Here is a 57,671-nt window from a genome sequence, read left to right as displayed (position 1 = left end):
TCGTGGAAACGAAGGTCACCCGGCCGTGAAGTCCGATCTGCGCATCCTGCCTGAGACGCCGGCGCGCACGCCCAAGCGTGCGTATGAGGGGCTTGGTTATCCGTTGCGCGCGATGCTCGTGTTCGCGGCCGCGCTGGCACTCGCGGTGATCTGGTTCGTGCTGCCGGGAGGACGTGGCGTCGCTCCGGTGCTGACGACGGCCGTCGCCTTGCTCGTGTGCGCACTCGTCGGATGGCGCACGATGTGGCTGTCCAGCGCGCGCGAACGCAGCGCGCAAGTGTTGGCCGCGCTCGGCGCCGCGACCGCCGAGATTCCGCCGAAGCTGCGCACCTGTATGCCGCTTGTGCTCGTCACCGGCGACGGTCTGCCGGCTCTGTTCGATCGCAACGACGAGGAGCGCTTCGCACATGTGGGCGACGGCGCTATCTGGTTGCGCGTCGATGATCCGCAGCAGTTGCCGCGTCTCGCGGTGGCGCTCAGGCAGTGGCGCGACGGACGTGCGCCCGATGGCGTCGTGCTGTCGGTGGCGCCCGCGCTGCATGTCGGGCCCGACATGCTCACCCAGAAGCTGCGCGTCGTGCGCCATTGCGTCGCCGATGCCGCCCGCACGCTAGGCACGAGCCTGCCCGGCTATGTCGCGGTCTATCAGCGGCTGACCACACGCCCGCCCGGTTTGTCGATGCCTGCGTGGTACGGGGTGTCGTCGGCGAAGCGAATCGTCGATGCCGAGCGTTTCGAACTCATCGTCCGCGCGGCCGAAGCCGAGACTCAGCGCCTGCCTCGCGACGCGGGCACTGGCACGGCTGCCACCACTGCTACAGGTGCCGCGCGCGCGGCGGCGCTCGCGTCGCTCGTCGGCTGGACGCAGCGCGTCGTGATCGGCACGTTGACCGACCGGATGCATCCCGCCACGCCGTGGGAATTGTTCGGAGCCGGTTGGATCGAATGCGGTCCGGCAAGCGGTTCGGCCGATCCGTGGGAACGCGACGTGCAGAGGCAAACCTGTGTGACACGCGCCATCGTCGGCGCATCGCCGCTGCCGTGGCCGCTGCCGCAACCGCTGATCGAAGCAACCCCGCGGCGCTACTGGAGGTCGCCGCGCCGCATCGCCGGCGCGCATGCGCTGACCCTGCTCGCCTGCGCGGCCGCCGTCGCATCGTGGTCCGCCGCGGAAAACAACGAAGCGCTGCTCGACCGCATCGGCGCCGATCTCGGCCGTTATTCAATGATTTCGGCCGCGCACGACAACGCGAAACGCGACGCACTGCACGCGCTCGTCGTCGATCGCGATCAGCTCGACCGTTACGCGCGCATCGGCGTGCCGTTGCGACTGGCGTTCGGCATGTATCGCGGTGCACAGGTGCTGCCAGCGCTCGACACCGCGATCGCATCGTACGTGCCCCCGCCTGCGCCGCCGGCGGTCGTCATGCTCGACAGCATGTCGCTATTCGACAGCGGCCGCGCTCAGCTGAAGCCTGGCTCGACTCGCGCGATGGTCGGTGCGCTCGAAATGATCAAGGCGTATCCGGACAAGCGGATTCTGGTCGCCGGGCACACCGACAACGTCGGCAATCCGCAGAGCAATCTGAAGTTGTCCACCGCACGCGCGCAAGCCGTGCGCGACTGGCTGATCGACGTGTCGGGAATCGCGCCGACGCAGTTTGCGATTCAGGGCTATGGCGATACGCGGCCGATCGCGAGCAACGCGTCGGACGACGGACGCGCGAAGAACCGGCGTGTCGAAATCACGCTCGTGCCGGACGCTCGCACCACCCAATAACACTACAGTCTTTCGCCCCCGAAGCATCGCGCTTCGGGATTCAGAAGCTCGGGGGCTGCTCCGGGCGGTTTTCGCAGTAGAAAAATCAAGGAGTGGAAGGTATGGCAATTCCGGCCTACATGTGGCTCAAGGACGACGGCGGCGCTGATATCAAGGGTTCGGTGACGGTGCAAGGCCGCGAAGGCAGCGTCGAGCTCGTCGCGTTCGATCACGGCGTGCATATCCCGACCGACGGCAACACCGGCAAGCTGACCGGTACCCGCGTGCACAAACCCATCACGCTGACAAAGGAAACCGACTCGTCGACGCCGTACTTGTACAAGGCGGTCACGAGCGGTCAGACGCTGAAGTCGGTCGAGATCAGGTGGTACAAGATCGACGACGCCGGCAAGGAGAAGGAATACTTCAACACGAAGCTCGACAACGTGAAGATCGTCGCGGTCAAGCCCAAGATGTTCGACATCAAGAACCCAGACTACGAGAAGCACAACCACCTGGAAGACGTCGAGCTGCGTTACGAGACGATCACGTGGTCGTACAAGGACGGCAACATCATCCACAAAGATACCTGGAACGAGCGTTCCTGATTTCCGCGTGATATGCGAGACCAGCGCGTCGACGCGCCCTTACCGGTCCGCGGGGCGGGCTGGTCCTTTTTCATCGGCGAGTGCACCGCGTGCTCGCCGCTTCCCTCCGTGACCGGACTGCCGACATGAGCTTGCGCGACGACCGAAGAAGCGCCTTTGGGGACACCACTCAGCTGCTGCGCCGACTGAACCCACACTGCGCGCAGGCGCTCGAAGCGGCCGCCAGTCTTTGCCAGACGCGGCTGGCTGACGAGATCACAGTCGAGCACTGGCTGCTGAAGCTGATCGAAGCCGGCGACGGCGACATCCCCGCTATCGTGCGGCATTACACGATCGACATCGGCGCGCTGTGGGATGCGCTGCTCGGTGCAATCGATCGTCTGCCGCGCAATCTGCGCGGCAAGCCCGCGCTGTCGCCGCAGCTAGCGGCACTGCTTGCGGATGCATGGTTTCACGCGTCTTCGGAGAGCGACCGCGCGCGAATCCGCTCCGGAAATCTGTTGCAGGCGATCGTCGATACGCCCCATATACTGCGCGCGCAGCATGCGTGGCCATTGCTTGCCGTCAGCAGCGCGCAAATTGAGCGTTTGCTGCCGCGAATTGCGCATCAGTCGTGTGAAAGTGACATCGAAATCGAAAGCGGAAGCGAAGATGACGAACGGCAACCCAAGCGGCCGCAACCTTCGGCGACCGCCTCGGTGGCGAACGTCGTCTCTCGCACAACGGAGGCAACACCTGCCAGCGCCGACGCCCTCGCCCGCTTCGCGCTCGATCTGACCGACAAGGCGCGCCGCGGCGACATCGATCCGGTATTCGGGCGCGACCGCGAGATCCAGCAGATGGTCGACGTGCTCGCGCGCCGTCGCAAGAACAATCCGATTCTCGTCGGTGAGCCGGGTGTCGGCAAGACCGCGCTCGTCGAAGGGCTCGCGTTGCGAGTCGTCGATGGCAGTGTGCCGAACGTGATCCGCGACGTGCGCATCCTCACGCTCGATCTCGGCTTGCTGCAAGCGGGCGCCGGCGTAAAGGGCGAATTCGAGCAACGCCTGAAGAACGTGATCGACGAGGTTCAGGCTTCGGCCGTGCCGATCCTGCTGTTCATCGACGAAGCTCACACGCTGATCGGCGCCGGCAATGCCGCGGGCGGCGCCGACGCCGCGAACCTGCTGAAGCCCGCGCTCGCGCGCGGCGAATTGCGCACGATCGCGGCGACCACTTGGTCCGAATACAAGCAATTCTTCGAGCGCGACGCCGCGCTGGAACGCCGCTTCCAGATCATCAAAGTCGACGAACCCGACGACGACGCGGCCTGCCTGATGCTACGCGGTCTGAAAGCCCGCTACGCCCAGTACCATCACGTGCACATTCGCGACGAAGCACTGATCGCCGCGGTCAAGCTGTCGCGTCGCTACATACCCGCACGGCAGTTGCCGGACAAGGCCGTCGATCTGATCGACACCGCCGCTGCGCGCGTGCGCATGGGGCTCGACGCACCGCCGGCCGAGTTGCAACGCGCGCGTGCCGTTGCCGCCGCGCTGCAGCTCGAACACGCGACGCTCGCAGACGACGAACGCGCCGGCATCGACGACGGCGAAGCACGCCGCGGCGCGCTGGGCGCCGCGCTCGCGAACGCGAAGACCGAACGCGCGGCGCTGCAGGCACGCTACGAACAGGAACTCGAGCTCGTCCAAACGCTGCATCGCCAACGCGATAGCGACGCTGTCACGCGAGATCCCACCGCGTTCGCGCAGGCACGTCGCGCACTCACGACCGCACAAGGCAAGGCCCCGTTGATCTTTGCGGACGTCGACGCCCGGGCGATCGCACGTGTCGTCTCTGAATGGACCGGTGTGCCGGTTGGCAGCCTCGTCGAAGACGAACTGCAAAGCCTGCTGACGCTGGAAACGCAGCTCGCGACACGCGTCGTCGCGCAGCACGACGCACTCGCCGCGCTGTCCGAAAGCCTGCGCACCGCCAAGGCGGGGCTCAAGAATGAACATGCGCCGCTCGGCGTGTTTCTGCTTGTTGGGCCATCGGGCGTCGGCAAGACCGAAACTGCGCTCGCGCTCGCCGATCTGCTGTTCGGCGGTGAAGCCGCGCTGACGACGATCAATATGTCTGAGTATCAGGAGTCGCACACGGTCTCACAACTGAAGGGCTCGCCGCCCGGCTATGTCGGCTATGGACGCGGCGGCATTCTGACGGAGGCGGTGAGGCAGCGTCCGTATAGTGTCGTGCTGCTGGACGAAGTCGAAAAAGCGCACCGCGATGTACTCGACATGTTTTATCAGGTGTTCGATCGCGGCATGATGCGCGACGGGGAGGGGCGCGAGATCGACTTTCGCAACTGCGTGATCCTGATGACGTCCAATCTCGGCAGTGCGCAAATCGATGAGACGACCGCGGAAAACCCCGGCGTCTCGCACAACGAACTGCTCGAAGCGATTCATCCGCAGCTCGTCGGCCACTTTCAACCGGCGCTGCTCGCGCGCTTCCAGACGCTCGTGTATCGCCCTCTCGATGCGAGCGCGCTGGCCTCGATCGTGCGCCTGAAGCTCGCTAAAGTCGCGCAGCGTCTACACCGCCAGCACGGCGTCGAACTGAGCTGCGACGAAGCGCTGATCGATGCGATGGCCGAGCTGTGTCTCGCGCGCGATTCGGGCGCGCGCAATGTCGATGCGTTCCTGAATCAGCGCATTCTGCCGACGGTATCGCGCGAACTGCTCGCGCGGATGGCATGCGGAATCGCTCCCGCCAGGATCTTGCTGACCGGTTCCCCCGAAGGCAATCTGACGATCGATATTGTCGATCGCGAAGAAGCCGTTGCTGAGCATTCAGCGCACGGCTGACGGTGCGCCACTCGATGCCAGCTGGGCCGTCCCTCTACGACATGCTGCTCGGCCAGATCGGCGGCAAGCCGCTCGACGCCTACGACGACCGCACGCTCGAATGCCTGAGCGTGCAGCAGAACGTGCAGCGCATTCTGAACACGCGCGCGGGCGCGTTGAAGCACCTGCCCGACTACGGTCTGCCGGACATGACGAACATCTACAAGGCGTTGCCGTCGTCGGCGCACGCGCTGAAGCAGCAGATGGAAGCGACACTGCTTAAATACGAACCCCGTATTCGCGCTATCGACATCGACATCCTCGAGAACGATGATCCGGGCGTGCTGGTCAGTTTCGAAATGACGTGTCATTTGAAGAAGGCCGGGCTCGTGCGCTTCGGCACGTATTTCGAGCCGCCAGGGCGGCTGCATGTACGACGGCGGATGCGGGGGCGCGGGTAATCAATGCTACGCGCATCCGATTGAGACATTTGTTCACAACTACTAGGCGGACAACTCGCTATAGTGGGGAAGGTCGATCACGGGTCCGATCGACCTTCCCCGGACAGGCATTGAGTCGGTCCTTCGGCAGCCTCGATCGCGCTTCGCGTTCGAGGCTTTTTTCTTGTCTTTTCTCATGCCGATGTGGCAGTGCGTCGTCGAGCGCCCGCTATTTCAAATGGGCAAAAAAAATCCCGCACAGGGGGAGCGGGATTAAGACAACAGGACGCTGAGGAGACGGGCACGTCCTGCCTGGGACCCACACGCACCGCAGAGATACGCGCGGTTATCTCTTATTTCCACGCTTGCCACGGCCTCAGGCCGCCTTGCGCGCGAGGAGGCCATCACCCATCACGCTCACCACATCGTCAACGACCCGAGTGGCGGCCGCGAATCCAGCCGCCAGTACTTCCCACAAATCGGTCGCCGAACGACCGGGCAGCGGACCGACGCGAAAAGCAGTCGACCACTCGCCGCCGATCAGCCGCGTCTTCAACGTAACGTTCGCCACGTACGTACGCCGCGCAGTGACACCGCCGACATGTGAACACGTATGCGTTGCGTGCAACGCGTTGACCACGATGTCGAATCCACGATAACGATAGGTTTGCTCCATACTCTTCTCCGTCTTCAGCCATTTCTACACAACAGCATTTCGCCATGTGTCGATGCTGCATCATTCTCGACTCGCAATTGTGAAAAATTGTCAGATCTTCGGCGGTTTTCGGTTAGGGCTTTCCCTGTTTTCGGCGTGCCAATTCCTGCGTCACACATGCGCAATAGTGATCTCATCGGACGACAAAAGCGGATTACAAGTGGATAACGCTAATTCAGATCCAATTGAGTAGACCGTGACGAATCAAGCCATGCGAAAGATCTCGAAATAAAAAAGCTATATCCCAAAATAAAGACCGGAACTCGCACGGCGCTTCAGTGGTCCGAACACTATCATTGCCATCGTGGGCACCCTTCTGGCGGGCCTAGCCCCAACCGGTTCGCCGTCATCCGCTTGTGGTTCGATAAAGTACTTTGCGTCTGATCTCATCGTCCGTGGAGTTTGAATAAAGCGTCTGTAGCGGCACGTCGCTCTATCGCCAGCGGCAACGTTCGTGTCATTGCAGACCGTAGTTGGTTTATCGGATTGAATGAGCCTGAATAAGGAATTGCTGGTGAAACATCTCGCTGGTTCAATATCGCAATCGTGGCGACTTTCTCTGCCTGCCTGTCTTATGCCTCGTCGCGTAAGTCACCTCGCTGCGACGATGATCACGCGTTCGCGCCGCCGCGAAGCGTGGGAGCGTGCACGATGAGCGTCTTCCAGATTGCCGGCGCGCTGTTCGCCATCGTCGCGCTGTTCGGCGTGCTCAACTATCGGTTCATCAGGTTGCCCGACACGCTCGGCATCACCGCAGTCGGTCTCGTCGTCTGCGTCGGCATCTCGGCGCTCGGCTTCTACTATCCGGCGATGGCGATCGCCGCGCGCAAGATCGTCGTGCAGATCGATTTCGCCGACATCGTGTTTCACGGCCTGCTAAGCCTGCTGCTGTTCGCCGGCGCACTGCACGTCGATCTGTCGAAGATGCGCACGCAGCGGCGCGCGGTGCTGATGCTCGCGACGATCGGCGTATTGATTTCCATCGCGGTGGTCGGCTTCGGCTTTTACTACGCGGCGCAATGGCTCGGCCAACCGGTCAGCCTGCTGTGGTGCCTCGCGTTCGGCGCGCTGATCTCGCCGACCGATCCGATCGCGGTGCTCAGCGTGCTCAAGCGCGCCGCGGCGCCCGAAAGCCTCGAAACCAAGATCACCGGCGAATCGCTGTTCAACGACGGCACGGCCGTCGTCGCGTTCGTCACGCTGGTCGGACTCGCGACCGGTGCGAACGAGTTTTCCGCGGGCGCGATCGCATTCGATCTACTGCGCGAAGTCGCCGGCGCGCTCGTGCTCGGCGCGGCGCTCGGCTTCGGCGCGTCGCTGCTGCTGCGAGGCATCGACAGCTATCCAGTCGAGATCCTGATCACGCTCGCGCTCGCGACCGGCGGCTATAGTCTCGCCGAAGCGTTGCACGTGTCGGCGCCTCTGGCGGTCGTGATCATGGGGCTCGTGATCGGCAATCACGGCGCGTCGACATCGATGTCGGAGAAGACGCGCGAGCATCTGTTCAATTTCTGGGACCTGCTCGACGAGTTGCTCAATCTCGTGCTGTTCGGGCTGATCGGGCTCGAAATCATTGCGCTGTCGCTGCGCTTCGAGATCGTTTGGCTCGGGCTCGCGGCGATCCCGGTCGTGCTGTTCGCGCGCGGCGTCAGCGTCGCGATTCCGCTGCTCGCGCTGCAGAAGTTCCGGCGGCTCAGTCCGCATTCGGCTGTGGTACTGACGTGGGGCGGTTTGCGCGGCGGCATCTCGATTGCACTCGCGCTGTCGCTGCCCGAGTTTCACGGACGCGAAATGTTCATCGGCGTCACGTATCTGGTCGTCGTGTTCAGCCTGCTGATTCAAGCAACGACCTTGGGTCCGCTGATCCGCCGGCTCAATTTCTCGGGCGCAAACGTAACCCAGCCAGCCGCGCCGAATTCATCGCCTGCACAAAACGCGCGCTAATCGTAAAGTGGATACCTGCGCGGATCTACACCGCGAGGTTGGTGGGAAAATCCCAAAGACAGTCCGAGACCGGCGCGAGCAGTTCGCGCGCCGATTTCAACGTTAGATTGGAGCCCCCGATTTAAGCGTCTTCTGAGCAATGCCCGCCGTGGTTCCGATCCGCGGCGGTCCACCACGAGGCAGGACCGATGGCGAGGCGAATCGCCGCAGTCTTCCTCCGGCCACGGTTCACGCCGCGGCCCTGGCTCGGGCTTGAACGAGTCCGCCGCCAGTTTCTGGCTTACTTTCCGCCAGTTTCCGGACCGTCGCGCCTGCCGCGGCGCCGGGCATTTGGCCGTCAATGCCGGTTCTCCCACATACCTGGCAGGCGCGGTTTGTCATCCTGTCGATTCAGGCGTTGGAAGGAGTTCGCCATGTCGGTCTATGTCGATGAGGGGTTTCGGCCCTGTGTGACGGAATGCGCGACGGTCGCGTTCCGGGTGTGCTGCGACGAGCGCGCGCAGGTTTTTGAAGTCAGCGCCGACGCGCTGGTCGAGTTCTGCGGCGCTGAGAGCCGTCGCAAGGAGGACCTGCTGGTCGCGTTCGAGGATGCGCAGGACGAGATTCTTTCGGTCGCCGCGCAGCGCTGGCAGTACACGCCGAGCGAGCCGGTGCGGCTCGGTCTGGACGATTTCAAATTGGTCAGACATTAGGCGTGCGAGAAACGCCTTCATGAGCTGGATCGCCGCCCTGCCGATGTACAACGTGACACCCGCGCTCGACCTCGAATGGCGCGGTTGGCTCGACGACGTGCTGCGCCGGGTCAAGCCCGGGTGCCGCATCGTCGAACCGGACGAGGAATTGCACGGCTTCTGGCGGCGCCCGAACCTGCTGATCTCGCAGACCTGCGGTTATCCGCTGATGCACGGGCTGCACGCACAGGTCCAATTGGTCGCGACACCCTGCTTCGATGCGCCCGGCTGCGACGGCGCGCATTACTCGAGCGTACTGGTCACGCGCGCCGACGCGCGCTTCGACTCACTCGCCTCGTGCCGCGGCGCGCGCGCCGCCTACAACCAGGACGACTCGAACAGCGGCATGAACGCGTTTCGCCACGCGGTCGCGCCGCTCGCTCGCGCCGGCATGTTCTTCGGCTCCGTACTGCGCACGGGCTCGCATCTCGGCTCGCTGCGCGCGGTCGCTGACAATCGCGCGGACGTCGCCGCGATCGACTGCGTGACTTTCGCCTTCGTGGGCGATGTGCTGCCCGAGCTGGCGCGGCGCGTGCGCGCGATCGGCATGACCGCTGCCTCCCCGGGCTTGCCGCTGATCGCCGCGGCCAATGTGCCGCCGGCCACGATCGCCGCGCTGCGCGATGCATTGAACGAGACGCTGAGCATCCGCCCCGAGCGAGCGAAACGCCTGCGTTTGAGAGGTTTTTCGGCGCTGCCGCTGACCGACTACGCGCGCATCGGCGAACTCGAAAGCGAGGCGCGCGCGGCGGGCTACGCGCGGCTCGCCTGATTCACGCCGTCGCTCATCTTCCACTCGGCGCGCTCATTCAGCCGCCGGCTGCACGTCCAGCACCAGCAGCTGTGCGCCGTCGGCGACCTGATCACCGACCGAATACAGCACCTCGGCGACGGTGCCGGCAGCCGGCGCGCCGATCGTATGCTCCATCTTCATCGCTTCCATCACGATCAGCGGCGCGCCCTTTTCGACCACCGCGCCCGGTTCGACCAGCACCGCGATCACCTTGCCCGGCATCGGCGCGGTCAGACGGCCTTCGCCGTGCTCGGCATCCGCGGCATGCGCGAGCAGGTTCTGCCATTCGAATGCGAGCGTCTCGCCGTGGCAGAACACGTGGAACCTGTCGCCGTCGACGAATACGCGCCCCGTCACGCGCGCATCGCCGATCGTCGCGCGGAATTCGTGGGCGCCCGTGCCGACCGACCAGCTGAAGTCCTCGCGCACGCCGTCGTGTTCGAGGGTTTGCACGAGTGCTTGCGTGTCCCCGTTGCGCGCGAAAACGACTGTGAACGACTCGGGGCTGTCGTCGTTGGCGCGGTCGTCGATCACGCGCCAGCCGAGCGTTTGCGTGTAACCGCTATTGAGCCGCCAGTGCGACAGCGCGTCCCACGGTGACGCGCCGTGCGCGGTGCCGCCCTCGCGCGTCAGCAACGCGGCGCACGCGAGCGCGAGCGCTTCCTTGAACGGCTTCTGTGCCGGCGCGAACAGCGCGTCGTGATGACGCTCGATCAAACCGGTGTCGAGATCGCCGCTCGCGAACGGTTCGCTCGCGACGATGCGCCGCAGAAACTCGACGTTCGTATGCGGCCCGACCACCTCGCACGCATGCAACGCGCGGGAGAGGCGCGCCAACGCCTCCTCGCGCGTCGCGCCGTGCACGATCAGCTTCGCGATCATCGGATCGTAGAACGGCGTGATCGTGTCGCCCTCGCGCACGCCGCTGTCGATGCGCACCGGCGCCTTGCGTCCCGGCTCGCCGAGTCCGGCCGCGTCGATCGCGAACTCGACACCTTCGGGCATGCGCAGATGCTTGAGCATGCCGGTGGACGGCAGGAAACCGCGCGCCGGATGCTCGGCGTAGATGCGCGCCTCGATCGCGTGGCCGTCGAGCTTCAACTGCTGCTGCGTGAGCGGCAGCGCCTCGCCCGCGGCAACGCGCAGCTGCCATTCGACGAGGTCCTGCCCTGTCACCATCTCGGTGACCGGATGCTCGACCTGCAGCCGCGTGTTCATCTCCATGAAATAGAACTCGCCGGTCGGCGTCATGATGAACTCGACCGTACCCGCGCCGACGTAATTGACCGCGCGCGCGGCAGCCACGGCCGCTTCGCCCATCGCACGTTTGACCTCGGCCGACAGCCCCGGCGCGGGCGCTTCCTCGAGCACTTTTTGATGCCGCCGCTGCACCGAGCAATCGCGGTCGAACAGATAGACGGCGCCACCGTGCCGATCGGCGAATACCTGGACTTCGACGTGCCGCGGCCGCGTCAGATACTTCTCGATCAGCACGCGATCGTTGCCGAAGCTGCTCGCCGCCTCGCGCTTGCACGACAGCAGCGCGGCCGCGAAGTCCGCGCTGCGCTCGACCACCCGCATGCCCTTGCCGCCGCCGCCCGCGCTAGCTTTCAGCAGCACCGGATAGCCGATCGCGTCGGCCTCGCCCTGCAACAACTGCGGCTCCTGGTCGTCGCCGTGATAGCCGGGCACGAGCGGCACCGCGGCAGCGTGCATCAGCGCCTTCGCGGCGGCCTTCGAGCCCATCGCGGCAATCGCTTCGACCGGCGGTCCGATAAAGACGATGCCGGCTGCTTCGCACGCATGCGCGAAGTCTTCGTTTTCGGAAAGAAAGCCGTAGCCCGGATGCACGGCCTGCGCGCCGGTCGCGCGCGCGGCTTCGATGATGCGTTCGATGCGCAGATAGCTTTGCGCCGCCGTCGAGCCGCCGATATGCACTGCTTCGTCGCAGGCGGCGACGTGTTTCGCGTTGGCGTCGGCGTCCGAATAGACGGCCACGCTCGCGATGCCGAGCCGCTTGCAGGTCGCCGCGACGCGGCACGCAATCTCACCCCGGTTGGCGATCAGGATCTTGTTGAACATGAGTGTCTCGATGAAATAGGCGGTACGGGGCGGTTGTTGTCAGCGGGGCATGTCAGTGGCGCCAGCCCGGCGTGCGCTTTTCGAGGAACGACGCAACGCCTTCGCGGCCTTCGGTGCCGGCTCGCGTCTTCGCAATCCGCACTGCCGTGTCCTCGATCAGCGCGTCGCTCAATTCGCGGCCCGCGATGTCCTGCACGAGCCGCTTGCAGGCGCGCACCGCTTGCGGGCCGTTCGCGCAAAGCGTCTGCGCGCGCTGCGCGACCGTTGCGTCGAGCTGCTCGGCACTGGAGACCACTTCGCTGACCAGACCCAGCCGCAAAGCGGTCGCGCAGTCGAACGCCTCGGCGGTGACGAAGTAGCGCCGCGACGCCTGCTCGCCGAGCGCGCGAATCACGTACGGCGCGATCGTCGCGGGAATCAGCCCGAGCCGCGCTTCGGACAGGCAGAAGTGCGCGCTGTCGAGCGCGACGACGATGTCGCACGCGGCTATCAGGCCCATCCCGCCCGCGTACGCGTCGCCATTCACGCGCGCGATCACCGGCTTGTTGCAGCGATATACCGCCGACAGCATGCCCGCGAGACGCATCGCATCGGCGCGGTTCTCGTCGTCCGAGTAGCCGGACATTTTCTTCATCCAGTTCAGGTCGGCGCCCGCACAGAACGCCTTGCCGTTCGCGGCTAGCACGACCGCGCGCACGTCGTCGCGCGTGTCGAGCGCGGTGAATGCGGCAGTCAGCTCGGTGATCATCGTCTCGTTGAACGCGTTGCGCACGTCCGGACGATTGAGCGTGACGGTCGCGATCTGGCCGGCAACCTCGACTTTCAGCGTTTCGTATTGCATGCGTTGCACTCCTTTGGCTGGCTCTCTCGCCGCGCGGCGCCGCGCGCCGTCACATTCTGAATACGCCGAAGCGCGTGTCTTCGATCGGCGCATTCATCGCCGCCGACAGGCCAAGGCCGAGCACGTCGCGGGTCTGCGCCGGGTCGATCACGCCGTCGTCCCACAACCGCGCGCTCGCGTAGTACGGATGCCCCTGATGCTCGTATTGCTCGCGAATCGGCTGCTTGAACGCCTCTTCTTCCTCCGCGCTCCAGGTGCCGCCCTTCGCTTCGATGCCGTCGCGCTTGACCGTGGCGAGCACCGACGCCGCCTGCTCGCCACCCATCACCGAGATGCGCGCGTTCGGCCACATCCACAGAAAGCGCGGCGAATACGCACGGCCGCACATCCCATAGTTGCCCGCGCCGAACGAGCCGCCGATGATCACCGTGAACTTCGGCACCTTCGCGGTCGCAACGGCCGTCACCATCTTCGCGCCGTTCCGCGCGATGCCTTCGTTTTCGTACTTGCGGCCGACCATGAAGCCGGTGATGTTCTGCAGGAACACGAGCGGAATCTTGCGCTGGCAGCACAGCTCGATGAAGTGCGTGCCCTTTAACGCCGACTCCGAAAACAGAATGCCGTTGTTCGCGACGATGCCGACCGGATGCCCCCAGATATGCGCGAAGCCCGTCACGAGCGTCGTGCCGTAGCGCGCCTTGAATTCGTCGAACGCCGAATCGTCGACGATGCGCGCGATCACCTCGCGGATATCGAACGGCTTGCGCGTATCGACCGGAATCACGCCGTAGATGCTGTGCGTGTCGTAGCGCGGCGGCTTCGGCTCCTGCAACGCGAGCGGCGCCGGCTTCACGCGATTCAGATTGCCGACGATGCTGCGCGCGATCCCGAGCGCATGCGCATCGTTCTGCGCGAGATGATCGACAACGCCCGACAGACGCGTATGCACGTCACCGCCGCCGAGATCTTCGGCGCTGACCACTTCACCGGTCGCGGCTTTGACGAGCGGCGGGCCGCCGAGAAAAATCGTCCCCTGGTTCTTCACGATGATCGACTCGTCGCTCATCGCCGGCACATACGCGCCGCCCGCGGTGCACGAGCCCATCACGACCGCGATCTGCGGAATGCCCGCCGCCGACAGATTCGCCTGGTTGTAGAAGATCCGGCCGAAGTGATCGCGGTCGGGAAACACATCGTCCTGATTCGGCAGATTCGCGCCGCCCGAGTCGACGAGGTACACGCACGGCAGGCGGTTCTCACTGGCGATTTCCTGCGCGCGCACATGCTTCTTCACGGTGACCGGGTAGTAGGTGCCGCCCTTCACGGTCGCGTCGTTGCAGACGATCACGCACTCCTGCCCCGCGATGCGGCCGATGCCGGTGATCACGCCCGCGCCCGGCGCGTCGTCGTTGTACATGCCGTATGCGGCCAGCTGCGACAGTTCGAGGAAAGGCGTGCCCGGATCGAGCAGGTACGCGATCCGGTCACGCGGCAGCAGCTTGCCGCGGCCCGTGTGCTTGTCGCGCGCGGCCTGGCCACCGCCCTGCGCGAGCTGCTCGATCTTCGCGCGCAGATCGGCGACCAGCGCTTCGAGCGCCGCCGCGTTCGCGCGGAAGTCGTCCGAGCGCGGGTTCAGTTTTGATTCGATGATCGGCATGACGTGGCTTCTCCAAAGTGCCGCCTGTTGTTAGGGCTCACGCGCATGCGTCACAGCGTTTCGGCAAACAGCTCCCGGCCGATCAGCATGCGACGGATCTCGCTCGTGCCCGCGCCGATTTCATAGAGCTTCGCATCGCGCCACAGACGGCCGACCGGATACTCGTTGATATAACCGTTGCCGCCGAGAATCTGGATCGCCTCGCCGGCCATCCACGTGGCTTTCTCCGCCGTGTACAGGATCACGCCCGCGCAGTCCTTACGGACCTGGCGCACGTGGTCGTTGCCGAGCGTGTCGAGTTGGCGGCCCACCGCGTACAGATACGCGCGGCATGCCTGCAAGGTCGTGTACAGATCGGCGACCTTGCCCTGGATCAGCTGGAACTCGCCGATCGACTGGCCGAACTGCTTGCGGTCGTGGATATACGGCACCACCGCGTCCATCACCGCGACCATGATGCCGGTGGGACCGCCCGCGAGCACCGCGCGCTCGTAGTCGAGACCGCTCATCAGCACTTTGACGCCGCCATTCAATGCCCCAAGGATGTTTTCCTCCGGCACTTCGACGTCCTGGAACACCAGCTCGCCGGTGTGCGAGCCGCGCATGCCGAGCTTGTCGAGCTTCTGCGCGACCGAGAAACCCTTCATGCCCTTCTCGACGATGAACGCGGTAATGCCGCGCGAATTCGCTTCGGGATCGGTCTTCGCATAGACGACCAGCGTGTCGCAGTCGGGGCCGTTGGTGATCCACATCTTGGTGCCGTTCAGCACGTAGCGATCGCCCTTCTTCGCGGCGCGCAGCTTCATGCTGACCACGTCCGAGCCTGCGTTCGGCTCGCTCATCGCAAGCGCGCCGACGTGCTCGCCCGATACGAGCTTCGGCAGATACTTGCGCTTTTGCGCTTCGGTGCCGTTGCGATGAATCTGGTTCACGCACAGATTCGAATGCGCGCCGTACGACAGGCCGACCGATGCCGACGCCCGCGAGATTTCTTCCATCGCGACCATGTGCGCGGTGTAGCCCATGTTCGCGCCGCCGTACTCTTCGGAAACCGTCATGCCGAGCACGCCGAGGTCGCCGAACTTGCGCCACAGGTCCATCGGGAACTGATCGGTGCGATCGATTTCTCCGGCGCGCGGCGCGATTTCTTTGGCGGCGAACGACGCAATGCTGTCGCGCAGCATTTCGATCTCTTCGCCGAGCGGGAACTGCAAACCGGGCAGATTGGGCATTGCGGTGTCTCCTGAGTTCGTGAGCGGCCGCTGACGGAACGCGAAGCGGCACGCGAAAACATGTCATGGCGCATTTCACGCCAGATTGACGTAAGCGTCAATAGGTATTTTTGAGTTTTACTCAGAAAATTTGCAAACACGCGCCAGCACGCCTATTCGGTGCTACGATCGCGTTAATCGGGCATATACGCGGCATTCGAACGCCGGTTTTCCCCCAATGTGCATCGAAAATCTGAATCTGACTCATATGACGGTTGCCGAGAAGGCCGGATTACCTGTCTCGCGTCGCCAGCCGGCCGGACGCAAGTCGCAGCAGCGCGTGAAGGAGATACTTCAGGCGGGACGCGACGTGTTTTCCGAAAAGGGCTACGAACGCGCGACGACCGCGGAAATCGCACAGCGCCTCGGCATTTCCGAGGCGACGGTGTTCAGCTACTTTCGCGGCAAGCGCGAGTTGTGCGCCCGGGTCATCGGCGATTGGTACGACGAGATCATCGACGCGATCGAAGCGGGCCTGCCGCGCGACGGCGACGTGCGCCAGCAGTTCGCTTTCATTGTGCGCATGCATCTGCGTCTGATGCTCGTAAACGGCACCGACCTGTGCGCACTCGTGCTGTCCGAAGGTCGCGCGCGGCATCACGAACTGGCCGAAGCGCTGACCGAGTTGCAGCGCCGCTACACCGCGCCGTTGATGCGCGTGCTCGCGCAAGGCCAGCAAAGCGGCGAAATCCGCGCCGACATGCCACTGCGACTGTTGCGCTCGATGGTGTTCGGCCCGATGGAACACGTGCTGTGGGACGCGACGCTCGCGAACCGGCAGATCGATATCGAGGCCACCGCCGATCAGCTGATCGACGTGCTGTGGGCCGCGCTGACGCCCCCCGATCTTGCGCTCAGTGCATTGCAGCGTTTTCGCGTGGAAGTGGCGGCGGCGAGCCGCCGTTTCGACGAAGCCAGCGCCGCGCACCGCGAAAAAAGCGGCTAATCTACGAGCTTTCCCGCCGCAGCCCGAAGGAGAGCCCAAGTGCCCGCAGCGAAAAGCGCGAAGGAAAGCAGCAAGCAAAGCAACAAGTCCGGCGAAGAACGCGGCGGCAAGCCGAAAGCCGCAACGAAAGCGCCAACGAAAAAATCAACCGAAGCGCCGTCGAAGTCCGCCTCCGCCGCACGCATTCGCATCGGCATCGGCGGCTGGACCTACGCGCCATGGCGCGGCCCGTTTTATCCGGCAGACCTCACGCAAAGCCGCGAACTCGAATATGCGAGCCGGCATCTGACGTCGATCGAAATCAACGGCACGTTCTATGGTTTGCAGAAACCGGCCAGCTACGAAAAGTGGTTTCAGGAGACCCCCGACGATTTCGTCTTCTCTCTGAAGGCGCCGCGTTACGCGACCAACCGCAAGGTGTTGGCCGATGCCGGCGACGCGATCGAGCGCTTCTTCGCAAGCGGCGTGCTGTTGCTCAAACAGAAGCTCGGACCGGTCAACTGGCAGTTCGCGCCGACCAAGAAATTCGACGCCGACGATTTCGAATGCTTTCTGAAGCTGCTTCCCGCGAGCATCGAAGGACAGAAGCTGCGGCATGCGGTGGAGGTTCGTCACGATTCGTTCAGGACACCGGAGTTCATCGCACTGGCGCGCAAGTACAAGGTCGCGGTCGTGCTCGCGGCCGACAGCGAGTACCCACAGATCGCCGACATCACCGCGCCGTTCGTGTACGCGCGCATCATGGGCACGAGCGAGAAGCAAGCCAAAGGTTATTCGACGAAAGAACTCGACGCATGGGCCGAACGCGTGCGCCAGCTCGCCGCGGGCACCACGCCGGACGATCTGCAAACCTGCGCCGAGCCGCCCGCGACAGCAGCGAAGCGCGACGTCTATCTGTATGTGATCAGCGGCTTCAAGGAGCGCAATCCTGCCGCCGCGATGGCGTTGATCAACAAGCTCTGAATCCGCCTGCCGCCAGGCCGGCGCGGGTGTCATAATCGCGCCAGCGCATCCGTGCGCGGTCGCGCCGGCGTCGTGTGAAGCCGACGCAAACACCTTGCGTCGAAGCTCGCGCGAGACACGCAGCCAGCCAGCCCGCACGGTCCACGTCAAACCCACGCAGCGCCCGCGCGCCCACGTCGCGGCGGCGCTCGCATAGTCAGGCGGCAAGACCGCCTTATCAACCGATTGCGGAGAACATCTTGAGCGCCCTCGACAATCCCCTGCACGATCAGGAAGTCGGCTCGGCCGACGCCACCCAGGACACCACGCGCATCGACGACGTGCGCATCGGCGCGGTCCGTCCGCTGATCTCGCCGGCGCTGCTGCAGGACGAACTGCCCGTGCCGCCCGCGGTGCAGACGCTGGTCGAGAAGACCCGCGTCGAAATCGCCGACATTCTGCACGGCCGCGACGACCGGCTCGTGATGATCGTCGGCCCCTGTTCGATTCACGACCACGACCAGGCGATCGAATACGCGCGCAAGCTGAAGGCCGCCGCCGATCACTACCGCGACGATCTGCTGATCGTGATGCGCGTGTACTTCGAGAAGCCGCGCACGACGGTGGGCTGGAAAGGCTATATCAACGATCCGCGTCTGGACGGCAGCTTCCGCATCAACGAAGGGCTGCGTCGCGCGCGGCAATTGCTGCTCGATATCAACGGTCTGGGTCTCGCCACCGCGACCGAATTCCTCGACCTGCTGAGCCCGCAATACATCGCCGATCTGATCGCGTGGGGTGCGATCGGCGCGCGCACGACCGAGAGCCAGAGTCATCGTCAGCTCGCGTCGGGACTGAGCTGCCCGATCGGTTTCAAGAACGGCACCGACGGCGGCGTGCAGATCGCCGCCGATGCGATCGTCGCGGCGCGTGCGAGCCACGCGTTCATGGGCATGACGAAAATGGGTATGGCCGCGATCTTCGAAACGCGCGGCAACGACGACGCGCACGTGATCCTGCGCGGCGGCAAGAAAGGACCGAACTACGACAGCGCGTCGGTGCAGGCGACCTGTGAAGCGCTGCGTTCAGCCGGTCTGCGCGAACAGGTGATGATCGACTGCTCGCATGCGAACTCGAACAAGTCGCATCTGCGGCAAATCGAGGTTGCGGACGATATCGCGCGGCAACTGTCGGCGCGCGAAGGCCGCATCATCGGTGTGATGCTCGAAAGTCATCTGGAAGAAGGCCGTCAGGATCTGAAGGCCGGTGTGCCGCTGCGTTACGGCGTGTCAATCACGGATGCCTGCGTGAGCTGGGCGCAGACCGAACCGGTGCTCGCCACCCTCGCCGAGGCAACCCGCAAGCGCCGCGCCGGCTGACAGCGCAACACACTAACCGCGCGACCGCGGTTCGGCGACAGCTCCGCTCGCGACCCGATCTGGACCGATCGAGGACGACAACGCCTGGTCCAAGGAACCAGGCACACGCGCCGCGCCAGCTGCCAGGCAAACCGCCTGGCCGGGTTGGGCGGCGCGTGAACCTCACGCCTATCGCATCATTCACGCGTGCGCCTCACAGAAAGCTGCAAAGCGCACCGCGAATGCTCCGGCGTGAAGCGCGTTGCTTACGACGCGTTGACGGCTTCCTTGAACGCCTTGCCCGCGGTGAACTTCACCGTCTTGGCCGCGGCGATCTGGATTTCTTCGCCCGTCGACGGATTGCGGCCCACGCGTGCTGCGCGCGCGCCGGTCGAGAACGAACCGAAACCGACCAGTTGCACCGTATCGCCGCTCACCACGGCCTTGGTCACTGCCTCGACGATCGCGTCGATGGTTTGGCCGGTTGCCGCTTTGCTTTCGCCCGTCGCTGCGGCGACTGCATCAATCAGTTCCTGTTTGTTCATAGCACTTCCCGTATGGTAATCATGGAACCGGCGCCACTCTAAGGCGCCGGGACCGACACACTAACGCATAGGCGCACCTTCGCGCAAACCCTTGGTGTAAGGCTTGTATCAAGGCCGGAGCGCCGGTTTGACGTTTTTCCGTCGCAAACTGCCATAAGAATCGCGGGCTTATGCGTGCGCGCCGATTTATCCGCGTTCGCCGCGCATCACAATCCGTTGCAATTTCAGTACTTTAGGTCGCGTTACGCGAGCCTGCGCGGCCTTCCCGATGACGATAGCCCTTTTCGCGAAGCGCGGGAGCGCTATTTGCGAAACACGTGATAAGAAAACTTTCGGCAAGACATAAAAAAGTGAGAATTCGCCACTTTGCAACATGCGCACTGCTTTCCGCGTTGTCATCGGCGGCTGCGGCGGCCAGCGACAACGCGTGCGCGACCCTCGTCGGCGCAACCAGTTCGAGTGCCACGCAGGGCTTTTTGCTACGCGACGGCGAACCGGTCGACTTCGTCGGCGGCGGAACAACGGTGCACGGCAAGCTGCTCGTGTTCAGCGACGGCGACGTGTTTCGCGCGTACTGGCAGCCGGACGACAGCCCGGAAAAATACGTGCTCGCGAATGCGGGCGCCGACGCGGTCCGGCTCGTCTCGTCAGCGCCGCGAGGCACCCCTGCGCCAGCCGGCCAGCCCGCTACTGCCATGCCGCCGCAGCAGGTGCTGTCGTGTCCAAACTTTGAGCATGCGCGATAGGCAGCTTTCGTCGAGAGACCGCCATCGGCATCCGGCACAAACGTCTGCTCCCGGCGCCGCCAGGTAGTACTTACCGCACGACGATTCGTAAACATACCGTCGGGTTAAGGGACCCCTGGCTGCGATGCTCCTTTACCCTTCGAAACGCTCAAGTTAATCCGCTTCGCGCCGATATAAACAGCTGCGTTTAGCGCGCAAACGTTTAAAAGGACGGTGATGGTTTGGCTCGCAAGATTGAAGAAGGTACTGTCGGTCGCCGACGGTGACCGTGCGCTGATGCGTGCGCGCTTGCACGCATTCAGCCGCCAGGTACCGCTTCTCTACTTCATCCTGCTCGTCAACACGGCGGCGGTCGCGGCGACGCATCTGGACAGCGCGCCGGCCTGGCTGTCGATGTATATGCCCGGCGCGCTCGCCGCGCTGTGTGTGCTTCGCTGCGTGCGCTGGTGGCGCAACCGCAACCGGACGATGACGGACGCCCAGGTGGTCCGCGAATTGCGCGGCGTGACTTGGATCGTCGGCCTGTTCGGCGTCGCGTTCAGCGGCTGGTCGCTGCTGTTGTTCCCGTACGGCGGTGCGTACCAGCAGGCGCAGGTCGCGTTCTATATGGCAACGACGCTGGTCGGCAGCATGTTCTGCCTGATCCATCTGCGCAAGGCCGCGCTTCTGCTGCTTTGCATCGTCATCCTGAGCTTCTCGGGGTTCCTCGTGTCCAGCGGCTCGCCGGTGTTCTTCGCGATGGCCGTCGACATGACGCTGGTCGGCGTCGCGCTCGCGGTGGTCATCCAGCTTTACTGCCGTACGTTTGCGGACGCGGTGCAAGCGCAACGCGAATTGCAGGCAAGCCAGCACAACACCCAACGGCTCAGCGACGACAACTACCGGCTCGCCAACATCGACAGTCTGACCGGCCTGCCGAACCGGCGCAGCTATTTCGCGGCGCTGAGCGCGATCCTGGATCAGGCGCTCGAAACCGGCGGCGGCTTCAACGTCGGGCTCATCGATCTCGACGGCTTCAAGCAGGTCAACGACATATATGGTCACGCGAGCGGCGATCTCGTGCTGCAGGAAGTCGGCACGCGGCTGGTGTCGATCAGCGAGACGGGCCTGATGTTCGCGCGTCTGGGCGGCGATGAATTCGGCGTGCTCGTGCGTCACAAGATGTCGAACGAAGCGCTGGTCGAATTGGGGCAGCGGATCTGCGACGCGCTCAGCAAGCCTTACCAGGTCGCCGACAATGTCGCGGAGCTGTCGGGCACGATCGGCTGGGCCGCGTTTCCCGACGCGGGCACGACGGTCGCGCAGGTGTTCGAACGCGCCGACGCCGCGCTCTATGTCGGCAAGGAAAACCGCCGCGGCATGCCGGTGATTTTCTCGACCGAACACGAAACGCAGATGCGGCGCCTAAGCCTCGTCACCCAGGAGTTGCGCCACGCGGACCTCGAAGCGGAGTTGTTCCTCGAGTTCCAGCCGATCTACGATCTGCTCACCCACCGGCCGATCGGCCTCGAAGCGCTCGGGCGATGGCATAACGCGCGGCTCGGCATGGTCAGGCCGGAGGAATTTATTCGGATCGCGGAGCGTACCGAGCTGATTCTCGGCATCACCGATGTGCTGCTGCGCCAGGCGCTCGCCGAAGTCGCACAATGGCCGGCCGATCTGTATCTGTCGTTCAACCTGTCCGCGATCGATATCTCGACCTCGGCACGCGCCCGCCGCCTGATCGACATCGTCGCGGCAAGCGGCGTGTCGCCGCATCGCGTGACGTTCGAAATCACCGAAACCGCATTGACGCGCGATTTCGAGCAGGCGCACAGTGCGATGACGATGCTGAAGCAGGCTGGCTGCCGCATGTCGCTCGACGATTTCGGCACCGGCTATTCGAGCCTCAGCTACGTGCACCGCTTGCCATTCGACGCGATCAAGATCGATCGCAGCTTCGTCTCCGACGTCGATACCAACAGCGCGTCGAAGAAGATCATCAAATCCGTGATCGACCTGTGCCGCAACCTCGGACTCGAATGCGTGGTGGAAGGACTCGAAACGCCGTTGCAGGCCCAGGTCGTGAAGGCGCTCGGCGCGCGCGCGGTGCAAGGCTATCTGTTCAGCCTGCCGATGCGGGCAAGCGCGGTTGGCACGTTCCTGTGGACCGCGCTCGCGCAAAGCCATGCGGCGGAGACGCATTCGTAGCGCTCGAACGCTGCATGGCAGCGCCGCTCAGTACGCCAGCTTCGGATACCAGTCGGTGCCGCGGCCGCCGGGGGTCATGTCGAGGATTGTCCATAGCGGCATCAGATCGGGCGCGCCGCGCGGGTCCTGCCCGGGGTCCGACGTCGATGGCCCCATCTCCTCGGCCCAGAAGTGCCGCACGACGCCGCCCGCGCGCGTGAATACGTTGAGCGCGGGAACGTCGTCGCCGGCGGGATCTTCGGCTGCGTAATCGCGATTGAACGTATTGCCGCCCGACGAATAGAGCCGCAGATGCCGCCAGCCGCGCTCCTGCTTGAACGCGACGAGTCTGTCGATCGGCGAGCGGCCGATCACCACGAACGCGACGCGCTGCAGGATATCGGGCATTTCGCCGTCCCACGCACTCAATAGCGACGTGCACATCGGGCACGGCCGCGCGCGTTGCGGTCCGAACATCCAGTTGTAGGTCACCAGTGTGTCGTGCGCGCCGAACATCTGCGATAGCGTGACCGGGCCCGCTTCGCCGTCGAAGCGGTAATCCTCAGGCACGATGCCGCCCGCCGGCAGCGCGCGGCGCTGCGCGGCGACGCGCTCGATCTGGCGGCGCAGCTCGATCTCCTCGGCGAGCAACGCGTTGCGCGCGCGTCGGTATTCGGCGCTCTCGCCGGGAAAGCGTTGAGGCAGGTCGGCCAGTTCGCGGGCCGGTTTTAGCGTATGCATCGATGTGTTTGCGTCGTTCATCAGCCATCTCCTTGTGAGAAGTCGTGCGAAAAACGGACGGAAGACGGGCGGCTGCCTGTGCATTGCCACCCTTCCTACAAGCGACGACGAATGAGACCGCGGAAAATCGACAGGCCCAGCGATGATTTTTAAGCGGCAGCCTTTTGCGGCGGTATTGCCAGCGGTTCGGCAACGCACTCGCGAGGCGCCACCGCAAGGTATGCTTGCGCCAAACAGCACGCCCATTACACCCGCCAACACCACGCGGCACGCGCGCCACGCACGACGCGGCCGCCTTGGGGAACGCCCATGCCGCTTCGTCTGCCACCCCTGCCCGCGCTGCGTTTTTTCGAAGCGGCCGGCAGGCATCAAAGTTTCAAGCTCGCCGCCGCCGAGCTGAACGTCACGCCGAGCGCGATCAGTCATGGCATCGTCGGACTCGAGGAAGCGCTCGGCGTCGAGCTGTTCGTGCGCGAGCCGCGCGGCATCTCGCTGACGGCGGTTGGCGCGGATTATCTGTCGTACGTGTCCGAGGCGTTTTCGCTGATCGCGATCGGCACACAGCGTCTGCCCAATCACCGCGCGGATCGGTCGATCACGCTCAGCTGCGCGCCGACCTTCGCGTCGCGCTGGCTGCTGCCGCGCCTCGCGGGTTTTCGCGCGCGCTGGCCGAACATCAACGTGAGCGTGGATACGTCGCGTCGCCAGGTCGGTTTTCCGGTCGATGGTTTCGATTTCGCGATCCGCATGAGCCGCGCGCCGGTCGCAGGGACCGCATGGACGCGGCTGTTCGGCGAGCGTTTCGTGCCGGTGTGCAGCCCCGCCTACGTAGCGACGCTGCGCGACGAGCAGGGCGTCCCCAGCCTGCGACGCGCGACGCTGATTCACGTGAACGCCGCCAGTGAAGACTGGCAGGCGTGGCTCGATGCAACCGGCACCGGCGGCATCGATATGGACGGCGGCTTGCACGTCGACACGATCCAGCTCGCCTTCGAAGCGGCCAGCATGGGTCTCGGCGTGGCGCTCGGCCGCAAGCCGCTGGTCGATGGCGATCTGGCGAGCGGCGCGCTGGTCGAGGCTTGCGCGCCTACCATCGCATCCGCCACCGCGTACTGGCTGGTCAGCGCGGAGAATGCGGACAGCGCGATCCGGCGCCCCGAGCTCGCCGATTTCAGGCGCTGGTTAGTCGACGAGGCGGCGGCTTTCGACGCGCAAACCGACGCGGCCGCGGACGGCGACCTGGCAGCGCACAGGTGAGCGGCGCTCACCTGTCGTCGACATCTTTTCCTTTGCCGGCCACGCGGCGGGCTGCGACGATGGTGGCCAAGGAGAAGCCGCCATGTCGACCACCCGCCCCACGCAACCCGCCCCCGCCCTCGCTCCGGCGACGACCGCCACCACGACGATCGTGATCGTCGCGGCCGCGCTGATCCTGAGCGCCGCGATGGGCATCCGTCAGACCTTCGGCCTGTTCATCGGCCCGTTCTCGTTCGACCGCGGTCTGCCGGTCACGCTGATCGCCTTCGCGATCGCGCTGCACAACCTCGTGTGGGGCTTCGCGCAGCCGTTCGCGGGCGCGGCCGCCGATCGCTACGGCTCGGCGCCGGTGGTCGCGTTCGGCGCTTCGACGTTCGCGGCCGGCCTCGCGCTGTCGGCGCTCGCGCCGAGCGGCGCGCTGCTGGTGATCGGCATGGGGCTGCTGGTCGGCATCGGCGTCAGCTGCACGACCTTCGGCGTGGTGTTGCCGGCAGTCGGCCGCATGGCGTTGCCGGAGAAGCGCAGCGTCGCAATGGGCCTCGTCAGCGCCGGCGGCTCCGCCGGGCAGGTGCTGATGGTGCCGCTCGTGCAAGGCATCCGGCTGCACGCGGGCATCGCGACCTCGCTATTCGTGCTCGCGTTCGTGATGCTGCTGATCGCGCCGCTCGGCATCGTGCTCGACCGTCGCGCGCAGATACAGGCGGCGGGCCAGGCCCGGTTCGACGACGCGCCCGCAACGCCGTTGCGCGAAGTTCTGTCACAAGCGACGCGCCATCGCGGCTACCGCCTGCTGACGCTCGGCTTCTTCACCTGCGGCTTCCAGCTTGCGTTCATCGCGACGCATCTGCCCGCGTATCTGACGCTGTGTCATATGCCGATCGGGCTGGGCGCCACCGCGCTTGCGCTGATCGGCCTGTTCAATATGGCGGGCAGTTGGGCATGCGGTTGGCTCGGCGGCCGGTTCCGCCAGCATCATGTGCTCGGCTGGCTTTATCTGATTCGCAGCGCGACGATCGCCACGTTCTTCGCGCTGCCGAAAAGCGCGGTGTCCGTGGTGATTTTCGCGGCCGTGATGGGTCTGACGTGGCTCGGAACCGTGCCGCTGACGAGCGGGCTCGTCGCCAAGGTGTTCGGCACGCGTCACCTCGGCAGCCTGTTCGGCGTGTGCTTTCTGAGCCATCAGATCGGCTCGTTTCTCGGCGCGTGGCTCGGTGGCCTCGTGTTCGATCTGACGGGCTCGTACTCGCTGATCTGGGTAGCGACGGTCGCCGCGGGATTGCTTGCAGCGCTGCTGCATTTCCCGATCGACGACACGGCGGTGACGACGCCCGCGCGGCATGCGCCGCGTCCCGCGCAGGCGTGATGCAGATCGCCGCTAGAGACGCTGAAGCAATGCCGGTCGCGGCTACTTCCTCGGCGCATCCGCGGCGGCTTTCGGCACGCGCCCCATCAGATAGAACTCGTCGTTCGGACGCATCGAGATTACATTCGCCATCCGGTTCGATAGGCCGAAAAACGCGGTGATTGCCGCGATGTCCCAAATGTCTTCATCGGTGAAGCCGTGGCCGCGCAGCGTCTGGAAGTCTTCTTCGTCGACCGTGCCGGACGCGCGGCACACCTTCAGCGCGAAATCGAGCATCGCCTTCTGGCGCTCGGTGATGTCGGCCTTGCGATGATTGACCGCAACCTGGTCCGCGAGCAGCGGCGCTTTCTCGTAAATGCGCAGAATCGCGCCGTGCGCGACCACGCAGTAAAGGCAATCGTTGACCGCGCTCGTCGCGACCACGATCATCTCGCGCTCGCCTTTGGTGAGACCGCCCTCTTTCAGCATCAACGCATCGTGATAAGCGAAGAACGCGCGAAATTCATCGGGCCGATGCGCGAGCGTCAGAAACACGTTCGGCACGAAGCCGGCTTTGTCCTGCACTTCGAGAATGCGGGCGCTGATGTCTTCGGGCCACTCGCTCGGCTCGGGGACCGGGTAGCGGCTGATGGGCTGAAGCGTGGCCATGCGCTGTCTCCGTGATCTTGGTCGGGGGTATGCCGATCATTGTAGCAACGCGTTTTGGCGGTCGCCCGCGCTTCACCTGGTCCGATATTGCCGCCCGAATCGTCTAGACTTTCAGTTCGGCATGCATGAAGCCGCCCGGCACGGCGGCGACGAAAGGAGCGACCATGTCAAACGTCAGGCACGACGCGCGGGCCCCAGTGATCAAGGTGCGCCCGGAACGGGAAATGGCGACGATGCAGCGGTTGCCCTATTTCGTCGGCATTTCGGCGGGCACCGCGGGTGCCACCGGACTGTCGATGTATATGGTCGTGGTCCCGCCCGGCGGCCATGCGCAGCCGCACTATCACGCCGACTACGAAACCGCGATCTATATGCTCGAAGGCAAGATCGAGACGCGCTATGGCCCGGGCCTGCGCGAGTCGGTCATCACCGAGCCGGGCGACTTCCTGTTCATTCCGCCCGGCGTGCCGCATCAGCCGTTCAATCTCGATGCGAACGCCGCGGCGCGCGCGATCGTCGCGCGCAATCACGCGGACGAGCATGAGCGCGTGGTGCCCTATGATCCCTCCGAGGATGCGTAAGGCGACAGGCCGCTTTTTGGACCGCCTCGCCTGAAGCGAAGCAAATCCCGCTGCTCAGTCCGCGTTGATCCACTTGCCGCGCGGCGCATGCACGCGGCATGGCGGTTCGCCATGCGCATTCGTCGCTCGCGCGCCACTTTGTCGGCGCACTTTCATAACGCCGACTCGCCACCTGTGCTTAAATCCGTCTTTCGCGTCGCTAGAGGCTCGTATCGGCCTCGGCGCAGACGATTCTTTTCCCTTTATCTGGCTTATCAGGAGCGCGGTTGTGTGGCATTTCCCGGTCGCTATTCCACCGTCTGCGGGCGTGTAGGCCGTCTTCATGAGCGTGCTCGTCACGCAGCTCGGCATGCCGATTCCGGCCGCGCCGATGCTGATTCTCGCGGGAACGATGGCCGCGGTGGGCGAAGCCTCGTACATCAACATGATCTGCGCGGCGGTCGGTGCGACGCTGATCGCCGACTCGCTGTGGTTTTTTACCGGACGCGCGTATGGCCGCCGTCTGCTCAATTACCTCGTGCGCTTCTCGCTGTCGCTGGACACCACGGTGCGCGTCGCGCGCAATACCTATGAGCGCTATGGCGCGCCGATTCTGACGGTCGCGAAGTTCCTGCCCGGTCTCGGCCTGATTTCCGCGCCGCTGCTCGGCACGACCGCGATCGGCGTCGGCGTGTTCTTGTTGTGGGACATGGTCGGTGCGGCGCTGTGGGCGAGCGTCTGGATCATCGGCGGGGCCGCTTTGCACGATGAGATCGTCCAATTGATGCTGTTCGTGCGGCGCAACGGCGGCACGATCTTCGATACGTTCGCGGTGATCTTCGCGGCGGTTCTGCTGTATCGCTGGCTGCGCCGTTTGCAGTTTCGCCGCTGGCTTGCGCATGCGCGCATTTCGCCCGATCAGCTCGACGCGATGATGAAGTCGAACGAACCGCCGCTGATTCTCGACGCGCGCCCGCATTCCGTGCGCGAAAAGGAATCGCATCGCATTGCCGGCGCACGGCCGCTCGATCTGGAATCGCCCGATCCGATTCATCCGGAGTATCTGAAGCGGCCGATCGTCGTCTATTGCGTGTGTCCGAACGAAGCGACCGCGAAGCGCATCGTCAGGCAAATGCACCGCAAGAACATCCATCATGTGCGAGCCCTTAAGGGCGGACTCGACGCATGGGAAAAGCGCGGCTATCCGGTCGAGCCACTGCCACCCGACTTCAATACGGCGATGGCGCACATGCTCGAAGACAAAGGCAACGAAGGCGAATACACAGTGCGCGCTCGCCTCGCAGAGTGAACGAATAGCAGACAAATCAGACGGCATCAAACTTGATGCCGTTTTGCCAAAAACAAAAATAAATTGACGGCATTTTTAGCTCGTATATCCTAGCTATTGGGAGATCGCGTGAGCGGCGCTGCGAATTAAGCCTTTACCGTTTCGTACCGTTTCTTCTCGCTCAACCCGCGTCCTGTTTCTTCAATATCCGCTCTGGATTGGAAACAGACCGTTCAATACCCTCAACTACGCCAGTCGAGTGTCATCGTGAGAGTCCGAGGCCCTTTGGTGAATTGGAATCGCAGTCAGGCGCGTTGTATTTGCGCTGACGGCGCCAGCGCCGACGGCAGCAACGGCAGCCTTGCGTTTCGCCGCTTTCTGTCCGTCATCACAGTTCTGTCGCGTCGCTCCGTTCGACGCCGCAACGTCCTCTCCGCACGCGCGTTCATCGCGGTGCGCACAGACGAAGTCGCTTCGCTGCTGCCGTAGCGCCTCTCTTCTTAAGTCTCTTTTCGCTGTTCGATTCGTCCATTTGCACGCGTTTTCGCGAGCTGTCTGCTTGCGTTCGCGCGGCGCTGACTGATTGCCGCGCATCGCGACGGATTCAATCGAACCGCTTCTAATCTGATTAGCGCTGTGCGTGATTGCGCGGATTCGCTCTGGCGTCGGCTCGCCTTCGCGATTTCCCATTTCGTCGCGCGCGCTATTTAACGCCGTTTACGTGGTGTGCGGCGTGGGCTCGACACGCCTATTCGTTATGCGAAACCAACCAATAGTAGGAATCACCGCCGATAGAACGATGCTCGGCGCTCATCCATCGCACGTGGCCGGTGAAAAGTACATCGCCGCGATCGTCGAGGGCTCGCACGCGCTTGCGATGCTGGTACCGGCTTTCGGTGAACGCCAGTGCAGCGACGATGTGCTCGCCGCCGTCGACGGCTTGCTATTCACCGGCAGCTATTCGAACGTCGAGCCGCACCGTTACGGCGGCACCTCGAGCGAGCCCGATACATTGCACGACCCTGCGCGCGATGCAACCACGCTTCCCCTAATCCGCGCGGCGGTTGCGGCGGGCGTACCGGTTCTCGCCATCTGCCGCGGTTTGCAGGAAATGAACGTGGCATTCGGCGGCACCTTGCATCAAAGCATTCATGCGGTCGGCGGGCTGAACGACCATCGCGAGAACAAGGACGACTCGCTCGACGTGCAATACGCCACGTCGCATTCGATCGTGCTGACGCGCGGTGGCATGTTGCAGCGCCTTGCGGGCGGCGCCCACGAAGCGCGGGTGAATTCATTGCACGCTCAGGGCATTGCACGACTCGGCGCAGGCCTCCAGGTCGAAGCACTCGCGGCGGACGGCCTGATCGAAGCAATCAGCGTCAGCGACGCCCGCGCATTCGCGCTCGGCGTGCAATGGCATCCGGAATGGAGACACGCGGACGACGCGTTATCGACCGCGATATTTCGCGCGTTCGGCGACGCCTGTCGCGAGCGCATGAATACACGAATCCCTGCACGCGTGACCCAGGTTGCGGATCAAAACAGAGAGAAAAATCATGCATGACATCGACGATTTTCTGAAAAAGCATCACGTCACCGAAATCGAAGCAATTATTCCGGACATGGCCGGCATCGCGCGCGGCAAGATCATTCCGCGCAGCAAGTTCGAGTCGGGCGAATCGATGCGTCTGCCGCAGGCGGTGATGATTCAGACCGTGACCGGCGACTATCCGCAAAGCGATTCGCTGACCGGCGTCACCGATCCCGACATGGTGTGCGTCCCCGACGCGAGCACGATCCGGATGATTCCGTGGGCAGTCGACCCGACCGCGCAGGTGATCCACGACTGCGTTCATTTCGACGGCACGCCGGTCGAAATCTCGCCGCGCTGCGTGTTGCGCCGCGTGCTCGATCTATACAAGGCGCGCGGCTGGAAACCCGTGATCGCGCCGGAACTCGAGTTCTATTTAGTCGATATGAACCGCGATCCCGACCTGCCGCTGCAACCGCCGGTCGGACGTACGGGTCGCGCGGAAACCGGACGCCAGGCGTATTCGATCGAAGCGGTCAACGAATTCGATCCGCTGTTCGAAGACATCTACGAGTACTGCGACGTGCAGGAACTCGAAGTCGACACGCTGATACACGAAGTCGGCGCCGCGCAGATGGAAATCAATTTCATGCATGGCGATCCGCTCAAACTCGCGGACAGCGTGTTTCTATTCAAGCGCACCGTGCGCGAAGCGGCGTTGCGCCACAAGATGTACGCGACCTTCATGGCGAAGCCGATGGAAGGAGAGCCGGGCTCGGCGATGCACATGCATCAGAGCCTCGTCGATATGGAAACCGGCCGCAACCTGTTTACCGCCGCGGACGGTGAGCCGACGTCGCTTTTCAGCGGCTATATCGCCGGTTTGCAGAAATACACGCCGGCGCTGATGCCGATCTTCGCGCCGTACATCAACTCGTACCGGCGTCTGTCGCGCTTCATGGCCGCGCCGATCAACGTCGCGTGGGGTTACGACAATCGCACGGTGGGCTTTCGCATTCCGCATTCGACGCCGGTCGCGCGCCGCATCGAGAACCGTATTCCGGGTGTCGATTGCAATCCGTATCTGGCGATTGCCGCGACCCTGGCCGCCGGCTATCTCGGCATCACGAAACGGCTCGCCCCGACCGATCCGCTGGCGAGCGACGGCTATGCATTGCCTTATCAATTACCGCGCAATCTCGAAGAGGGTCTGACGTTGATGAGTGCATGCGAGCCGATTGCCGAAGTACTCGGCGAGCAGTTCGTCCGCGCGTATCTCGCGTTGAAAGAGACCGAATACGAAGCGTTCTTCCGCGTGATCAGTTCGTGGGAACGCCGGCATTTGCTGCTGCACGTGTGAGTGCCGATGGTCAATCGGTCAATGAGAACCTTGAAAAGACGGAGGCAGTATGAGCTATAAGACTGACGACGTAATGTACGCGGAAAAGGATGCACCGCAGCTTGGCGGCGCGATAGACACGCTGACCTCGCAAGCCACATCGCGCAGCACCGCCGAATACCGCGCACTCGATGCCGCGCATCACATCCACCCGTTCTCGGATATGGGCTCGCTCAATCGCGCGGGCTCTCGCGTGATCGTCAAGGCGCAAGGCGTGTACCTGTGGGACTCGGACGGCAACAAGATCATCGATGGCATGGCGGGACTGTGGTGCGTGAACGTCGGCTACGGACGCCATGAACTCGCCGACGCCGCCTTCCGGCAGATGCAGGAACTGCCGTACTACAACACGTTCTTCAAGACGACGCATCCGCCGGTGATCGAACTGTCGGCGCTGCTCGCCGAGCTGGCGCCCGCGCCATTCAATCACTTCTTCTACTGCAACAGCGGTTCGGAAGGCAACGACACCGTACTGCGCATCGTCCATCAATACTGGGCGACGCAACGCCAGAGCGCGAAGAAGTTCGTCATCGCGCGCAAGAACGCTTATCACGGGTCGACGATCGCGGGCGGCACGCTCGGCGGCATGGCGTATATGCATGAACAGATGCCGTCGAAAGTCGAGAACATCGTGCATATCGATCAGCCTTATTTCTTCGGCGAAGCGGCAAGCGGTCAGTCGCCGGAAGAATTCGCGGTCGCTCGTGCGCGGCAGCTGGAAGCGAAAATTCTCGAACTCGGTGCCGACAATGTCGCCGCGTTTATCGGTGAGCCTTTCCAGGGAGCGGGCGGCGTGATCTTTCCGGCCGACACTTATTGGCCGGAAATCGAGCGCATTTGCCGCAAGTACGACGTGCTGCTCGTCGCGGACGAAGTGATCGGCGGCTTCGGCCGAACCGGCGAATGGTTCGCGCATCAGCACTTCGGCTTCGAGCCGGACCTGATCACGCTCGCGAAGGGACTCACGAGCGGTTACGTGCCGATGGGAGCGGTCGGCCTGCATGATCGCATCGCCCGCGCACTGATCGACAACGGCGACTTCAATCATGGCCTGACCTACTCCGGGCATCCGGTCGCGGCGGCCGTCGCGCTTGCCAATCTGAAACTGCTGCGCGACGAGAAGATCGTCGAACGCGTCAAAGCGGATATTGGTCCGTATTTTCAGAAGAGACTGCGTGAGACCTTCGCCACTCATCCTGTCGTTGGCGAGATCAGCGGCGCGGGCCTCGTGGCGGGCGTGCAACTCGCCGAGAAGCCGCTCGAGCGCAAGCGCTTTGCGAATGGCGGCGATGTCGGCGCGCTATGCCGCGACTTCTGCTTCAACGGCAATCTGATCATGCGCGCGAGCGGCGACCGGATGTTGCTGTCGCCTCCGCTCGTGATCAGCCGGCCGGAAATCGACCAAATCGTCGCGAAGGCAAAAGCGGCGATCGATGCGACCGCGCGGCAGATGGGCATGCTATGGTAAGGCGGATGAATGAGCATGCGACGATCGCGTCGTACAGCGTGTCATTTCTTTTATCCGTTCAACGCATCACAGGACCCACCCATGACCCACCACATCGTTTTGCTCCCTGGACTGCTCTGCGATGACGCAGTGTGGGCCGATCAGCGCGGCGCGCTTGGCGCGATCGGCGACTGCTTCGTGCCCGACTACGGCATGCGCGACTCGCTCGGCGCGATGGCCGAACACGTGCTCGAGTCGGTTTCGGGAGACCGCCTGCTGGTCGCGGGTCATTCGATGGGAGGACGGGTCGCGCTCGAAGTGTTCCGGCGCGCACCGCAACGCGTCGCCGGGCTCGCGTTGCTCGACACCGGCTGCACGCCGCGGCCCGCCGGCGAGGCCGGCGAAAGCGAGCGCGCGCAGCGGCTGAGGCTGCTCGAACTCGCGCGCACGAAAGGCATGCGCGCGATGGGCAACGAGTGGGCGCCCGGCATGGTCAACGCCGATCGCCACGATGAGCCCGTCTACGAGGCGGTGCTCGACATGATCGAGCGAAGCACGCCAGATAAATTCGCGGCGCAGATCCGCGCGTTGCTGGATCGTCCCGATGCGACCGCTCTGCTTCGCGACATCGCGTGCCCAACGATGATCGTGTGCGGCCGCGATGACAAATGGAGTCCGTTGGCGCGTCACGAGGAGATGCACGCGCAGATTCGCGGCTCGAAGCTTCGCGTGATCGAACGAAGCGGTCACATGTGCACGATGGAGCGGCCCGACGATGTGACAGAAGTGCTGGTCGAATGGGCTCGGTGGGCAACCGGGTTCGAAGCCGCTCGTTGATCTTTCGCTTTCCGTTCGTCAACTTCGACAAGGTCATTCAGTCATGAACGAATACTGCATGTTCAAGGGAAAACTGCTGCGCGCGGCGCCTTTCAAAGATTCGTACGTGGGCAGTCCGCACTATGTGATTACGGTTACCGGCAACGACAACACGCCATTCAATATCGTCGTCAATTCGGCGTCGACGCAACCGGGCGCAAGCGGTAACGACGACGTGTACTTCTATGCCGATCTGAACTTCGCCGATCCGCTCACCGCGAAACTGCAGGCCCTGAACCTCGGCCTCTACACCAGCGGCTTTCCGCGGCTCGATTACTTCCAGGACAGCAGCCTGCTCGACATTCACCGCATGCGGCCAGTCCCCTACGAAGATCAGAACGGCAATCGCGCCGACGTCAACGACATCGTCGACGAAATCCTGACCATCGACGAAAGCAAGCCGTCGCAAAGCCTGCCTTACGACAACGGCAGCGGTCAGTTGCATAACCGCGATTTCTGGACACCGACGACCGCAGGCATCGTCGTCTATGGGTTCGGCTTTCTGTTTCTGCCGAAGAAGGACGGTCTTCACGAAACCCACATGAATCAGGGCAATCCGCGAGGGCCGCACTACAACGAAAACGGCGCGTTCCAGGACGGCGCAGTGATCGTGCAGCGCGCCGATGGATTTGCCGCGATGTTTACCGCGTTCCAGACGCAATATTTGCCGACCGATGCAGCCGGCGATCCGGCCGCGAATGCGGTGGCATTGCCCGTTTATATCCAACGAGGTTGATAGCGTCGCTACGTAAGCCGGGGCATCGCGACGGCCCCCGCCGCATCGATCAGCGCGCGGTCGCGGCGCTTCGCCGCGGAATATGCCGCTGCACTACCGCCAGCGCGATCAGCACGACGACCATCGCGATACCGAGCATCAGCAGATAGCCCGATGCGCCGCCGGCCGTGATCACCGCGGCGCCCGCGAACGCGCTCAGAATCGCGCCGACGCGGCCGACCGCGAGTGCCGACGCGGTGCCCGTTGCTCGCACGCCGGTCGGATAAACGTAGGCGCACAGCGCGTACATCGTCGATTGCACCGCATTGACGAACAGCCCGTGCAAGCCGAGACCGACGATCATCAACGCCGTATGCCGCGTCGCGCTGACGCCGAGCAGCATCCATGCGCTCGCGACGCCGCCCGCGCAGCACAGCAGCAGCGGCCAGCGCGAGCCGTAGCGCCCGATCGCCAGCGCGCACAGCACCGCGCCGATTACGCCGCCGAGGTTGTACGCGCTCAGGCCATAGCCCGCGAGCGACACGCTCAAACCCTCGCTCGTCAGCATCGACGGCAGCCAGCTGAATGCCGCGTATACCGCGAGCAGGCACATGAGGAACGCGCCCCAGATCGCGACGGTGTCGCGCGAACGGCCGTCGCGAAACAGCGCGGTGAAGCCGACGTGTTTCTCGGCGCTTTGTTCGCGCACGTCGGTAAAGCTCGCATCGGCCGACACGTCGCGCGCCATGCGCCGCAGCAGCTTCGCGAGTTCTGGCCAGCGATGCGGACGGCGCGCCATAAAGCGCGGCGATTCCGGCAGCGCGGCGACGAGCACGATGCCGAGCACGAGCGGCAACACCCCGCCCGCGACGAACAGACCGCGCCAGCCATAAACCGGCAGCACCTGCCCGGCGAACAGTCCCGCGACCATGCCACCGAGCGGCACGCACAGAATGGTCGCCGTGACCGCGAAGGTACGAAAACGCGCGGGCGTGAACTCGGCGGTCAGCGTCGTCGACGTCGGCAGCGCGCCGCCGATACCGAGCCCCGCGATAAAGCGCAGCGCCGCAATCGCCGCGACATTCGGCGCCAGACTGATCGCGCAGGTCGCGAGACCGAACACGAACACGCTGCCGATCACGGCCCAGCGGCGTCCGAAGCGATCGGCGAACAGTCCCGCGAACGCGGAGCCGATCCCCATGCCGATCAGCCCCGCCGCGACCACCGGCGCAAACGCATTGCGCGTGATGCCCCACTCCTTGATCAGCATCGGAATCGCAAAGCCGATCAGCTGGCTGTCGAAACCATCGACGACGATCGACAGCGCCGCGAGCACCACCGCGATTTTCTGCAGCAACGTATAGGGGTCGTCGTCGAGCGCATGACCGATATCGACCGTGTTGCCGCCGCGCGCAATGCCGGCGAGCGCCGCATCGTCGCGCGCGGTCGAGGCCGAGGGCGCGGCCGAAGCGGGAGGAACGTAATTCATCGACATGTCTCCGTTGTTTGCGCTGCGCGCGCGTTGTTCGATTTTTGGTGTCGGCAGTTAGAACGGATAGTGACGCGGCGTCGTTTGCAGCGTGACCCAGCGCAGATCGGTGAACTCCATGATCCCCGCCTTGCCGCCGAAGCGGCCGAAGCCACTCGCCTTCACGCCGCCGAACGGCATCTGCGCTTCGTCGTGCACGGTCGGACCGTTCACGTGACAAATGCCCGACTCGATGCGCTTCGCGACGTTCAGCGCGCGCGCCGTGTCACGGCTGAACACCGCCGCCGACAGGCCGTACTCGTTGTCGTTCGCGCACGCTATCGCGGCTTCTTCGCCGCGCACGCGCACGATCGGCTTGACCGGGCCGAACGATTCGTCGTGATAGATGCGCATGTCCGGCGTCACGCGATCGAGCAGCGTCGCGGGCATCAACGTGGTTTCGCTCTTGCCGCCGCACACGAGCGTCGCGCCTTTGGCGAGCGCGTCGTCGATCAGCGCATTGCAGCGCTCGACGGTGCTCATGTCGACCACCGAGCCGAGCACGACCGGCCTCTCGCGCGGATCGCCGAGCGGCAACGCGCGCGCACGCGCGGCGAGCCGTTCGACGAACGCATCGGCGATGCTGTCGTCGACGATGATCCGCTCGGTCGACATGCAGATTTGCCCGGAATTGGCGAACGCGCCGAACACGGCCGCATCGACGGCAGCGCCGATATCGGCGTCGTCGAGCACGACGAGCGGCGCCTTGCCGCCGAGTTCGAGCACCGAGGGCTTCAGATTGCGCGCGCAGGTTTCGGCGATCAGGCGGCCCACTCGCGTCGAGCCCGTGAAGTTCACGCGCCGCACGGCCGGGTGTTCGATCATCGCGTCGACGATGCGTGCGGCGTCGGCGGGCGCATTGGTCACGAAGTTCACGGTGCCGCGCGGCAGACCCGCCTGCTGCATCGCCTCGATGATCAGGCCGTGCGTCGCCGGGCAGATCTCCGAGCCCTTCAGCACGACCGTGTTGCCGCATGCGAGCGGCAGCGCGATCGCGCGCACCGCCAGAATCACCGGCGCGTTCCACGGCGCGATGCCGAGCACGACGCCCGCGGGCTGGCGCACGCCCATCGCGAGACTGCCCGGGACGTCGGACGGAATCAGTTCGCCCGCGATCTGCGTAGTCAGCGCAGCCGCTTCGATCAGCCCGGCCGCCGCGAGATGCACGTTGAAGCCGGCCCAGATGCCCGATGCGCCGGTCTCGGCGGCCATTGCGGCGGCGAACGCGTCGGCCTTCGCTTCGAGCGCGTGCGCGGCCTTCGTCAGCAGCGCGCGGCGCTCGCTCGGCCCGAGCGCGGACCACACCGGAAAGGCGGCAGCGGCCGCATCGACGGCGGCGACGGCATCTTCGACGGTTGCGGCCGGCGCGCGCGACGCGACTTCGCCGTCGAGCGGATTGCGGCGCTCGAAGGTCGCGCCGTTGCGCGCCTGTAACTGCTCGCCGCCGACCAGCATCGATACGTTTTTCATCGTAGGACTCTCTTCGTTTCGTGAATCGGAAATGCCGTTACGCGACGATCGCCTCGACGAGCGTGGGACCGCTTTTCCCGTCAGCGTCGGTCAAAGCGCGACGCAACACGCCAGCAAGCTCAGCCGCCTCGCTGACGCGCACGCCAGGGCATCCCATGCCCGCCGCGATCGTCACGAAGTCGAGCCCCGGCAGATCCGTGCCCTGCACGGTCTCGTTCGGCGCGAAGCCGAACACCGGCGCGAAATCCTGCAGCGCCGCGTAGCGCGTGTTGTTCAGGATCACGTACGTGATCGGCAACTGCATCTGCGCCGCGCTCCAGATCGCCTGGATCGAGTACATGCTCGAACCGTCGCCGATCAGCGCGATCACGCGCTCGCCCGGCCGCGCGAGCGCGACGCCGACCGCCGCAGGCATGCCGTAGCCGAGGCCGCCGCTGTCCATCGTCATGAAAGTGCCGGGGCGCGCGATCGGCAGATAGGTCTGCATGACGGGGCGCGAGCTCGGCGCTTCCTCGACGACGATGCCATCGGGATCGCGCACTTCGGCGAGTGTTTGCAACGCGAATGCGACCGACATCCGCGCGCCTGGCGCCGGCGGCAGCGCACGCGGCGCCACGGCGCGCGGCGCGGGCAACTCGCGCGCTCTGGGCGCGGCGCGCGCAAGCAGGTCCTGCACACCGAGCCGCATGTTGCCGACCGCGGCGATGCCTTGCGGCGTCCACGCCGCGACGCCCGGATCGTCGATCAACTGGCACAGCCGCGAGCCCGGCGGCACATGCGGACCGCTGCCTTCGACGTGATACGTGAAGGCGGGCGCGCCGATCACGAAGATCGCGTCGTGCGCGCCGAGCATCTCGACGATGCGCTCGCGCATCGCCGGCAAAAAGCCCGCGAACAGCCGATGCGTTTCGGGGAAGCTGCAACGCCCGGTCATCGGTGCGACGTAGACGCGCGCGGCATGCCGCTCCGCGAGCCGGACGACTTCCGCCGCCGCACCCGCGCGATCGACCGCGCCGCCGACCACGAATGCGGGCCGCTCGCACGCATCGAGCACCGCGCCGATGCGCTCAAGCATCGCCGGATCGGGACGCATGATGTGCGCGACCTCGCGATCGGCCACCCGCTCGGCCGGCTGATCCCAGTCGTCGGCGGGGATCGATACGAACACCGGGCCGCGCGGCTCCTGCATCGCGATCGCGTACGCGCGCGCGATCGCGAGCGGCACGTCCTGCTCGCGGGCCGGCTCTATGCTCCATTTCACGTAGGGCTTCGGCAATTCGGTCGCCTGGGTCGCGGCGAGGAACGGATCGAACGGCAGGATCGAGCGGGCCTGCTGACCCGCGGTGACGACGAGCGGCGTGCGGTTGCGAAACGCGGTGAAGATATTGCCCATCGCGTTGCCGACGCCCGCCGCCGAATGCAGGTTCACGAGCGCCGCGTTGCCGGTGGCCTGCGCGTAGCCGTCGGCCATGCCGACCACGACAGCTTCCTGAAGACCGAGCACATAGCGGAAATCAGCGGGGAAATCGCGGAACATCGGCAGCTCGGTCGAGCCGGGGTTCGCGAAGATCGACGTCATGCCGACGCGGCGCGCGAAGTCGATGACCGCGTCGCGTACGGTCCATTGGCTGCCCTGCTCTATTGTGTGTGCTGGCTTGTGCTGCGGCGCGCTGCCTGTCATGCGAGGTCTCCTGTGTGATGAGCGCGAAAAATCGACAGGCCATTATCACGGCCACTGGGGTAACCGAAAATTGCCTAATTCGCTAAAAGGCATTACCTTTCGGCATGACTTACAACCTTCAACAACTGCAGGCGTTCGCGGTGATCGTCGAGAGCGGCAGCCTCGGACGCGCCGCCGAAGCGCTGCACATCACACAGCCGGCGCTGAGCCGGACCATCCGCCGTCTCGAGGAACAGGTCGGCGCGCCACTGTTCGAGCGGCACTCGCGCGGCATGCATCTGACCGCGGTCGGCGAAGCACTGCTGCCGCACGCGATCCTGTTGCAACGCGAAGCCGAACAGGCGCGCGAGGAAATCGACGCGATGCGCGGCCTCGCACGCGGCACGATCCGCGTCGGCGCGGTGGGCAGCATCGCGAGCCTGTTGTTGCCGCTCGCGGTCAGCGGCGTGTTGACGAAGTGGCCGAACCTGCGCGTTGAGATCATCGAGGGGGTGTGGGACCGGCTCGCCGATGCGCTCGTCAAACGTCAGATCGATCTCGCGCTCAGCATGGCCGTGCCCGACACCGACGAGATCACCGCGATCGCCGATTGCCGCTGGGAAGATGCGAGCTACGTGGTCGCCGCGCTCGATCATCCGCTGCGCGGCAAGCCCGACCTCACGCTCGCCGACACGCTGGGCGAGCGCTGGGCGATTCCGCCGCGCGGCACCGGGCCGTTCGAGCACATGCAGAGCGTGTTTGCCGAGCGCGGGCTGGGTCTGCCGAACGTCGTCGTCGAAACGCGCTCGGTCACGGCGCTGAAGAGCCTGGTCGCGCGTTCGGGCTTTCTGAGCTGGATGGCGTCGACGATGTACGTGACCGAAAGCAAAGCCGGCGTGTTCGATACGCTCGGCGTGCCGGGTGTGGTCGGGCGGCGCACGTTGACCGCGTTCCGGCGGCGCCAGGGCATCCTGCCGAGTCCGGCGGTCAAGCTGCTGGAGCAGTTGCGGCAGTTGACGTCGGAGGGAATCAACACGGGCTGAGCGCTTCGGGCACGCGCCGCCGATCGTGCATCAGTTCAACGGCAACCCGGCGATACTCGGTGCGATCGGCGTGATCGAGGCGCAATAGCCGACCGCTTTACTATTGCTGATCGCCAACACCATACTGTTGTACCTGTTCGTATCCCGCTTCCGAGGAGCCGTCGATGACCACCCAGCTCACCCGCGAATTCGCGTCGAAATTCGCCAATGTCGCGCTCGCTCATCTCACGCGCGAATACCCGAACAAGCTCACGCACTCGCTCGCAGGACCGCAAGACGTGCTGGGGCCGCGCGCCTTGCATCCGATCTTCTACGGTAGCTACGACTGGCATTCGTGTGTGCACGGCTACTGGTTGATCCTGCATCTGCTCGAACGCTTCCCGGATCTGCCCGAGGCCGCGCGCATCGTCGCGGTGGTCGACGAGCATTTCACCGAGGCGAAGGTCGCCGGCGAACTCGCGTATCTGGACCTGCCGCACAACCGCGGCTTCGAGCGGCCGTATGGCTGGGCGTGGCTGCTCGCGCTCAGCGCGCAGCTGCAGTCGATGAAAATCTCCGAAGCCGCGCGCTGGTCGAAGACGTTCGCGCCGCTCACCGAGACCTTCGTCGAACGTTTCGAGGAGTTCCTGCCTAAAGCGACCTATCCGCTGCGCGTCGGCACGCACTTCAACATGGCGTTCGCACTCGCACTGACACTCGATTTCGCGCGGCATACCTCGCGCGAATCGCTCGAAGCGCTGATCGTCAGCACCGCGGAGCGCTGGTATCTGGACGACGTCGCTTGTCAGGCGTGGGAGCCGGCCGGCGACGAGTTCCTGTCGCCGTCGCTGATGGAAGCGGAGCTGATGCGGCGCGTGTTGCCGTCCGCGCAGTTCGCCGACTGGTTCGGACGCTTCCTGCCGGATCTCGGCGCGAAGAAGCCGGCGACGCTGTTCGAGCCCGTCACCGTTACCGATCGCAGCGACGGCAAGATTGCGCATCTGGACGGCCTCAATCTGAGCCGCGCGTGGTGCCAGCGTGCGCTCGCGCGTGCACTGCCCGCCGGCGACGTGCGTCGCACCGTGCTGTTCGACGCGGCCGAACGTCATCTGCGCTGCGCGCTGCCGCATGTGGCCGGCGACTACATGGGCGAGCACTGGCTCGCCACGTTTGCGACGCTGGCGCTCGAAGCCTGAGCGACCGGGAGCGAACTGAACCGGCTTCGAACAAACAAAGCCGTGCTGGTTGGGGCGCTTCAATGCGAAGCGCCCTTTTCTTTGCCCGCTCAAAGTCACTGCCCGCGGCGGTAAAATCGCGCAAGGCAATTGCGCCGCTTAAAAGGTGGAAGTTTGACTGAGTTCGAGCAGGGTTTCATTTTGACCCGGCATTGGCGGGACACGCCCGCCGGCACGGAAATCGAGTTCTGGCTGGCGACGGACAGCGGGCCGCGCCACATCCGTCTGCGCCCCCAGCCGTCGGTTGCCTTCATTCCGGCCGAACATCGCGAACGCGCCGAAACGATCCTGCGCCGCGACGCGCCGCTCGATCTGCGTCCGCTCGAATTGCACGACTTCCAGCATCGGTCGGTCAGCGGGCTTTACTGTGCGCAATACCGGCAATTGAAGGGCTTCGAGAAGCGCCTCCGAGAAGGCGGCGTCGATGTCTACGAAGCCGATATCCAGCCCCCCGAGCGCTACATGATGGAGCGCTTCATCACCGCGCCGGTGTGGTTCAGCGGCGTGCCGCAGAACCATGGCCCCTGGCTCGATGGCGAGCTCAAACCGGCCAACGGATATCGTCCGCCGTTGAAGCTCGTATCGCTCGACATCGAAACGAGCGCGCATGCCGAGCTTTATTCGATCGCGCTCGAAGGCTGCGGCGAGCGGCAGGTGTATATGCTCGGGCCGCCGAACGGCAACGCTGCCGACGCGCTCGACTTCAAGCTCGAATACTGCGAAACGCGCGCGCAACTGCTCGAAAAACTGATCGAGTGGATGGAGCGGCACGATCCCGATGCGATCATCGGCTGGAACCTGGTGCAGTTCGATCTGAAGGTGCTGCAACAGCATGCCGAGCAGTATCGCGTGCCGCTGCGCATCGGCCGCGGCGGCGCGGTGATGGAGTGGCGCGAACACGGTGTCACGCGCAATCACTTTTTCGCGGGCGTGGCGGGCCGTTGGGTCATCGACGGCATCGAGGCATTGCGTTCGGCGACGTGGAGCTTTCCGTCGTTCAGCCTCGAATACGTGTCGCGTTCGGTGCTGGGCGAAGGCAAGGCGATCGACAATCCGTATCAGCGCATGGACGAAATCCAACGCCGCTTCGACGAAGACAAGCCCGCGCTCGCGCGCTACAACCTGAAGGACTGCGAGCTCGTCACGCGCATCTTCGCGAAGACCGAGCTGCTGCCGTTCCTGCTCGAACGCGCGACCGTGACCGGCCTGCCCGCCGATCGCAGCGGCGGCTCGGTCGCGGCATTCACGCATCTGTACATGCCGCGCATGCATCGGCAAGGCTATGTCGCGCCGAATCTCGGCGACGTGGCCGGCGCGGCAAGCCCCGGCGGCTTCGTGATGGATTCGCGGCCCGGCCTCTACGATTCGGTGCTCGTGCTCGACTACAAGAGCCTGTACCCGTCGATCATTCGCACGTTTCTGATCGACCCGCTCGGCCTCGTCGAAGGCATGCTGCATCCCGACGACGCGCACGCGGTGCCGGGCTTTCTCGGCGCGCGCTTCTCACGCACCCGTCACTGCTTGCCGTCGATCGTCGCGCAGGTCTGGCAGGCACGCGAAGCTGCCAAGCGCGAGCACAACAAGCCGCTGTCGCAGGCGCTGAAGATCATCATGAACGCGTTCTATGGCGTGCTCGGCTCGACCGGCTGCCGCTTCTTCGATCCGCGGCTGGCGTCGTCGATCACGATGCGCGGCCACGAGATCATGCACACGACGCGCGAGCTAATCGAGGCGCAAGGCTACGAAGTGATCTACGGCGACACCGACTCGACCTTCGTCTGGCTCAGGCACGCGCACGACGAGGAAGAGGCCGCGCGCATCGGCCGCGCGCTGGTCGAACATATCAATGCAGCGTGGCGGCAGAAGCTGCAGGCGCGCTTCGGTATCGACAGTGCGTTGGAACTGCAATTCGAGCGGCACTACCGGCGCTTTTTCATGCCGACGGTGCGCGGTGCCGAGGAAGGCAGCAAGAAACGCTACGCAGGCCTTACGGTATTGCCTGACGGGCGCGAGGACGTGGTCTACAAAGGTCTCGAAACCGTGCGCACCGATTGGACGCCGCTTGCGCAGCAGTTTCAGCAGGAACTGTATCGGCGCATCTTCAAGCAGCAGCCGTATCAGGATTACGTGCGCGACTACGTGCTCGATACGCTCGCGGGCCGGCTCGACGATCAGCTCGTTTATCGCAAGCAGCTGCGCAGACCGATCGACGCCTACGAGCGCAACGTGCCGCCGCATGTGCGCGCGGCACGCGTCGCCGATGAGTTCAATCGCCAGCAGGGACGTCCGCTGCAATATCAGAACGGCGGCTGGATCAGCTACGTGATTACGGTGGCCGGCCCCGAGCCGCTCGAAACGCTGCGCTCGGCGATCGACTACGAGCACTATGTGACACGGCAATTACAGCCGGTCGCCGACGCGATTCTGCCGTTGCTGCGCGACGATTTCACGACGCTGATGTCGGGGCAGCAACAGTTGTTCTGATCGCGGCCGCGAGCACGGGGCTGCGACCATGGACGAATTGCCTACTTCACCATGGACGGCGTCTCAGCATCGTCGATGGCCAAATATGTCAATCAGGCATTGGCAATCCATGATTAAAGGCGGAAAAAAACTAATCCCTGGTTTTGATTTGCAATCCTATCAGCGGAATTAGAGCGCCAGCATAATTTGAAGTATTCTAAATCGTCGCTTGTCCGCGCAATTGGCCGGATTTGCATTGTTTCTTGACCTAACCCTTTATTGTCCTATAGTGCCATTTGATCCGCCCCGGAAACATTGCGGGGCCGCGGTGCGATATATCTGAGTCTGTAGCCCAACGATCTGCAACGACAGGAGAAGATGCATGAAAGCAATCCACGCCGTCAGACTGGTCAGTACCGCCCTTCTGATTTCGGGTTCGATTCACGCCTTTGCGCAGGCGAGCAACGCTAACGCGCCTGAGTCTGCCCCGACCACGACGCCCGAAGCCCGCTCGCATTACAAGTCGATGAAAGCAGCGAACCGGGCGCTGCAACGTCAGGTTCGAAATGCGCTGGTGAGAGATAGGAGCATCTCGACGTCCAATATTACGGTTCGCGCCCGCGACGGTGCTGTGACGCTTCAGGGCAGCGTACCGCTTCAGGCACAGAGCGATCGGGCAACCGAGGTGGCAAAAGGGGTACCCGGCGTAACTTCGGTCAAGAACGCGCTGTCGATCCGTCCGGTCGGGACCTGAAGCGGCCCTGGACCGCACCTTGCAGTAGACCGACGGTCTGACTGCGCATTCCATCGATCGTATAAGCCAACGCGGCACATGGCGGCGGCCCGGCTCAAAAGCCGGGCGTCGCCATGTCAATATTTGCTCGAGTTCCAGCCCTTTCGTCTTTAGCCCTGTCAACAATCGGCGGCATCGCCGTCCGGACTTTACGGTGTTGCGGCGCAACAAGCTTTGTCTTAGGCGGATGAAGCATCAAATCTCCACCTTCCGGAGGCGCAATGCGTTCGCGACCACCGATGCGGAGCTGAGGCTCATCGCTAGTGCGGCAACCATGGGCGACAGCAGCATGCCCGTGGGGGCGTACAGCACCCCCGCGGCCAGGGGAACGCCCAACGCGTTGTAGACGAACGCGAAGCCGAGGTTTTGCTTCATGTTCCGGATGGTTGCCTCGGACAATCTCCTGGCGCGGGCAATGCCGCGCAAATCGCCCTTCACCAGAGTAACCTGAGCGCTGCTCATCGCGACATCCGTACCTGTTCCCATCGCAATGCCCACATCGGCCTTGGCGAGTGCCGGCGCATCATTGATTCCGTCGCCGGCCATTGCGACGACCTTGCCGTCCTGTTGGAGTTTCGACACCAAAGCCAGCTTATCGGCCGGCTTTACCTCCCCATGGAATTCCTTGATGCCCAGTTTGGCGGCCACGGCCTTCGCCGTCGCAACGCCGTCGCCTGTAGCCATCACGACGTGGATGCCTTCTTCCTTGAGCCTGGCAACGGCTTCCGGCGTAGTCGCCTTCACTGGATCCGATAACGCGAGAATCCCTGCGAGCTCTCCGTCAACGGCCAGATACATTACGCTGGCGCCCTCGGCGCGTAACGCGTCACCATCGCTGGCCAGAGCGGCCGTCGCAATCCCCTCCGCTTGCATTAATGCCGTGTTGCCGAGTGCGAGTTGCCTGCCTCCAACAATGCCTCGCACCCCAATGCCGCTTCCAGACTCGAACTGCTCCGCCTTCTCGAGTGCAAGACCTCGCCGACGAGCCGCCTCGACGATAGTCGCCGCGAGAGGATGCTCGCTGCCTTGGTCCAGGCTTGCCGCCAACCGGAGCACTTCGTCTTCCGCGAGACCGTTTGTCCCGATACCGCGCTCGAACGTCGGTCGCCCCTCTGTCAGGGTGCCAGTCTTGTCAACGATTAGCGTATCGACTTTGCGCAGATGCTCGATCGCCGCAGCATCACGAAACAGCACACCGTTCGATGCACCTTTGCCACTCGCCACCATGATGGACATTGGGGTTGCAAGGCCAAGAGCGCACGGACAAGCAATGATGAGGACGGCCACCGCGTTGACAAGACCATACACCCAGCTCGGCTGAGGGCCGAAGAAGCCCCAGACGAAGAAGGTGAGTAGTGAAATACCAATCACCGCCAGAACAAAGACTCCCGCTACCTTGTCGGCCATCCTCTGCATCGGTGCCCTGGAGCGTTGTGCCTGAGCGACCATCTGAACGATTTGGGACAAAACCGTTTGAGAGCCGACTTTCTCCGATTTGATGACGAGGCTCCCCGAGGTGTTCATCGTGGCGCCGATCACGTGGTCGCCAACACGCCTGATCACTGGAATCGGCTCGCCGGTAATCATCGACTCATCCAGCGCGCTCGAACCTTCGGTCACAAGGCCGTCGACCGGCACCTTTTCGCCAGGCCGGACTCGAAGCAGGTCGCCAACATGTACGTGGACGAGTGGCACATCTTCCTCGCTGCCGTCCTGGTTGATACGCCGGGCGGTCTTCGGTGCAAGGCCGAGCAGCGATTTGATAGCAGCCGAAGTCTGCGAGCGCGCTCTCAATTCCAGTAGCTGTCCGACCAGCGTCAACGAGATGATGACCGCCGCAGCTTCGAAGTACACCCCTATTCGCCCGTGGGCCGTGAAGGTTGCCGGAAAGACATCAGGCGCAACCGTCGCGATGACGCTGTAGAGATAGGCAGCGCCAGTGCCCAGCCCAATCAACGTCCACATGTTGGGGCTGCGATTAATGAATGACTGCACGCAGCGCTGAAAGAACGGCAGGCCAGCCCAGAGGACAACGGGAGTGGAGAGAACCCATTCCACCCAACTCTGGGTAGACGCTTTCATCCAGCCGAAGAGATGCCCAAACATGGCCAAAAAGAACACCACAGCCGTCAGTGGCAGCGTCCACCAGAAGCGATGGCGGAAGTCAACGAGCTCAGGATTCTCTTGCTCGTCCAACCCTGGAATGACGGGCTCCAGAGCCATGCCGCATTTTGGGCAATTGCCCGGGTGGTCCTGGCGAATTTCGGGGTGCATCGGGCACGTGTAAATGGTGCCTTCTGGGGCGGCTGCCACTTTCACGGGTGCGGGCGCAACGTACTTCTGAGGCTCAGCCTGAAACTTCCTCCGGCACGACTCACTGCAAAAGAAGTACTCGACTCCATCGTGTTCGCTATGGAATTGCGATGCTCCTGTAATCGTCATGCCGCACACCGGATCCTTCAATGGCGCGGCCGTGGTGGGAGTCGCATGGACATTATCGTGCTCGTGCCCGGCATGGCCTTCAGGCGCAGAAGCGTCCGGATTCGTGTGGTGATCATGGGAACATTGGTGGGAGTCCGCGTCCTTACTACCCTGGTCGCTCATTTTCAATCCTCCACTTCTTTCGTCGCACCGCCGCTCATTCCAGCCGTCAGCAAGGAGGTGAGAATATTTCCCAGTACCGGACCCAAGCGTACTCTTTCCTTTTGTCTCGCCAACCTGATATGTAAATGACTCAATGAACTTATCGCCGTCCTTGTCCGCGTATACGCAGTAACCGGTAGCAGTCGCCCCGCTCAAGCCGACCTCTGCACAGCGCGCGATGACGTTCTGCATTACGGCGAAACAGGATTGTTAGCTAGCAATAGTGTCGATTCGAACAGGTAGACAGCGTCGTCGCCGGTAACGCTGATGTCCCTCACATCTGAACCTGCCGCCGTGTAGGTCGCTTCGACGACGCCGCTTTTCGGAAGCGTCCGGGCCAATGCGGACGATACTCAAACGAGGCTGCCTACCACCAACGCGATCGACTTCTCAGCATTGCTGTTGTTCTTCATGGTCTTCCATCTCCTCACTGTTTTACCTGCGTCGCGGTCTCCTTTAGACAAGCGTGCGACATCGTTCTGGCAGACCGCTACCCGCAGGCAATAGACGTATTGGGATGGGAGATTTATCGGAGCGGAAAAGAGCCGGATTCGCTCATGGAACTCCGATTGCTTCTACACGTTCTTTTTATAGATCTTCCAAAGTGAAAGGTCTGGTACTTCCGTTTCACTACATACCATGTCGGCTGATTTTTTCAGAGTGCCGGCCGGATCGTGCTAATCAACTGTCTGTCGGCTCGCCTCCATTCTTAACCGACCTCCGGGTCGATGATGTACAAATACCATCGCCCTTCTATCTCGAGATTTTTTCCAGCTCAAGCCCTTTTGTACGCGGCCCCATCAAACCGATCGCCAGCATCACGATGAACATCGCACCGGCGATGAACACGAACACGCCAGTCGTGCCGAAGTAGCGCAACACGGCCGCAATCAGAAAGGCCGTGAAAATCGCTGAAAAGCGGCTCCACGAGTAGACGAAGCCGACCGCGCGAGCGCGGATGCTGGTCGGAAACAGTTCGGTCTGGTACGCGTGATAACTATACGAAATGATGTTGCCGGCCAGTGTCAGGCACACCCCCAAGCTCACCAGCAGCACCGCACCCGATGCCTGACTGAACCACAACCCGCACACGATATTGACGCCGGCCATCACGACGATCACCGTCTTGCGCTCGAAGCGATCGCCGATAAACAGCCCGATGATCGGACCGATCGGCGCAGCCAACGCGATCACGCTCGAATACATCAGGCTCGTCGTGATCGTGATGCCCTGCTTGATCAGCAGCGTCGGCACCCAATTCGCGAAGCCATAGAAACCGACCGTCTGGAAGACATTGAAGATCGTCATCATCAGCGTGCGGCTGCGATACGGCGGCACCCACATGTCGCGGAAGCTGCCGCGCGGTGCGACCGCCACCGGCGGCGCCGGCGGTGGCAACTCGCGGCCGTATTCGTGGCGTACCTTCGCCTCGAGCGCGGTCATCACACGGTCGGCTTCGGCGAGACGTCCTTGCTGCGCGAGCCAACGCGGGCTTTCCGGCAGCGCGCGGCGAATCCACCAGACGAATAGCGCGCCGTGCGCGCCGATCAGCACGACCCAACGCCAGCCGTCCAGACCGAACGGCGTTCGCGGCACCAGCAGAAACGACAGAAACGCGACCACCGGCACCGCCGTGAAACCGACCGCCTGCTCGCACGCGAACGCGCGGCCACGAATCTGCTTGGGCACCAACTCGGAGATGTAAGTGCCGATCGTCACCAGCTCGACGCCGATGCCGACACCTGCGTGTCCCCGTACAATTAAGACTGTTAAAAAACCACCGACTCCGCGGTCTGCTGCAGCGCACCATATACCCCGACCGCTTGAGGGGCGTGTCCATAGCCGTATTCGGACAAAAACCACCCCACACTCAAACTTAGATTGTAACCCCCCGATGTGGGCTCAACGACGAAGCGGATTAACGAACCGGGTGACACGGCCGTCAGGCCTTTGGCCGACCAATAATCTTCTCCATCCCCTCTCGGAGTTCCCGGTTGAGCCGCTCTCGAGCCGCGCGAACTTGTTGCTCCACCGCAACATTCTCTGAACTATGTTCTTCACTACTCTGCTGGCGTCCGGCACGTTCGATATTTCGATCTTGCTGCTCCTCCTGTCCATCCCAATTTCTAGCTTCGACATGGTCGGCACGAAGTCGCGCTTCTTCGGTTGCTTCATATCTCTCGAGTTCCTTTTCGGCTGCTCGCGCGATAGCTTGTTCTTCCGAACGCACCCGGTTCCGCACCGTTCGTCGGGATTGAATGAAGGAGTCTATAATGTGGCTCGGCAGTGGCGTTGTGAATGTCTTTTCCCTCGCCTTCTGTATCTTCGTTTTCAGGTCCTGTGTTCGTAGATCAGACTCGACGTCCTCCAGGAGCAACCCGTACCATCGCTGCGCATCCGTCGGAGAACATTCGAGACGAACAATGTCACCCGGACCTCGCTTCCAGAAAAGGATGGTCGGATCATCGGGATCCTGCAGCGGTGTGATGATTGGAAGCTTCCGTGGGTCTCCCAGACACTTCGAAATTTCCATTTCGTATGCCCGTTGATACCGGTCGCTCGTAAAATATGCGTCTTGATATCTGACGCCTTCTTTCGACATCCTACGCGGCCGAAGCCGTGGAAGTAGCGCAGTATACGCATCACCTTCCGCAAATCGACGGTTCTCGCCGCCCCTTCTGCGCGACATTCCTTCTTTGAATAGTACTTCACGCGAAGGATTGTCTTTGGATCCATTCAATCGGCGAGTTGCAGGGGTGTGACGCTTAAAAATCAACTGCTCGTTGTACTCCTTCGCAGCCTCGTACGCATAGCGGAGCAACTCAATGCGTGTCACCCGTGCAACTAGCTTTGAGTGTCTTCGACCATCTTTTGCGAGTTCTTTCCTTTCCCGGGTAAATGCGCCTGGAAGGTTTCTCAGTCGTCGAGTGAGTACATTCATCAGGCCTTCTATAGGCCCCTTCGCGCGGCCACATGCGATCGGTGCAATCATTAAGCCGATGTCAGCACCGTCCGGCGAAACTAGTGGTCCGCGGAATTTCATCGAGTTTGCGGGTCCACGGTCAACCAAAATATCGTTTGGCCTCACATCAAAGTCAAAGAACTCTTCCGGCAACCCCAACCGCCTCATGAGGCGGCGCTGTGACGTGCACGCCCTGAACAAAACGGACCTGTAAGTGTATGCACTTTCTGGATTTGTCGTTATGTAGATCGCTAGAATCGTTCCCAAATAGTCGTCCGCAACCACCATGAGAGTCACACGGCCGATCGGGCGCCGTGAGATAGATGAAACGATTTCGAACTTCGCGACCGTTCCATCAATAACCAGGATATCCCCAGGACCCAACGCAAGGTCAGCTGCCGTTCCACGACCAGCCGCATATCGGTCTCGCCACTCTCTCGCGCCAACGAGGCGCCTAAGCTTCTCTGGTCTTTTCTTGTAGCGTCGCGCATATGCGGCAAACTGCGCTGCCGTTACCATCTTCGACATTTTGACGGGATGACGCGTTCGCGATCCCTCCGATCTAGCGCCATTGTCCTGATGCCAGAATCGCCGATGCATAACTCTGCGCGCATCATCATACGTAAATCCCAACAGAATGATCAGATGCCAGACTGCCCATTGAATATGGCGCAATGCCCATCTCGTGACGGGGTATCCCTTCATGGGGCTCGCGGCATTGTTCTTCTCGTAGACGTTTTTCGCCCCTCTTTTTCGCAACACTGGCCCTCTCTTTCGGTTCTCTGCCAAAGGAAAAGGCCGTAATGCGACCAGGTCACATCCGAAGTTTTCGTAGGTAGTAATCAGCTTCAGAAGGCGTTGAACCGAAACGCCCTTTTTCTTAGCCTGTGCGCCAAGCATCCTCGACCGCTCGTGGATATTGCTATAAAATCTGCGTCGACCTTCCGGTTCAATCAAGGACCCGAGAAGCCGCTGCCTATATGATTGCGTTGCGCGGGCTGCAAGTTCATCGTCCAGATCATCCTTCCGCTCACTCATGCTGGCGGGTCGGATGCATTCAGGTTGCTCGGATAATTTCCCTGACCTTACGCGAGCCTCAATTTCCTTGATTGAATATTTCTTCGCCCGCGAGCTATTGGCCGGTACGTGAGGATAGACGCGCCGTATGAATACCGTATCATTCTTCTCGTCAACCCACACCGTACGAAAGTAGTTCTTTCCTCGGATATCCTTCAGACTGCCGAGGAGCAGCTGACCTTCCCACAATACGAAATCCATGGTGGCACCGCTTCGTTGGGTTGAATCAAACAAACTGGATATTCAGTTCGCACCGGATACGACAGGTCGACGTAGATGAATCCGAGATTCACCGCAGCGGAAAAGTATTGGTACGCTTGATCGATGCTGATCTCGAGTCGCTTAGCGACCTTGCGCATAAAAGTATCAAGGGGGCGGTAGTTGTACTCTCGGTAGAATATCTCTGCGATATCCCGGGATACCGTCGATGCAGAGTTGAAGTCAAGCTTACCGCCCCACAGGCTGATTTGCCTCGCGGATTTTCCACATTCGTCAAGCAAACGGCTGCGAGAAAAGACAATATGTCTGTAACCGGCGATATCCGCCTCGATTCGTTCGCGGGCAAGTCTGCGCTTCACCTTTGGCTTCCCGAGATCTTGTTTGGTTTTATGCGAGAGAACCGTGTAGGCGAGCCGGTCGTGCTTGCTCATGCTGGTAACAACGATGTCCAAACTCATTAAATCTCGGCGACGCAATTCTGGTGGCCGGGAACGTATCCCGCAAACAAACTCGTCCAGCATCTCTCTGCCGTCTCGCAAAAGAAGCGGATATTGACAGCGGTAAGCCAGAACAAACGGTGAGATCTCAAGAAGCCAAGCCATTCCTCTCTCGCCCATACCCAGACAGTCGCAGGTTCGACCATTCTTTCTACTCGTAAAAAGATGGTCCGTCGTATAGGACGAGTCAACTCCCGCACGGACCACCGGCACATACTCAGGCCCATACGGTATGCCAAGCGGATCTGCCTCAAGATTACTTGATGGAAATCTAAGTTCGCAGGCCATGTGGTTCACCTTCCGATCCAATTCGCAGGCGCTCAGTGGCAAACGACTGCCACTCATTAAAATCACAAAGCAGGCACTCATTTGATACCGGTCGTTTTGGCTCATCTACTTCCGGTTGTTCCTTTTTTTAACCTGCTTCTCTACCTCTCGCTTCGCACGGCGTTCGTTGATCATCTTGATCCGTGCGCAACGCGCAAGCACTGCACGTCGGTATGCATCACTATCGATATATTCCTCATATTTCTTGAGATGATCTCGGTCAACTGTCTGCCCTCTATATGCACGATTTATGATTTCAACCCCGGGGGCGATCCCAGACAGCTCCTGCCCCGCAAAATCGCGTACATACTTCTCTGAAATCGTCTTTAATCCGTCTTCTGCTATCTGTGCAAACAAGGGCCCGCACAGTTCAGCTATGTAGCGCCTGATACCCGCAGTTGAACGTGTCACCTCAACTGGAAACCATGATGGCATTTCCATCTTTAAAGGCGTAACCTGTCGTTGCCACATCTTTGCGCACATATCGTGCATTTCTTGTCCAGCTTTGACAGGGGGAATCTCCAACGTTCCCTGCGCAAACAACTTCTCGGACTGTGACCGATGTCTTTGCAGAACATCCTGTAAAAGAATCGTCCCGGCGCAGATAAACGGAATCCCGGATGACTCCATTGTGCCTACGATGAGGTTGAGCATACCCTCCCGCAATCGTTGATCGACACGACTCCAGAGTTGGGCATCATCGATCAGAACAACTCCCACAAGATTCGAGGTCAACATCTTTGAAAGTTGCAAAACGTGATCTGCGGATTTTTTGAAGATATGTTCAAAGTGCGGTTCGCTCAGCGAATCGAGCTCCGCCGCGATCGCGACGGCGAGCTGCCTTTCCGAAGCTCTCCCGGCTGCGCTGACTCGAAGGATTGGAAAGGATGGCCATAAGCACGGTCGGCCAGCAAACTCCTTGTGCATTCTCCCGTGATAGCGTATATACGCACAGCTACGGGCTATGGTGGATGACTTGCCGCTGCCGGTAGGTCCGATCATAACGGCACCACTCGCCGGGCCAAGTGAGCCCCTGCTGGGTGGGAGTGCGATTGCAGCTCCTGCCAACACAATTTTCCAAAGCGATTTCATGAAGTCGGGATCGTCAGGATTGCGGTACCTGTATGAATCCCTCACGAGTCCCACGATTCGTTGGATAGCCTTAATATGTGGCGGAGCAGGCACGAAGATCTCCTTAACCTCTTCGGCATACTCCTTTCTGATTTCCACAGGAAGAGAGAAAAAGTCCTGTGGCCGCTTCTCCGGCTCCGCCGCTAAGAAAGCCTGCGCGTCGACGTGTGTCAGAGGACCGGGGAAGCACGTCACGAGCTTGTTATTTCTGAATTTCGGATTACGCTCGTCAGTCCGGTACTGCGCCATTTCAATCAGTCCGTTTATCGACCGATCTCGCATCCACGGCGCGGTCAATACCTGAGGACCCGCATTCATATCGTGTCGCATAACCTGTCTCTTGATCATTTCATATGAGATGAATCCGAGTTCCCGGCGAGAAATCTGTCGTCAAGAACTTAGGAACGTGCTTTTCGCAGCCTCAGCCGTCTAGCTTGAATAGCCTTTAATACGAATGCGGGCTCTTGTCCCTTCTTCGGAACTGGTTCGCGCGCCAAGGAGGCGGCTTCGGCATATGTCAAGCCGGTGGCTTGATGGATCTGGGCGGCCGTCTCACGAGCTAACCATAGATATTTCGCAAGCCTGCAGACATAATGCTCCGATGACTCGACAACTTTGTCTATGAAGGCAGCCGACTGGGGATATAAGTGGATATCTCTTGCGATATGATGGAAAGATTTGAATCCGTGCGTCAGTAAAGTTCTTGTTATCTTCATCGGCCTACGATTTTTTTCGCAAATTTTAACCAACTGATCCTTCATGTGTCGAACCAGCCTGTCATCAACCTCTCTTCTACGTTTAAGACTGGGACACATGGGGTCGTGTCGGTAAAAATTCTCGTTGACCCACGCGCTGTCAAAGCGCACAACAAAAGCGCACTCTTCCGGAAATCGCTGATATATTTGACGGGTCCCAATACCCGGCTGCCCCCTAAATTCTTGCATTATTGTTTCTTTACATTCAGCGAGCTTAATATCCGAAAAATCCAACTCGATTGTTTTGGTTGATTTAACGAAACGATCATAGGAGCCGAAGAGAAAATCTATTATCAAGGCGTTTTTCGCCAATCCGATCGGGGGGGACTTGTATCGTGCGACTGGGGTCATCGAAGAACCGTCGACTCTAACATTTAATAGGTCCAGCGCACCCTTGCCGTATCGGTTGATTAGTTGCTCGCCAAGGCATGTGGCATCGCTTATTCCTAAAGCGTCTATCGCATGTTGGTAAGTGACACCGACCACTTGCCTAGAAACAATATCCGTATCGTCGGCCAGAAGAAATCTATGGATCGTTTGTGCCACGCGAACAAACGGTTCGATGAACAACCCCTCCGGTAGACAGGGCACGGCCAACGCCCCGCACCTGCAAGTTTCGGACGGAAGCCATGGCTTGTCCGACTTGTCGTAGCAGGTCGCGCAACGGGTACAACCCAAGGTAAGTGCGCATTTGTGAATCGGACATGCAAGCACCCCGGGGACGCAATGATATCTACGAAAGTAAGAGATTCCATGCGTGTCTAAATCGCTGATGGCGCACTTCGTACAGTAGCGCAGGGCATAGCGGTTCCCATCTTTATTAAAAATTGAAGAGACCACTCTCCCCCTATTCCCGGAACCACGCATGAAATCAATCGTCCCAGCATACAATCGTGGATTTGAAAAAAAACGGTAAGCAGGAACGCCCGTGTTATTCCGAAATAAAATACCCCCGTTATTCATACCTAGTGCTTGCCCAAGTCGATCGAGCCCGGTCGGATACGCAACCTGTGGAAAGGAATTAAGTCCGCTGAACCGTTTCCAAAACAGAGAAATGGAAGTGGCACCAGAGAGAAAAACGCTCCGAATGATATACGATCGGATTAACTCCTCCTCCATCATAGGTGGAAGAATTACCGCAGGCTCTTTCACGTCTCCACCTCAGAATTCTGGATTATTAAATAAAGACATTAAAATATTATCGCACGCGATATTTTCTTGTTCTCAGATGATCCGGTTAGCGCATTTGCCCATTTTTTGGCTTAGAGCGAACGTGGAGCGGCTTATAAAGGAGCTGCAACATGGGTTACGCATGCGATTTACATGGCACCCGTCACGATAGACGCAATCATCGCGCTTGATTTTGGCAAATCATCTTTCAAGCTATAGAAAGAGCGCGCTGAAGGGTGACCTAGTAACAATGTCCATGCAGACAACTTGCGCCATTCGTGCACCGGTCCTGAACGTAACAAATCGCGTCTCATCTCGACATGCTTGACCAAAGCATTGTCTAGTTGAGCCATCCGTTGCGATCGACTTGCGCGATAACCGATTCGCCTCCGACTCGACGGCACAGTTAGCTCGTATGTTTCCCGGTCATGCCGCATCAAGTAACAGGCCGCATAGCCACATTTTGCGAGAAGTTCGGTGCGAGTCGTCTCTGGATTTGCGCGAAGATAGCTTTTAACCCTGGCCGTAGCAAGAGCCAGTCTCTGTCCCGAGAACGTTTGGCCCCTCGGGGGTCTACCGTGAAGTTCTGGTTCGCCATCAGCCGATGCTAATGCAGTGACGCTTGCGTCGAACTTCTCAAAGCTTTCATATAAAAAGTCGATGAGGTATGCGACGCGCAACAGACCCGTCTGATTCCCGGCCGCCGACAATGAGTGCACGAATGTGGGCTTGCGACCGGACTCGATCAAACCGAGACTCCTCAGGAGTAGGTCTCCGTATCGCTCCCGGAAATGCTCAAACATCGAGACCCGGTCCAGCAGGGGACCTCGGCTGAACCCCAGGTCGCGTGCCCGTTGACGGAATAGGGTTCCCAAGTCGCACTCGTCCGAATAAAAGCGACCTGAGTTCTGGGCTTGAACTAAGAGAGTGGCTATACGAATGTGCGCGTTCAGTTCTCGACTTCCCTCCCGCAATAACGGCTTCGCACGATTTCCGCAGAAGCATTCCGTAGAAGGAAGCCCTAGGCCGCGGGAGAGTGGCTGGCTTTCCCTGCAACGGCCACATCCTAGGGTCAACGACACCCCATGAATTGGACAGGCAGCGACGCCGACATACTCCCATTCGATGCGCCAATATGGGAATGAAGCGCCCCGGGTTTTCCGGAGACCGTTTTGCTTGCGTCATGCCACAGTGACAGACTCAGCGAGATTTGCATAGTAAGCGGCTTCTGCCTCGGCAGGTGGAATGTTGCCGATGGGGCCGAAGAGCCGACGATTGTTGAACCAGTCCACCCATTCGAGCGTGGCCATTTCAACGGCCTGCAGATTGCGCCACGGCCCGAGGCGGTGAATGACCTCTGCCTTGTACAAGCCATTGATCGTTTCAGCCAGCGCGTTATCGTAGGAGTCGCCCACGCTGCCCACGGATGGCTCGATGCCAGCCTCGACCAGCCGATCCGTATAGCGGATCGATACGTATTGCACGCCGCGGTCGCTGTGATGGATCAGCCCGTCCTGCTGCGCCGGCTGTGTAAGCGGCTCAGCTGGGCCGTTGGTCCATTCGCATGCGCGTGAGGCATGATGGTGAACTGGAACCGCCGGTCAGGTAGCGGGATTCGGCGGGCTGGCTGGCGTGTGCAGCTTGTCGGCCACACGCCAAGGCAGAAGCTCGTCGATGCGATTGATTTTGTGATCGGCGATATGGGTTAGCACATAGTCGAGGTAGGCACGCGGATCGATGTCATTCAGTTCGCAAGTGCCAATCAATGCGTACATCGCAGCTGCCCGTTCACCACCGCTGTCTGAGCCGGCGAATAAAAAATTTTTCCGGCCCAAGCTTACACAACGCAGCGCGTTTTCCGCGATGTTGTTGTCGATCTCGAGCGTACCGTCTTCGCAATACAACGTCAGTGCACTCCACTGGTTCAGCGTGTAGTTGATCGCCTTGGCCGTATCGGACTTCGACGACAGCGTTTCAAGCTTTGCCCTGAGCCACGCTTCGTAGATCTGAAGCAGTGGTCTGGCTTCCTCCTGCCGTATTCGCAACCGCTCGGCGGCTGGCCTGCCGCGAATGGAGGCCTCGACGTCATACAGCCCGCCAACATATTCGAGTGCCTTTTGTGTTGTGTCAGATGGCGTGCGCACATGGATGTCGTAGAACTTTCTCCTCGCGTGCGCATGGCATGCCGCCTCGCGTATCGAGCCATCGCGGAACAATTCGTCGAATCCCGCGTAAGCGTCCGCTTGCAGGGTCCCTTTGAAGTTGGCGAGATGGGTTTGAGGATGGATGCCTTGCCGGTTCGGCGAGTACGCGAACCAGACCGACGCCGGTTGCGTCGAGCCCGAGCGATGATCGTCGCGCACGTAGACCCATAGCCGGCCGGTGCGGATCTTCCTGTTGCCCGGTGAGAGCACCGGGATCGGCGTGTCATCCGCGTGCAGTTTGGTCGCGGCCATCGTATAGCGGCGCAGCGCCTCTGTTAGCGGAGCGCACAGTGCCTCGCACTGGCCGACCCA

At 62.2% G+C, this 57,671-nt stretch carries 44 protein-coding genes and 4 pseudogenes (1 of these 48 running past the window's edge); 28 read left to right on the top strand and 20 right to left on the bottom strand.

Annotation, left to right across the window (positions count from 1 at the left end):
* From VSR82_RS34830 to tssE, 5 genes are all read left to right on the top strand, one after another.
* Window positions 1-29 carry the final stretch of a DotU family type IV/VI secretion system protein gene (locus VSR82_RS34830; protein ID WP_498858501.1) on the top strand. The gene continues 703 nt to the left of window position 1, outside the view, so 29 of the gene's 732 nt are visible here — the last part of the coding sequence; the start codon falls outside the window, past its left edge; its stop codon occupies window positions 27-29.
* Complete coding sequence (locus VSR82_RS34825; protein WP_498858500.1) at window positions 26-1,780, top strand: OmpA family protein; 1,755 nt, start codon at window positions 26-28, stop codon at window positions 1,778-1,780. Before VSR82_RS34830 ends, VSR82_RS34825 begins: the two co-directional genes overlap by 4 nt.
* A 101-nt stretch (window positions 1,781-1,881) precedes the next feature.
* Window positions 1,882-2,367 (top strand): Hcp family type VI secretion system effector, encoded by a 486-nt coding sequence (locus VSR82_RS34820; RefSeq protein WP_018434322.1) that lies wholly within the window; start codon window positions 1,882-1,884, stop codon window positions 2,365-2,367.
* Between the two features lie 125 nt (window positions 2,368-2,492).
* Complete coding sequence (gene tssH, locus VSR82_RS34815; protein WP_498858499.1) at window positions 2,493-5,216, top strand: type VI secretion system ATPase TssH; 2,724 nt, start codon at window positions 2,493-2,495, stop codon at window positions 5,214-5,216.
* Window positions 5,217-5,230: 14 nt separating this feature from the next.
* Window positions 5,231-5,656, top strand: coding sequence for a type VI secretion system baseplate subunit TssE (tssE, locus tag VSR82_RS34810; protein ID WP_429455743.1), 426 nt, complete (start codon window positions 5,231-5,233; stop codon window positions 5,654-5,656).
* Window positions 5,657-6,011: 355 nt separating this feature from the next.
* Here the strand turns inward: tssE and VSR82_RS34805 are convergent, their stop codons facing one another.
* Window positions 6,012-6,311, bottom strand: a complete 300-nt coding sequence (locus VSR82_RS34805) for a hypothetical protein (RefSeq protein ID WP_429455744.1) — start codon at window positions 6,309-6,311, stop codon at window positions 6,012-6,014.
* Between the two features lie 690 nt (window positions 6,312-7,001).
* On the opposite strand from VSR82_RS34805, the gene VSR82_RS34800 reads away from it, so the two are divergent.
* The 3 genes from VSR82_RS34800 (at window position 7,002) to VSR82_RS34790 (ending at window position 9,797) form a co-directional block, all read left to right on the top strand.
* Complete coding sequence (locus tag VSR82_RS34800) at window positions 7,002-8,294, top strand: cation:proton antiporter (RefSeq protein ID WP_368587155.1); 1,293 nt, start codon at window positions 7,002-7,004, stop codon at window positions 8,292-8,294.
* A 413-nt stretch (window positions 8,295-8,707) separates the two neighbouring features.
* Window positions 8,708-8,986 (top strand): DUF1488 family protein, encoded by a 279-nt coding sequence (locus VSR82_RS34795; protein ID WP_368587156.1) that lies wholly within the window; start codon window positions 8,708-8,710, stop codon window positions 8,984-8,986.
* Between the two features lie 19 nt (window positions 8,987-9,005).
* Window positions 9,006-9,797, top strand: a complete 792-nt coding sequence (locus VSR82_RS34790; protein ID WP_429455746.1) for a phosphate/phosphite/phosphonate ABC transporter substrate-binding protein — start codon at window positions 9,006-9,008, stop codon at window positions 9,795-9,797.
* 33 nt (window positions 9,798-9,830) lie between these two features.
* Here VSR82_RS34790 and VSR82_RS34785 read toward each other — a convergent pair whose 3' ends face one another.
* From VSR82_RS34785 to VSR82_RS34770, 4 genes are read right to left on the bottom strand one after another with little or no spacing between them, the layout of a single operon-like run.
* Window positions 9,831-11,900 (bottom strand): acetyl/propionyl/methylcrotonyl-CoA carboxylase subunit alpha, encoded by a 2,070-nt coding sequence (locus tag VSR82_RS34785; protein WP_368587158.1) that lies wholly within the window; start codon window positions 11,898-11,900, stop codon window positions 9,831-9,833.
* A gap of 52 nt (window positions 11,901-11,952) precedes the next feature.
* The gene (locus VSR82_RS34780) at window positions 11,953-12,741 is read right to left on the bottom strand and encodes an enoyl-CoA hydratase/isomerase family protein (protein WP_429455747.1); all 789 of its coding nucleotides are present in this window, start codon (window positions 12,739-12,741) and stop codon (window positions 11,953-11,955) included.
* Window positions 12,742-12,790: 49 nt separating this feature from the next.
* Window positions 12,791-14,398 (bottom strand): carboxyl transferase domain-containing protein, encoded by a 1,608-nt coding sequence (locus VSR82_RS34775; RefSeq protein ID WP_410849412.1) that lies wholly within the window; start codon window positions 14,396-14,398, stop codon window positions 12,791-12,793.
* Window positions 14,399-14,448: 50 nt separating this feature from the next.
* Window positions 14,449-15,630 (bottom strand): isovaleryl-CoA dehydrogenase, encoded by a 1,182-nt coding sequence (locus tag VSR82_RS34770; protein WP_429455748.1) that lies wholly within the window; start codon window positions 15,628-15,630, stop codon window positions 14,449-14,451.
* Between the two features lie 247 nt (window positions 15,631-15,877).
* Between VSR82_RS34770 and VSR82_RS34765 the strand changes: the two genes are divergently transcribed.
* The 3 genes from VSR82_RS34765 to VSR82_RS34755 all read left to right on the top strand — a co-directional run bounded on the left by VSR82_RS34765 (window position 15,878) and on the right by VSR82_RS34755 (window position 18,936).
* A complete protein-coding gene (locus VSR82_RS34765) occupies window positions 15,878-16,615 on the top strand; it encodes a TetR/AcrR family transcriptional regulator (protein ID WP_410849499.1) in 738 nt (245 codons plus the stop codon).
* Between the two features lie 39 nt (window positions 16,616-16,654).
* Window positions 16,655-17,578, top strand: coding sequence for a DUF72 domain-containing protein (locus VSR82_RS34760; protein ID WP_429455749.1), 924 nt, complete (start codon window positions 16,655-16,657; stop codon window positions 17,576-17,578).
* Between the two features lie 239 nt (window positions 17,579-17,817).
* On the top strand, window positions 17,818-18,936 hold the full coding sequence (locus VSR82_RS34755; protein ID WP_281374985.1) for a 3-deoxy-7-phosphoheptulonate synthase: 1,119 nt from the start codon (window positions 17,818-17,820) through the stop codon (window positions 18,934-18,936).
* A 245-nt stretch (window positions 18,937-19,181) separates the two neighbouring features.
* Here VSR82_RS34755 and VSR82_RS34750 read toward each other — a convergent pair whose 3' ends face one another.
* Window positions 19,182-19,460: an HU family DNA-binding protein gene (locus VSR82_RS34750; protein ID WP_013092091.1), complete on the bottom strand. Its 279-nt coding sequence runs from the start codon at window positions 19,458-19,460 to the stop codon at window positions 19,182-19,184.
* A gap of 350 nt (window positions 19,461-19,810) precedes the next feature.
* Here VSR82_RS34750 and VSR82_RS34745 point away from each other — a divergent pair, with 350 nt between their 5' ends.
* Window positions 19,811-20,206, top strand: a complete 396-nt coding sequence (locus VSR82_RS34745) for a hypothetical protein (protein WP_498858498.1) — start codon at window positions 19,811-19,813, stop codon at window positions 20,204-20,206.
* A 216-nt stretch (window positions 20,207-20,422) separates the two neighbouring features.
* Entirely contained in the window at window positions 20,423-22,396 is a 1,974-nt protein-coding gene (locus VSR82_RS34740) for a putative bifunctional diguanylate cyclase/phosphodiesterase (RefSeq protein WP_429455751.1), read from the top strand.
* Between the two features lie 27 nt (window positions 22,397-22,423).
* Here VSR82_RS34740 and VSR82_RS34735 read toward each other — a convergent pair whose 3' ends face one another.
* Complete coding sequence (locus VSR82_RS34735) at window positions 22,424-23,137, bottom strand: DUF899 domain-containing protein (protein ID WP_368587163.1); 714 nt, start codon at window positions 23,135-23,137, stop codon at window positions 22,424-22,426.
* 288 nt (window positions 23,138-23,425) lie between these two features.
* Between VSR82_RS34735 and VSR82_RS34730 the strand changes: the two genes are divergently transcribed.
* Entirely contained in the window at window positions 23,426-24,373 is a 948-nt protein-coding gene (locus VSR82_RS34730; protein WP_429455752.1) for a LysR substrate-binding domain-containing protein, read from the top strand.
* Window positions 24,374-24,455: 82 nt separating this feature from the next.
* Complete coding sequence (locus VSR82_RS34725) at window positions 24,456-25,736, top strand: MFS transporter (RefSeq protein ID WP_429455753.1); 1,281 nt, start codon at window positions 24,456-24,458, stop codon at window positions 25,734-25,736.
* 42 nt (window positions 25,737-25,778) lie between these two features.
* Here the strand turns inward: VSR82_RS34725 and VSR82_RS34720 are convergent, their stop codons facing one another.
* Window positions 25,779-26,384 carry a peroxidase-related enzyme gene (locus VSR82_RS34720; protein ID WP_429455754.1) on the bottom strand — a complete coding sequence of 202 codons (606 nt, stop codon included), beginning with the start codon at window positions 26,382-26,384 and terminating at the stop codon, window positions 25,779-25,781.
* 164 nt (window positions 26,385-26,548) lie between these two features.
* Between VSR82_RS34720 and VSR82_RS34715 the strand changes: the two genes are divergently transcribed.
* From VSR82_RS34715 to VSR82_RS34680, 8 genes are all read left to right on the top strand, one after another.
* Window positions 26,549-26,965 carry a cupin domain-containing protein gene (locus tag VSR82_RS34715; protein ID WP_176106472.1) on the top strand — a complete coding sequence of 139 codons (417 nt, stop codon included), beginning with the start codon at window positions 26,549-26,551 and terminating at the stop codon, window positions 26,963-26,965.
* A gap of 322 nt (window positions 26,966-27,287) precedes the next feature.
* Window positions 27,288-28,253 (top strand): VTT domain-containing protein, encoded by a 966-nt coding sequence (locus VSR82_RS34710; protein WP_498858497.1) that lies wholly within the window; start codon window positions 27,288-27,290, stop codon window positions 28,251-28,253.
* 246 nt (window positions 28,254-28,499) lie between these two features.
* Complete coding sequence (locus VSR82_RS34705; RefSeq protein ID WP_233853204.1) at window positions 28,500-28,721, top strand: hypothetical protein; 222 nt, start codon at window positions 28,500-28,502, stop codon at window positions 28,719-28,721.
* A 268-nt stretch (window positions 28,722-28,989) separates the two neighbouring features.
* A complete protein-coding gene (locus tag VSR82_RS34700) occupies window positions 28,990-29,799 on the top strand; it encodes a gamma-glutamyl-gamma-aminobutyrate hydrolase family protein (RefSeq protein ID WP_429455756.1) in 810 nt (269 codons plus the stop codon).
* Window positions 29,792-31,126, top strand: coding sequence for a glutamine synthetase family protein (locus VSR82_RS34695; protein WP_498858496.1), 1,335 nt, complete (start codon window positions 29,792-29,794; stop codon window positions 31,124-31,126). The genes VSR82_RS34700 and VSR82_RS34695 overlap by 8 nt, the downstream gene beginning before the upstream one ends.
* 49 nt (window positions 31,127-31,175) lie before the next feature.
* Window positions 31,176-32,633: an aspartate aminotransferase family protein gene (locus tag VSR82_RS34690; protein WP_498858495.1), complete on the top strand. Its 1,458-nt coding sequence runs from the start codon at window positions 31,176-31,178 to the stop codon at window positions 32,631-32,633.
* A gap of 81 nt (window positions 32,634-32,714) precedes the next feature.
* Window positions 32,715-33,449: an alpha/beta fold hydrolase gene (locus VSR82_RS34685; protein ID WP_429455759.1), complete on the top strand. Its 735-nt coding sequence runs from the start codon at window positions 32,715-32,717 to the stop codon at window positions 33,447-33,449.
* A 43-nt stretch (window positions 33,450-33,492) separates the two neighbouring features.
* Entirely contained in the window at window positions 33,493-34,224 is a 732-nt protein-coding gene (locus tag VSR82_RS34680; protein ID WP_429455760.1) for a DUF2278 family protein, read from the top strand.
* Window positions 34,225-34,273: 49 nt separating this feature from the next.
* Here VSR82_RS34680 and VSR82_RS34675 read toward each other — a convergent pair whose 3' ends face one another.
* From VSR82_RS34675 to mdlC, 3 genes are read right to left on the bottom strand one after another with little or no spacing between them, the layout of a single operon-like run.
* Entirely contained in the window at window positions 34,274-35,692 is a 1,419-nt protein-coding gene (locus VSR82_RS34675; protein ID WP_429455761.1) for an MFS transporter, read from the bottom strand.
* A gap of 57 nt (window positions 35,693-35,749) precedes the next feature.
* Window positions 35,750-37,201, bottom strand: a complete 1,452-nt coding sequence (locus tag VSR82_RS34670) for an aldehyde dehydrogenase (protein WP_429455762.1) — start codon at window positions 37,199-37,201, stop codon at window positions 35,750-35,752.
* A gap of 37 nt (window positions 37,202-37,238) precedes the next feature.
* Window positions 37,239-38,882 (bottom strand): benzoylformate decarboxylase, encoded by a 1,644-nt coding sequence (gene mdlC, locus VSR82_RS34665; protein WP_429455763.1) that lies wholly within the window; start codon window positions 38,880-38,882, stop codon window positions 37,239-37,241.
* A 104-nt stretch (window positions 38,883-38,986) separates the two neighbouring features.
* Here mdlC and VSR82_RS34660 point away from each other — a divergent pair, with 104 nt between their 5' ends.
* The 5 genes and pseudogenes from VSR82_RS34660 (at window position 38,987) to VSR82_RS34640 (ending at window position 44,335) form a co-directional block, all read left to right on the top strand.
* Window positions 38,987-39,904, top strand: a complete 918-nt coding sequence (locus VSR82_RS34660) for a LysR family transcriptional regulator (RefSeq protein WP_410849427.1) — start codon at window positions 38,987-38,989, stop codon at window positions 39,902-39,904.
* Window positions 39,905-39,920: 16 nt separating this feature from the next.
* Window positions 39,921-40,055 (top strand): annotated as a pseudogene (locus VSR82_RS34655) (DUF979 domain-containing protein); the annotation flags it as partial.
* A 13-nt stretch (window positions 40,056-40,068) separates the two neighbouring features.
* Window positions 40,069-41,079: a DUF2891 domain-containing protein gene (locus VSR82_RS34650; protein WP_368582476.1), complete on the top strand. Its 1,011-nt coding sequence runs from the start codon at window positions 40,069-40,071 to the stop codon at window positions 41,077-41,079.
* Window positions 41,080-41,232: 153 nt separating this feature from the next.
* Window positions 41,233-43,602 (top strand): DNA polymerase II, encoded by a 2,370-nt coding sequence (locus VSR82_RS34645; RefSeq protein WP_498858494.1) that lies wholly within the window; start codon window positions 41,233-41,235, stop codon window positions 43,600-43,602.
* A gap of 361 nt (window positions 43,603-43,963) precedes the next feature.
* Window positions 43,964-44,335, top strand: a complete 372-nt coding sequence (locus VSR82_RS34640; protein WP_368582474.1) for a BON domain-containing protein — start codon at window positions 43,964-43,966, stop codon at window positions 44,333-44,335.
* Window positions 44,336-44,569: 234 nt separating this feature from the next.
* Here VSR82_RS34640 and VSR82_RS34635 read toward each other — a convergent pair whose 3' ends face one another.
* The 9 genes and pseudogenes from VSR82_RS34635 to tnpC all read right to left on the bottom strand — a co-directional run.
* Complete coding sequence (locus VSR82_RS34635) at window positions 44,570-46,978, bottom strand: heavy metal translocating P-type ATPase (RefSeq protein WP_429457708.1); 2,409 nt, start codon at window positions 46,976-46,978, stop codon at window positions 44,570-44,572.
* Between the two features lie 792 nt (window positions 46,979-47,770).
* Window positions 47,771-48,910 (bottom strand): annotated as a pseudogene (locus VSR82_RS34630) (MFS transporter); the annotation flags it as partial.
* A 49-nt stretch (window positions 48,911-48,959) separates the two neighbouring features.
* Window positions 48,960-51,257, bottom strand: a complete 2,298-nt coding sequence (locus tag VSR82_RS34625; protein WP_498858493.1) for a TnsB C-terminal domain-containing protein — start codon at window positions 51,255-51,257, stop codon at window positions 48,960-48,962.
* A complete protein-coding gene (locus tag VSR82_RS34620; RefSeq protein WP_498858492.1) occupies window positions 51,212-52,165 on the bottom strand; it encodes a PDDEXK family nuclease in 954 nt (317 codons plus the stop codon). The genes VSR82_RS34625 and VSR82_RS34620 overlap by 46 nt, the downstream gene beginning before the upstream one ends.
* Window positions 52,166-53,578, bottom strand: coding sequence for an ATP-binding protein (locus VSR82_RS34615; RefSeq protein WP_498858491.1), 1,413 nt, complete (start codon window positions 53,576-53,578; stop codon window positions 52,166-52,168).
* A 50-nt stretch (window positions 53,579-53,628) separates the two neighbouring features.
* On the bottom strand, window positions 53,629-54,555 hold the full coding sequence (locus tag VSR82_RS34610; RefSeq protein ID WP_498858506.1) for a hypothetical protein: 927 nt from the start codon (window positions 54,553-54,555) through the stop codon (window positions 53,629-53,631).
* A gap of 123 nt (window positions 54,556-54,678) precedes the next feature.
* Window positions 54,679-55,107 (bottom strand): annotated as a pseudogene (locus VSR82_RS34605) (TniQ family protein); the annotation flags it as partial.
* A 1,229-nt stretch (window positions 55,108-56,336) separates the two neighbouring features.
* Window positions 56,337-56,666, bottom strand: a pseudogene (locus VSR82_RS34600) (integrase core domain-containing protein); the annotation flags it as partial.
* A 90-nt stretch (window positions 56,667-56,756) separates the two neighbouring features.
* Window positions 56,757-57,671, bottom strand: a 915-nt coding sequence (gene tnpC / locus VSR82_RS34595; RefSeq protein ID WP_498858490.1) for an IS66 family transposase, incomplete at its 5' end; no start/stop codon positions are given.

It is taken from the genome of Burkholderia sp. JPY481, from assembly GCF_038900515.1.
GTDB lineage: Bacteria > Pseudomonadota > Gammaproteobacteria > Burkholderiales > Burkholderiaceae > Paraburkholderia > Paraburkholderia youngii.
The sequence above is the reverse complement of the archived record's forward strand: the minus strand, read 5'-3'. Positions and strand labels throughout refer to the sequence as shown.

Excerpts from the sequence above, each read along its gene's own strand:
- VSR82_RS34675 (WP_429455761.1), bottom strand. The coding sequence starts at position 35,692 with ATGAATTACGTTCCTCCCGCTTCGGCCGCGCCCTCGGCCTCGACCGCG.
- VSR82_RS34695 (WP_498858496.1), top strand. The coding sequence starts at position 29,792 with ATGCATGACATCGACGATTTTCTGAAAAAGCATCACGTCACCGAAATC.
- VSR82_RS34670 (WP_429455762.1), bottom strand. The coding sequence starts at position 37,201 with ATGAAAAACGTATCGATGCTGGTCGGCGGCGAGCAGTTACAGGCGCGC.
- VSR82_RS34680 (WP_429455760.1), top strand. The coding sequence starts at position 33,493 with ATGAACGAATACTGCATGTTCAAGGGAAAACTGCTGCGCGCGGCGCCT.
- VSR82_RS34700 (WP_429455756.1), top strand. The coding sequence starts at position 28,990 with ATGCGAAACCAACCAATAGTAGGAATCACCGCCGATAGAACGATGCTC.
- VSR82_RS34660 (WP_410849427.1), top strand. The coding sequence starts at position 38,987 with ATGACTTACAACCTTCAACAACTGCAGGCGTTCGCGGTGATCGTCGAG.
- VSR82_RS34730 (WP_429455752.1), top strand. The coding sequence starts at position 23,426 with ATGCCGCTTCGTCTGCCACCCCTGCCCGCGCTGCGTTTTTTCGAAGCG.
- VSR82_RS34800 (WP_368587155.1), top strand. The coding sequence starts at position 7,002 with ATGAGCGTCTTCCAGATTGCCGGCGCGCTGTTCGCCATCGTCGCGCTG.
- VSR82_RS34715 (WP_176106472.1), top strand. The coding sequence starts at position 26,549 with ATGTCAAACGTCAGGCACGACGCGCGGGCCCCAGTGATCAAGGTGCGC.
- VSR82_RS34635 (WP_429457708.1), bottom strand. The coding sequence starts at position 46,978 with ATGAGCGACCAGGGTAGTAAGGACGCGGACTCCCACCAATGTTCCCAT.
- VSR82_RS34770 (WP_429455748.1), bottom strand. The coding sequence starts at position 15,630 with ATGCCCAATCTGCCCGGTTTGCAGTTCCCGCTCGGCGAAGAGATCGAA.
- VSR82_RS34650 (WP_368582476.1), top strand. The coding sequence starts at position 40,069 with ATGACCACCCAGCTCACCCGCGAATTCGCGTCGAAATTCGCCAATGTC.
- VSR82_RS34750 (WP_013092091.1), bottom strand. The coding sequence starts at position 19,460 with ATGAACAAACAGGAACTGATTGATGCAGTCGCCGCAGCGACGGGCGAA.
- VSR82_RS34725 (WP_429455753.1), top strand. The coding sequence starts at position 24,456 with ATGTCGACCACCCGCCCCACGCAACCCGCCCCCGCCCTCGCTCCGGCG.
- tssH (WP_498858499.1), top strand. The coding sequence starts at position 2,493 with ATGAGCTTGCGCGACGACCGAAGAAGCGCCTTTGGGGACACCACTCAG.
- VSR82_RS34795 (WP_368587156.1), top strand. The coding sequence starts at position 8,708 with ATGTCGGTCTATGTCGATGAGGGGTTTCGGCCCTGTGTGACGGAATGC.
- VSR82_RS34735 (WP_368587163.1), bottom strand. The coding sequence starts at position 23,137 with ATGAACGACGCAAACACATCGATGCATACGCTAAAACCGGCCCGCGAA.
- VSR82_RS34640 (WP_368582474.1), top strand. The coding sequence starts at position 43,964 with ATGAAAGCAATCCACGCCGTCAGACTGGTCAGTACCGCCCTTCTGATT.
- VSR82_RS34720 (WP_429455754.1), bottom strand. The coding sequence starts at position 26,384 with ATGGCCACGCTTCAGCCCATCAGCCGCTACCCGGTCCCCGAGCCGAGC.
- VSR82_RS34805 (WP_429455744.1), bottom strand. The coding sequence starts at position 6,311 with ATGGAGCAAACCTATCGTTATCGTGGATTCGACATCGTGGTCAACGCG.
- VSR82_RS34690 (WP_498858495.1), top strand. The coding sequence starts at position 31,176 with ATGAGCTATAAGACTGACGACGTAATGTACGCGGAAAAGGATGCACCG.
- mdlC (WP_429455763.1), bottom strand. The coding sequence starts at position 38,882 with ATGACAGGCAGCGCGCCGCAGCACAAGCCAGCACACACAATAGAGCAG.
- VSR82_RS34780 (WP_429455747.1), bottom strand. The coding sequence starts at position 12,741 with ATGCAATACGAAACGCTGAAAGTCGAGGTTGCCGGCCAGATCGCGACC.
- VSR82_RS34685 (WP_429455759.1), top strand. The coding sequence starts at position 32,715 with ATGACCCACCACATCGTTTTGCTCCCTGGACTGCTCTGCGATGACGCA.
- VSR82_RS34820 (WP_018434322.1), top strand. The coding sequence starts at position 1,882 with ATGGCAATTCCGGCCTACATGTGGCTCAAGGACGACGGCGGCGCTGAT.
- VSR82_RS34710 (WP_498858497.1), top strand. The coding sequence starts at position 27,288 with ATGAGCGTGCTCGTCACGCAGCTCGGCATGCCGATTCCGGCCGCGCCG.
- VSR82_RS34620 (WP_498858492.1), bottom strand. The coding sequence starts at position 52,165 with ATGAGCCAAAACGACCGGTATCAAATGAGTGCCTGCTTTGTGATTTTA.
- VSR82_RS34615 (WP_498858491.1), bottom strand. The coding sequence starts at position 53,578 with ATGATCAAGAGACAGGTTATGCGACACGATATGAATGCGGGTCCTCAG.
- VSR82_RS34740 (WP_429455751.1), top strand. The coding sequence starts at position 20,423 with ATGGTTTGGCTCGCAAGATTGAAGAAGGTACTGTCGGTCGCCGACGGT.
- VSR82_RS34765 (WP_410849499.1), top strand. The coding sequence starts at position 15,878 with ATGACGGTTGCCGAGAAGGCCGGATTACCTGTCTCGCGTCGCCAGCCG.
- tssE (WP_429455743.1), top strand. The coding sequence starts at position 5,231 with ATGCCAGCTGGGCCGTCCCTCTACGACATGCTGCTCGGCCAGATCGGC.
- VSR82_RS34790 (WP_429455746.1), top strand. The coding sequence starts at position 9,006 with ATGAGCTGGATCGCCGCCCTGCCGATGTACAACGTGACACCCGCGCTC.
- VSR82_RS34775 (WP_410849412.1), bottom strand. The coding sequence starts at position 14,398 with ATGCCGATCATCGAATCAAAACTGAACCCGCGCTCGGACGACTTCCGC.
- VSR82_RS34625 (WP_498858493.1), bottom strand. The coding sequence starts at position 51,257 with ATGGATTTCGTATTGTGGGAAGGTCAGCTGCTCCTCGGCAGTCTGAAG.
- VSR82_RS34785 (WP_368587158.1), bottom strand. The coding sequence starts at position 11,900 with ATGTTCAACAAGATCCTGATCGCCAACCGGGGTGAGATTGCGTGCCGC.